The organism is Tistlia consotensis USBA 355 (assembly GCF_900177295.1).
GTDB classification, from domain to species: Bacteria; Pseudomonadota; Alphaproteobacteria; order Kiloniellales; family DSM-21159; genus Tistlia; species Tistlia consotensis.
The window spans coordinates 1-46514 of record NZ_FWZX01000043.1 but is presented as its reverse complement, the minus strand read 5'-3'; the positions used below and the strand labels follow the sequence as shown (position 1 = coordinate 46514).

The 46514-nt window shown below is 71.9% G+C and carries 38 protein-coding genes; 19 read left to right on the top strand and 19 right to left on the bottom strand.

The window, feature by feature from the left end:
- The 5 genes from B9O00_RS29765 to B9O00_RS29745 form a co-directional block, all read right to left on the bottom strand.
- Positions 1–235 (bottom strand): helix-turn-helix domain-containing protein (locus B9O00_RS29765; protein ID WP_143596371.1); only part of this gene is annotated, 235 nt, incomplete at its 3' end.
- 190 nt (positions 236–425) lie between these two features.
- Positions 426–1562, bottom strand: a complete 1137-nt coding sequence (locus B9O00_RS29760) for a DUF1513 domain-containing protein (protein WP_085126672.1) — start codon at positions 1560–1562, stop codon at positions 426–428.
- Positions 1563–1566: 4 nt separating this feature from the next.
- Positions 1567–2715, bottom strand: a complete 1149-nt coding sequence (locus tag B9O00_RS29755) for an imelysin family protein (protein WP_085126670.1) — start codon at positions 2713–2715, stop codon at positions 1567–1569.
- Positions 2716–2748: 33 nt separating this feature from the next.
- Positions 2749–4281, bottom strand: coding sequence for a di-heme oxidoreductase family protein (locus B9O00_RS29750; protein WP_085126677.1), 1533 nt, complete (start codon positions 4279–4281; stop codon positions 2749–2751).
- A gap of 87 nt (positions 4282–4368) precedes the next feature.
- Positions 4369–5658 (bottom strand): imelysin family protein, encoded by a 1290-nt coding sequence (locus B9O00_RS29745; RefSeq protein WP_085126668.1) that lies wholly within the window; start codon positions 5656–5658, stop codon positions 4369–4371.
- A gap of 766 nt (positions 5659–6424) precedes the next feature.
- On the opposite strand from B9O00_RS29745, the gene B9O00_RS29740 reads away from it, so the two are divergent.
- Together B9O00_RS29740 and B9O00_RS29735 are read left to right on the top strand one after the other, a co-directional pair.
- Positions 6425–9187, top strand: a complete 2763-nt coding sequence (locus B9O00_RS29740) for a DUF4135 domain-containing protein (protein ID WP_159460374.1) — start codon at positions 6425–6427, stop codon at positions 9185–9187.
- Between the two features lie 10 nt (positions 9188–9197).
- Positions 9198–10061 (top strand): JmjC domain-containing protein, encoded by an 864-nt coding sequence (locus B9O00_RS29735; RefSeq protein ID WP_159460373.1) that lies wholly within the window; start codon positions 9198–9200, stop codon positions 10059–10061.
- A 266-nt stretch (positions 10062–10327) separates the two neighbouring features.
- Here the strand turns inward: B9O00_RS29735 and B9O00_RS29730 are convergent, their stop codons facing one another.
- Positions 10328–11101, bottom strand: coding sequence for an SDR family NAD(P)-dependent oxidoreductase (locus tag B9O00_RS29730; RefSeq protein ID WP_089229848.1), 774 nt, complete (start codon positions 11099–11101; stop codon positions 10328–10330).
- A 239-nt stretch (positions 11102–11340) separates the two neighbouring features.
- Here B9O00_RS29730 and xylF point away from each other — a divergent pair, with 239 nt between their 5' ends.
- The 3 genes from xylF (at position 11341) to B9O00_RS29715 (ending at position 14551) form a co-directional block, all read left to right on the top strand.
- Positions 11341–12378 (top strand): D-xylose ABC transporter substrate-binding protein, encoded by a 1038-nt coding sequence (xylF, locus tag B9O00_RS29725; protein WP_085126662.1) that lies wholly within the window; start codon positions 11341–11343, stop codon positions 12376–12378.
- A gap of 122 nt (positions 12379–12500) precedes the next feature.
- A complete protein-coding gene (locus B9O00_RS29720; protein WP_085126660.1) occupies positions 12501–13766 on the top strand; it encodes a sugar ABC transporter permease in 1266 nt (421 codons plus the stop codon).
- 2 nt (positions 13767–13768) lie between these two features.
- Positions 13769–14551: an ATP-binding cassette domain-containing protein gene (locus B9O00_RS29715; RefSeq protein WP_085126658.1), complete on the top strand. Its 783-nt coding sequence runs from the start codon at positions 13769–13771 to the stop codon at positions 14549–14551.
- Positions 14552–14660: 109 nt separating this feature from the next.
- Here the strand turns inward: B9O00_RS29715 and B9O00_RS29710 are convergent, their stop codons facing one another.
- The 9 genes from B9O00_RS29710 to atpD form a co-directional block, all read right to left on the bottom strand.
- Positions 14661–15515, bottom strand: coding sequence for a F0F1 ATP synthase subunit gamma (locus B9O00_RS29710; RefSeq protein WP_085126656.1), 855 nt, complete (start codon positions 15513–15515; stop codon positions 14661–14663).
- Entirely contained in the window at positions 15512–17089 is a 1578-nt protein-coding gene (locus B9O00_RS29705; RefSeq protein WP_085126654.1) for a F0F1 ATP synthase subunit alpha, read from the bottom strand. Before B9O00_RS29705 ends, B9O00_RS29710 begins: the two co-directional genes overlap by 4 nt.
- Positions 17067–17825 (bottom strand): F0F1 ATP synthase subunit B family protein, encoded by a 759-nt coding sequence (locus tag B9O00_RS29700; protein ID WP_085126652.1) that lies wholly within the window; start codon positions 17823–17825, stop codon positions 17067–17069. The genes B9O00_RS29705 and B9O00_RS29700 overlap by 23 nt, the downstream gene beginning before the upstream one ends.
- Positions 17826–17842: 17 nt before the next feature.
- Positions 17843–18088, bottom strand: a complete 246-nt coding sequence (locus tag B9O00_RS29695) for a F0F1 ATP synthase subunit C (protein WP_085126650.1) — start codon at positions 18086–18088, stop codon at positions 17843–17845.
- Between the two features lie 36 nt (positions 18089–18124).
- Entirely contained in the window at positions 18125–18805 is a 681-nt protein-coding gene (atpB, locus tag B9O00_RS29690) for a F0F1 ATP synthase subunit A (protein WP_085126647.1), read from the bottom strand.
- Entirely contained in the window at positions 18802–19089 is a 288-nt protein-coding gene (locus tag B9O00_RS29685; RefSeq protein WP_085126645.1) for an N-ATPase subunit AtpR, read from the bottom strand. Before B9O00_RS29685 ends, atpB begins: the two co-directional genes overlap by 4 nt.
- Complete coding sequence (locus B9O00_RS29680) at positions 19086–19379, bottom strand: AtpZ/AtpI family protein (RefSeq protein ID WP_085126643.1); 294 nt, start codon at positions 19377–19379, stop codon at positions 19086–19088. Before B9O00_RS29680 ends, B9O00_RS29685 begins: the two co-directional genes overlap by 4 nt.
- A 263-nt stretch (positions 19380–19642) precedes the next feature.
- On the bottom strand, positions 19643–20089 hold the full coding sequence (locus B9O00_RS29675) for a hypothetical protein (protein WP_085126641.1): 447 nt from the start codon (positions 20087–20089) through the stop codon (positions 19643–19645).
- Complete coding sequence (gene atpD, locus B9O00_RS29670; protein ID WP_085126639.1) at positions 20086–21573, bottom strand: F0F1 ATP synthase subunit beta; 1488 nt, start codon at positions 21571–21573, stop codon at positions 20086–20088. Before atpD ends, B9O00_RS29675 begins: the two co-directional genes overlap by 4 nt.
- Before the next feature lie 677 nt (positions 21574–22250).
- Here atpD and B9O00_RS29665 point away from each other — a divergent pair.
- Genes B9O00_RS29665 through B9O00_RS29620 form a run of 10 tightly spaced genes read left to right on the top strand, consistent with a single transcriptional unit; the run spans position 22251 to position 34309 of the window.
- Complete coding sequence (locus B9O00_RS29665; protein WP_085126637.1) at positions 22251–23114, top strand: formyltransferase family protein; 864 nt, start codon at positions 22251–22253, stop codon at positions 23112–23114.
- A gap of 22 nt (positions 23115–23136) precedes the next feature.
- A complete protein-coding gene (locus B9O00_RS29660) occupies positions 23137–23865 on the top strand; it encodes a PDC sensor domain-containing protein (protein WP_085126636.1) in 729 nt (242 codons plus the stop codon).
- Between the two features lie 3 nt (positions 23866–23868).
- Positions 23869–26046 (top strand): MFS transporter, encoded by a 2178-nt coding sequence (locus B9O00_RS29655; protein ID WP_085126634.1) that lies wholly within the window; start codon positions 23869–23871, stop codon positions 26044–26046.
- Positions 26043–27104, top strand: a complete 1062-nt coding sequence (locus B9O00_RS29650) for an ABC transporter substrate-binding protein (protein ID WP_085126632.1) — start codon at positions 26043–26045, stop codon at positions 27102–27104. Before B9O00_RS29655 ends, B9O00_RS29650 begins: the two co-directional genes overlap by 4 nt.
- Positions 27101–27976 carry a cache domain-containing protein gene (locus tag B9O00_RS29645; protein WP_085126630.1) on the top strand — a complete coding sequence of 292 codons (876 nt, stop codon included), beginning with the start codon at positions 27101–27103 and terminating at the stop codon, positions 27974–27976. Before B9O00_RS29650 ends, B9O00_RS29645 begins: the two co-directional genes overlap by 4 nt.
- Positions 27977–28002: 26 nt before the next feature.
- Positions 28003–29433 carry a hypothetical protein gene (locus tag B9O00_RS29640; RefSeq protein WP_085126628.1) on the top strand — a complete coding sequence of 477 codons (1431 nt, stop codon included), beginning with the start codon at positions 28003–28005 and terminating at the stop codon, positions 29431–29433.
- Position 29434: 1 nt separating this feature from the next.
- The gene (locus tag B9O00_RS29635) at positions 29435–31546 is read left to right on the top strand and encodes a SpoIIE family protein phosphatase (protein ID WP_085126626.1); all 2112 of its coding nucleotides are present in this window, start codon (positions 29435–29437) and stop codon (positions 31544–31546) included.
- 2 nt (positions 31547–31548) lie between these two features.
- Positions 31549–33543: an adenylate/guanylate cyclase domain-containing protein gene (locus tag B9O00_RS29630; RefSeq protein ID WP_085126624.1), complete on the top strand. Its 1995-nt coding sequence runs from the start codon at positions 31549–31551 to the stop codon at positions 33541–33543.
- Positions 33540–33962 carry an ATP-binding protein gene (locus B9O00_RS29625; RefSeq protein ID WP_085126622.1) on the top strand — a complete coding sequence of 141 codons (423 nt, stop codon included), beginning with the start codon at positions 33540–33542 and terminating at the stop codon, positions 33960–33962. The genes B9O00_RS29630 and B9O00_RS29625 overlap by 4 nt, the downstream gene beginning before the upstream one ends.
- Before the next feature lie 20 nt (positions 33963–33982).
- Entirely contained in the window at positions 33983–34309 is a 327-nt protein-coding gene (locus B9O00_RS29620; RefSeq protein ID WP_085126620.1) for an STAS domain-containing protein, read from the top strand.
- A 9-nt stretch (positions 34310–34318) separates the two neighbouring features.
- On the opposite strand, the gene B9O00_RS29615 is transcribed toward B9O00_RS29620, so the two are convergent.
- Positions 34319–35239 carry a LysR family transcriptional regulator gene (locus tag B9O00_RS29615; protein ID WP_085126618.1) on the bottom strand — a complete coding sequence of 307 codons (921 nt, stop codon included), beginning with the start codon at positions 35237–35239 and terminating at the stop codon, positions 34319–34321.
- A 396-nt stretch (positions 35240–35635) separates the two neighbouring features.
- Between B9O00_RS29615 and B9O00_RS29610 the strand changes: the two genes are divergently transcribed.
- The 3 genes from B9O00_RS29610 (at position 35636) to B9O00_RS29600 (ending at position 43004) form a co-directional block, all read left to right on the top strand.
- Entirely contained in the window at positions 35636–39253 is a 3618-nt protein-coding gene (locus B9O00_RS29610; RefSeq protein ID WP_085126616.1) for an ABC transporter ATP-binding protein, read from the top strand.
- A 138-nt stretch (positions 39254–39391) separates the two neighbouring features.
- Positions 39392–41851 carry a plasma-membrane proton-efflux P-type ATPase gene (locus B9O00_RS29605; protein ID WP_085126614.1) on the top strand — a complete coding sequence of 820 codons (2460 nt, stop codon included), beginning with the start codon at positions 39392–39394 and terminating at the stop codon, positions 41849–41851.
- A 34-nt stretch (positions 41852–41885) separates the two neighbouring features.
- Positions 41886–43004, top strand: a complete 1119-nt coding sequence (locus B9O00_RS29600) for an alpha/beta fold hydrolase (protein WP_085126613.1) — start codon at positions 41886–41888, stop codon at positions 43002–43004.
- 30 nt (positions 43005–43034) lie between these two features.
- Here B9O00_RS29600 and B9O00_RS29595 read toward each other — a convergent pair whose 3' ends face one another.
- Together B9O00_RS29595 and alc are read right to left on the bottom strand one after the other, a co-directional pair.
- The gene (locus B9O00_RS29595; RefSeq protein ID WP_143596400.1) at positions 43035–44234 is read right to left on the bottom strand and encodes a M23 family metallopeptidase; all 1200 of its coding nucleotides are present in this window, start codon (positions 44232–44234) and stop codon (positions 43035–43037) included.
- A gap of 157 nt (positions 44235–44391) precedes the next feature.
- On the bottom strand, positions 44392–45408 hold the full coding sequence (gene alc / locus B9O00_RS29590; RefSeq protein WP_089229849.1) for an allantoicase: 1017 nt from the start codon (positions 45406–45408) through the stop codon (positions 44392–44394).
- Positions 45409–45510: 102 nt separating this feature from the next.
- Here alc and B9O00_RS29585 point away from each other — a divergent pair, with 102 nt between their 5' ends.
- Positions 45511–45984 (top strand): ureidoglycolate lyase, encoded by a 474-nt coding sequence (locus B9O00_RS29585; protein ID WP_085126607.1) that lies wholly within the window; start codon positions 45511–45513, stop codon positions 45982–45984.
- Positions 45985–46293: 309 nt separating this feature from the next.
- On the opposite strand, the gene B9O00_RS29580 is transcribed toward B9O00_RS29585, so the two are convergent.
- On the bottom strand, positions 46294–46514 hold a 221-nt coding region (locus B9O00_RS29580), incomplete at its 5' end, for a transposase (protein WP_143596399.1).

Here is a 46514-nt window from a genome sequence, read left to right as displayed (position 1 = left end):
CGACCACCGCCGCCTGGATCGCCACCGGCGTCTCGTTCGGCGAATGCAGCGGCCGGCGCGAGCGGTCCTCCAGGCCCGCCAGGCCCGCCGCGCGATAGCGCGCCAGCCAGCGATAGCCGACCGTCGGGCTGATCCCGAAGCGCCGGCACAGAGCGCGCTTGTTCGCCCCCTCCCGGCTCGCCAAAAGCACGAACTCCCGACGCTGCGACACGATCGACACCTCCTGCCAGGGCATCGAAAGCCTCCCTCATGAGACCCTCAATGCCGATCAGAATGCGTCCACCATGTCCCCGAACACCCGTCCACCATCTCTCCGGTCTATACAGCTTGTCGAAGGGTGAAGCGAAGCCGGCACGGGCGGTGCTGAATGGCTTCACCCTTCGACAAGCTCAGGGTGGAGCCATCTGGCGAGGCTAACGGCAGCCTCAGGCGGCGGCCGGCACGATGTGGTGGTCCCAGTGCAGGGCCTCGAGCGCCGGCGAGGCGACCGGGCGGCAGCGGCCGGCGACCGCCTCGAGCAGGAAGGTGCCGCCGACACCGCTGCTGGCCAGGAAGCCGCCCGCGGCGCCGGTCGCCGCGATGCCGCAGCCGTCGGCGATCGCCGCCGTGAAGACCGGCCTGGCGCTCTCGACCTCCCAGACCTGGATCGCTCCGCCGCGCGGGGACGACACGGCGAGGAATTCGCCCGAGGCGTCGAGCGTCGCGCTGCCGACGTAGCCCTCGAGGGCGCGCAGCGCCGCCTCCGGCGCCTCGAAGAGCCGCGGCGCCCTCGCCCCGGCCGCATGGGTGGCGACCAGCGGCACCAGGTCGCCGCGCGGCCCCTGGTACTGCATGGCGAAGGCGACCAGGCCGTCGGCGCGCACCGCCAGGTGGCGGATCGAGGCCAGGTGCAGCTCGGCCGGCAGGTGGACCTTGCCGAGCAGCCGGCCGTCGCGCCGGTCGAGGTAGGCCAGGGAGGGCTCCATGGTCGGGATGTTGAGCTTGATGCGCGGCAGGTCCGGCCGGGTCTGGATGCCGCCGTTGCAGACGGCCAGGGTCGTGCCGTCGGGCATCAGCCTGAGCTCGTGCGGGCCGATGCCGTGGCTCGGCAGCTCGGCGACCCGGCGGAAGCCGTCGCGCGCGTCATAGACGCCGAGCACGCCGCGCTCGGCGACGAAGTCGTTCTCCGAGAGATAGACCAGCCGGCCGTCGGGCGCGAAGGCGCCGTGGCCGTTGAAGCGCCGGTCGTCGCGGCAGGCCAGGGTCTCGACCAGGCGGCCGTCGCGCGGGTCGAAGACCACGGCGAAGCTGCCGGGCCGGCGCGAGAACTGCACCGCCCGGCTGCCGTCGGGCGAGACCGCCAGGGAGTGGCCGCGCTCGGGCAGCGGCACGCGGTAGGCGAGCCGGCCGTCGGCGGTGAAGGCCCCGGTGAAACACTGCCCGTCGTCGGCGGCGCAGCAGCTGAGGTAGAGGCGTCCGGACCGGGTCTCGGCCCGGGCCGCCCGGGGAGAGAGCAGCGGCGCCGCGGCCGCGCCGGCCGCGAGGCCGAGCAGGCGGCGCCGGCTGAGGGCGAAAGGGGCCACGGCCTCAGTCCCCGTCCATCGCGTTGAAGCCGATCGGCAGGCCGGTCGCCGGCGAGAAGCGGCTGCGGAGGATCTGCTTGATCGCGACCAGCTGGGTCAGCAGCTTGTCCACCGCCTTGCGTCGCTTCGGATCGACGACCGCCTCGGCGAGCGGCGGCTCGATGCCCTTCGCGGTCTCGACGGTCAGGCGGAAGGCCTTGCGCAGCAGCGGCTCCAGCTTCGGGTCGGCGCCGCTGCGGACGGCGAGATCGCCGAGGCCGGGTCCGCCCTCGCCTTCGTAGAGGCCCTGCAGCGCCTCCAGGTTGACGACGACGTTGCGCAGCGAGCGCCCGGGCGCGCGGGACTCCGCCAGCGCCGGCTTGGCCTTCTCGATCGAGGCGCCGGCGACCGGCTTGAGGCGGGCGTCGGAGATCAGCTCCAGGCCGTTGTAGAGGCTCTGGAAGAAGGCCAGCGTCGCCTCCTCGGCGCTCTCGAAATAGGGATTGTCCGGGCCCGGCTCGGCGACCGTCCTCGCGAAGTCGATCTTGCCGCCCTGCCATTCCTCGACGATGTCGGCGGCCATGGCCTTCATGTTGCAGGCGATGCGCGTCAGCAGGGCGCAGCGGAAGGCCGAGGGAGTCTCCTCCGCCCCCTCGCCGTAGAGCAGCACCTCGAGCGCCGGCAGCCCCTGGATCGCGGTGCTGGCGTTGCGGAAGTGCTGCTCCTCCAGGCTCGCCGGGTCGGCGGCGGCCAGCAGCTCGCCGGTCGCCTGGGCGATGCGGCCGCGGCCCTGGGGCCAGAAGTAGAGACGATAGGAGCGCATGAACAGCTCGACCGGCCCGAAGTGCAGGTGCTGCACGCCCATCCAGGCATCGACCGCCGCCTCGTCGGCCGCGCGCAGCGCCGCCAGGGTGCCGGCGCCGGGCGCCGCGCAGTAGCGCCCGGCTGCCGCGTCGAGCGCGGCCATCGCGGCGGCCATGACCTGGTAGCGCGGCACGACGTGGTGCTGGACCAGGGCATCGTTGACCCGCTGGTAGTCGGCCTCGCCCAGCGCGACCGCGGCCAGCGAGACCGGCGCCTCGGTCGCCCGCGCGGCCTGCAGGCCGGCGAGCAGCGCCGCGGCGAGCGCCGCCGGCAGGGCCAGCCGGCGAAGGGTCTGAAGGGAGCGGCTCATCGGAAAGGTCCTCGCAGCAGCGGAAAAGGGGGGCTAGAGGGACTTCAGGAAGGCGAGCAGGGCCGCGCGCTCGGCGGCCGGCAGGGCGACGACCCGCTGCTTCGCCGCCTCGGCCTCGCCGCCGTGCCAGAGGATTGCCTCCAGCAGGCTGCGCGCGCGGCCGTCGTGCAGGTAGTGGCCGGGCCCGTTGACCCTCTCGGTCAGACCGATACCCCAGAGCGGCGGGGTCCGCCACTCGCGGCCGCCGGCCAGGCCTTCCGGCCGGCCGTCCGCCAGGCCCTCGCCCAGGTCGTGGAGCAGCAGGTCGCTGTAGGGCCAGATCAGCTGGAAGGACTGCTCGGCACCGATCGAGTCGCGGCGCGTCACGAACTTCGGCCGGTGGCAGCCGATGCAGCCGGCCCGGTAGAAGACACGCTTGCCGGCCAGCACCTGCGGATCGTCGATGTCCCGGCGCGCCGGCACCCCGAGGTTGCGGCTGTAGAAGTCGACCTTCTCGACCATCTCCGGCGTCGCCTCGACGGGGAACGCCGCGGACTCGGCGCCGCTCGGCGCCTCGAGGCAGTCCGGCTGCCGCCCGCTGCAGTCGCCGGCCGGCCGGGGGTAGAGCGGGGTCGCGATGCCGATGTCGCCGAGGAAGGCGCTGGCAGTCTGCTGGGCGATGCTGGGCTGGCCGGCCTTCCAGCCGAAGCGGCCGAGCACGACCCGCCGCTCCTCGTCGCTCCAGACCGCGTTGGCCCTGCCGGAGATGCCGTCGCCGTCGGCATCCTCCGGGTCGGCGCCCGCCAGGATGTCCTCGGCCGGGATCGCCTCCAGCAGGCCGACGCCGATCATCGGCGGCGCCAGGCGCGGCGAGATCATGAGGTTCGGGTGCAACGGGCCGTAGGCCGGCTCGGCAATGCCGTAGCGCGGGCGGTGCAGCTCGACCACGGTGCCGTCGGCCAGCGTTACCGGCACGGGCTCGTAGGACAGGGTCATGCGGCCCTCGGCCCGCAGGCCCTGGACCGAGAAGGTCTGCAGCTGCTCGCCGTAGGTCGGCTCCGGCACGAACCGGATCCGCCGCTCGGCCAGCGCCTTGCGGTCGGCCGCGTTCTGGGGCGGCACGGAGAGCCGCAGGAACAGCGAGACCGCCGCCTCGCCCGGCACCGGCGGATGGCCGCGGCCGTCCTTCAGGTGGCAGCTCTGGCAGGAACGCGAATTGAACAGCGGCCCCAGGCCGTCGGAGGAGGTCGTCGAGCTGGGCGAGGAGACCCAGAACTTGCGGAAGATCGCGTTGCCGACCTTGAAGTCCAGCTCGCGCCGGAAGGTCATGTTCGCCGAGGGATGCGAGAAGCTGTCCTGGTTGAGGGTCGCGAAGACCGTCGCCGCGCCGCCGGGCCTGAGCTCGTACCGCTCGGGCCCGGAGAAGTCGGCCGTCGGCCGCGTCACCGCCGCGATGCGCGCCCGCTCGGCCGGGGTCCGGCCGCCCGCGCCGGCGGCTGGCAGACCCCCGGCGGCAACGAGCGACAAGAGCCCCGGTCCGAGGACCAGGGCGAGCGACAGGAAGAAGACCGCGAGGCGGGACGGCATGGTCATTCTGAACGGCGGCCGGAGGAACCGCCGGGGCCCGGAGGAAGGTAGGAACCGGGCCCCGGCGGAAAGGTATGGGCGAGCGGCCTACTGGAAGACCGCCTCCGGATTGTCCAGGCTGTCCGAGCCCTCGAAGGCGATCGGCTGCAGGCCGAGCGCGCCCACCGCCTTCTCCAGCGTCGCGGTCTGCACGGTCAGGCCGTCGATCACCTTCTGGACCACGGCGTTGCCCTCGGCGTTGTCGGGGCCGATCATCTGGTCGTAGGCCTCGACCGTCTCGCCGCGCCGCTTCATCGCGCTCGCTGCCGCCAGGGTCGCCTGCAGCTTCGCCGCCAGCTCCTGGTCGACCGCGGGCGCCGTCGCCTTCACCAGGTCGCCGACGCCGGGACCCGAGACCGTGCTGCCGTCGACCCGCCGGTAGGTGCCCGAGTAGACGTTCAGCATGCCGACGATGTCGTAGTAGTGGCTGTTGAAGGTGTTGTCCGAGAAGCAGTCGTGCTCCTCCTCGGGGTCGTGGAGCATCAGGCCGAGCTTCATGCGCTCGCCGGCCAGCTCGCCGTAGGACAGGCTGCCGATACCGGTCAGGATGGTCGCGACGCCGGCGTCGGGATCGCCCTCCAGCAGGGCCGCGCGGGCCGCGCCGCCCGCCGACCACTGGCCGGCCATCCAGGCCAGGTCGTCGACCAGCAGCCTGGTCGCGGTCGAGAGGTAGGCGGCCCGCCGCTCGCAGTTGCCGTGGCTGCAGGCGGCCCCCGTGGCGTAGTCGCTCCAGGGCCGGTTGCCGGCGCCGGGCCCGGTGCCGTTGAGGTCCTGGCCCCAGAGCAGGAACTCGACGGCGTGGTAGCCGGTCGCGACGTTGGCCTCGATGCCGGCCAGCTCCTGCAGCTTGTCCTGCAGCAGGGCCGGCGTGATGACCGTCGCGTCGATCGTCTCGCCGCCGATGGTGAGCTTCGGGTTGGCGATCAGGTCGGCGGCGTAGCCCGGGTTCTCGTCGGACTCCGTGCCGTAGGAGGCCGTGTCGACGTAGTCGATCAGGCCCTCGTCGAGCGGCCAGGCGTTCACCTTGCCCTCCCAGTCGTCGACGATCGTGTTGCCGAAGCGGAAGACCTCGGTCTGCATGTAGGGCACCCGCGCCGCGATCCAGGCCTGGCGGGCCGCCTTCATGGCCGCCTCCGAGGGCTGGGCGATCAGCGCCTCGACGGCCTGCTGCAGCGTCTTCGCGGTGGTCAGCGAGTCCGCGTAGCCGGCCTCGGCGATGTCGGCGTAGGTCGTCAGCACCGCCGCCTTGTCGGCCGCGGCGGCCGCGGCCTGGCCGGAGAGCGCGACGGCCATCAGTCCGCCCGCGAAGGCTCCCGCCGTCAGCATTGCCCGTCTCATGGTCACACTCCTTCTCTTCCCGCCCGGCACCCCCTGCCGGATCCTGTTCGGCGGGAAGGTGCCAGGAGTCAGATAGGATTGCAACTCATTCTCATTCGCGTGATGTCTGAGGCATCGAGTTCGAGCGTGCACATCCCGCAGGATCGCTGTCGGGTCCCGGACAAAGTGGACGATTGCCGACATCGCGGATCGGCCGCGTGACGAATGCCAGGCTCTGCCTGAACAAGCCATTGGCGAAACCGGCGAATCGGCAGACGTGGCGCTCTCCCGCCGGACCGCGCCTCAACGGTCCTGAAACAGAAGGCAGGACCTCTCAGACTGCGTGCCGAAAGGCGCAGGCATAGTGATCGGCCAGATCGAGCAGACCGAAGCCAACGGGCGGCACCACGCTCGCCCCGCTCAGCATCGGCAAGCGTCACCATCTTGCAGACGGTCTCGACACTGCCGCCCGCCCTCATGCTATTATCTGTGGCACTCCGGTCGACGTCGACATGAGCATCGGGAGGTTGGCGTGAATCAGGCAAGCGGCCAGACTGCCGAAGAGGCCGAGGTTGTGGATTTCCGATCTTTTGGCCCGATCCCGTCCCTTGGCCATTTCGGTCTGAAAAGCCGGGATCTGCATGCGGGACCGAACTCGAACTATACATCCTGCTCGACATGCAGCAACTGCCCATCCCGCGGAAACTGTCCCTCGGCGGCAGGGTGTCCGTCCTACAGCTGCTACTGAGCCCTGAAGGACAGCGAACAGCTGTCACGAAGGATGTCGATGGATCGACTGACGCAGCTGGCGGCAAAGCTCGAGCTGTCGCCGGAGCTGCTCAGCCAGTTCAAGAGGGACCATAGCGATCGGCTCCCCTCCACCCGCATCTCGGGTGTGACGGCGGATTGGATCGTTACCCTGCTCGCGAAGTCCGCCCAAACCACACCGGCGGAGTTCCACGACGCCGTCATCGCTGGTCTTCACGAAATTGCGGCCGAAGCCGAACCCGGAATCGTCCGAGATATCGCTGACATCTGCAGCTTCGACTCTCTGCTGCGTCAGGACTGCCAGATGCATGCCAGGCAGCTGGTCGACTGGCTGCATCGACAGAGCTCAGCCGGCTCCCGATTCATCGACTACTATCTCGGGACTGTGCAGCACTTCAATCGCCTGACCAGCCTGTCGATTGCGCGAGCCGCATATATTGCACGGGCCGTGAGGATTGTGCGAACCGCTCACCCTGCTTGGTCCGTCTCTGACGTGACCACTCCCACGACCGCCGACATACACGATCAAGGGGCTTCGGTATTCTCGTTCCGCTGCGGCCAAACGACGTTCTACTGCAAGCCAAGAAATGGGCTCACAGACCAATATTTCGAGGCTTTCCAGGACGAGATCATGGTGCCGTCCGGAGCAATCCGCATCGGGGTGCCCCCGACGATCAATGTCGGCGATCTATCTGTCCAGAAGGAATGCGTCTCCGTCACCCGGTCCGCTCACGGAAGTGTTGATCGTGAGATGGCGATAGAGCGATATGCGCGCCAGTGCGCGAACTTGCTCCTGAGCTGCTGGATCCTCGGTATCGGAGACATCAACGGTGAGAACTTCCGCATCTCAAGCGATGGGATAGTCGTCCTCGATACCGAAGCGGCCGCGATGACAGTCCTCGACCCGAGGCTCGAGGCCGACGCCTACTATGCCGTCAAGGCACGGATCCTGAACGACCTGTTCTCAGCAACCTGCATCCTGCCCTCGCCTGACCGCTACCAAAGCGGGCTCTTCGATTTCAGTATGGTTACGGAGTTCCTGCGCGCCTGGTGCCGAGACGCCTCGGAGACCGAACGCTTCTTCGCGACCCTCCTCCAGGAGGTCGGCGTCCTCCAGGAGGAACTGAGCAAGAAGACGGAGGTCGTGCGTTCGTTCCTGACCGATTCCGATCCCGATGACCGGATGTCGTTGCGGTTGGTTCCCCGGCCGACTGCCGACTATGTTCACCTCTTGAAGACTCTCAGCCACCCGGCCGTAGCGACGACACCGGACTCGCATATCGCCGTGCTTTCGGCGCTCCTCGAGTCCGCCAACGTGAATCCATGGATACGCGTCGTCGTTCGCTCGGAAATAGCCGCGATCGGCCAACTGACGATACCCGTATTTCACGTGACGTATCGCGGCCACGATCTCATCAGCGGCTCCGACGGCCCCATAGAAGGGTTCCTCGGACGCTCCGTTCAGTCCGAAGCCCTGGAGCGCATCGCCCGGGCCGCCGCCGTCTCGGGAGCCCAGCTGGAAGCCATTCGCCTGTCGGCGTTCACCGGAGCTGCTCTTTTCATGCCGGCTCCGATCATCGCCGCCCGAGGCCGATCGGCCGCAAGTGACGGCACACTCGAGGATGTGATCGAGGGCATTATCTCGCATTTGGACCGGACCGCCCTGACCGCGGAAGGGCACGTGTTCTTTCCCTCGCTGCGCAACCTGGAAGATCAGGTCAGCACCTGGGGTATCACTGGCCTGGATCTCTACGATGGGGTCAGTGGCGTTGCTCTGTTCCTCTCCGAGGCTCGGTCGGTTGAGCGATATGCCTCCCTGCCTGCTTTCCGGCGCCTATGGGAATGCGTCGAAGCGGGGATGGCCGACGCGATTGCCTCAGATCGGGACCTGCCCATAGGCCTTCTGAACGGGTTGGCCGGCATGCTTCTGACCTGTCATCGGATGGGCATGGTGCCGGAGATTCTCATTCCCCTTGCTCACAAGCTCGGGGATGCTGCCGTTGCTCAGAATTCAGGCGACATACAGGCTGACTTCTCCGTCGGCCTCGCAGGAGTCGTCTTCGCCCTATCCCACCTGCACGCGCTCGACGCCTCCCTGCAGGATCCAATCAGGGAACTCGGCAGACTCATGATGCGGGTGGATGGCGCCTCCCCAGATGGCGGGTTCCCGAACGAGATGTTCGATGGAAAGAGGCTGGGAGGCTTCGCCCATGGGGACGCTGGTATCGCTTACGGCCTCTGCCTCGCGGGCCACTTCGGTGGTGAAAGAGAGTGCTTCGATGCAGCCACGGCTGCCTTCGAACGGGAGTCTGGGCGCCTTCGGGATGGCCGGTACTTCGACGGCCGCTCGGCTGCTCCCTCCGCTCGGCCCCTAGGTTGGTGCTTCGGCGGTGCGGGATTGCATCTCGCCTACAGGTATTCATGTGATGCCCATGGCGGTTTACCGCTCTCGGAGGCCTTTGAACGCAGCCTTGAGACCTTCTTCGACCGATGTACCGTCGACACGGATGACTGGAACCTCTGCCACGGGCTCGGCATCTTCCTCGAGCCGGACCTGAACGGAACAGTTCCGGTCCGGCTCGAGGAATTCTTGGCCGCCCTGAAAGACGACGGGCCGCGTCAGGCGCGAGACGAACTGTCGTGGCGCGTGACCCCCAGTCTCTTCACTGGTCTATCTGGTGTCGGATACCTGTGCCTCAGGCGGCTCTATCCAGAGTGTATCCGAGGCCTCCTTGCAGCCCCTGAAATCCAGTCCGCAAGCGAGCGATGCCGTCCAGCCTGACATGAAGGACATGACCCGCCTGGAGCACCTCTTCTTCCACGGCTCCGAAGAGGGCATCCGCCGAATTGTCGGTGACGTCGACATCGGTGCTGCGATCTACGCGCCCGGGGGCGCGCAGTCGAATCTCTTGGTTTGGCAAGACTGGAAGCGGCGGGTCGCAATCCTTCTCGAGAATGGCGATCTCAGATCCTATGAGTTCGACCTCATCGTCAACGGCGAGGCGGAACACTCTCGCCGTCTACTCTCACCCGACGGCTCTCCTTCCGCTAAGGCCGTGAACGAGGCGGTCGGCGCGGGCGCAACCTTGAGACTGTTCGGTGTCGGCCGGTATGACATCGAGTGCGCCGAGCAGGTCGCCTTGCTCAAGCACGTGTTCGATATGCCGGTCTTCGCAAACCTCTACATGACACCGCCATTCGTCGGCGGCCTGCAGAAACATTTCGATCTGGACGACAGCCTCGTTGTTCAGGTCTACGGCCGCAAGACGTGGCTCCTGTATGAAGGGCCCGAGGAGAATCCGTTCCCCATCGACTACACGGATGTCACGGCAGATGACATCGATAGCCAGGAGACGCGCCGAATCACGCTCTCTGCCGGCGACGTCTTGTTCGTTCCCCAGGGCATCCCGCACAAGGCCGCAACGGAAGGCGAGGAATCGATCCACATCGTCTTCGGAATCGGGGTCAGACGGCCTCTGTCGGACCTTCGTGCGTTGCTCGAGGAATTCTGTCGGCAAGATCCGGACGCACGCCGTCCTATCCGCGACGGCAAGCCACTGCCCCCCGGACGCGCGGCCCAATTGACCGAACGATTCAGGAACTGGCTCCTGGCGAACGCAGATTGCCAGGCTGATCATCAGGACGGGGGCTCATGAGAGCGCAGCGATATTCTGGCGGCGGCGAGCTCGACGAGGTTTCCGTAGCGGTTGGAGGAAGCGGCTGAAGGGAGGTCTGCCAAGCCCCAAACAGGGTCGCAGCTTTCTCGCAAGCGCGGAACCTCATGCCTCTCCAGCGGCTGTTCCAGAATCGGCCTCCGGGGGCACGGGCGTCGCGGCTCGCTGGATCTCGGGTCGCTCCCTTTGCCAGCAGCAGCAGGGCTGCCGGGCAAAGTGGCGTCCGGGGAGGCGTGGAAGCTCCTCCCCTACGTCAGCCCGCCGTCGACCACGAACAGCTGCGAGCTGCAGGCCGAGGAGACGTCGGAGGCCAGGAACAGCACCATCTGCGCCACGTCCTCGGCGACCAGGCGGCGGTGCAGGCACTGCTCGGCCTGGATGCGGCGCTCGTCCTCGGGCGAGATCCAGAGGGCCAGCTGGCGCTCGGTGATGATGCAGCCGGGCACGATGGCGTTGACCCGGATGCCGGCGTCGCCGAGCTCGCGGGCGAGCGTGCGGGTCAGGCCCGCGACCGCGGCCTTGCAGCTCGAGTAGACCGCGAGATCGCGGATGCCCAGGCGCGGCGCCACCGAGCCGAAGGTGACGATCGAGCCGCGGCCGGCCCGCACCATGTGGCGGGCCGCGGCCTGGCTGGCGAAGAACTGGTGCTTGAGGTTGACCGCGACCGACCAGTCCCACTGCTCCTCGGTGACCTCGCCCGAGGCGATGCGCGTGTCGTTCGCGGCATTGTTGACCAGCACGTCGAGGCCGCCCTCGGCGGCGGCCAGCTCGTCGACCACCGCGGTCAGCGCCGTCGTGTCGGTGACGTCGCAGCGGCGGTACCGGGGGCGGCTGCCGGCCTCCGCCGCCAGGCGGTCGCAGAGCGCGGCGGCAGCCTCGTCCTGCAGGTCGACGAACCAGGTGCGCGCGCCCTGGCGGCAGAAGCCCTCGACCAGGGCGGCGCCGATGCCGCTCGCGCCGCCGGTGACCAGCACCGCCCTGCCCTCGAGGTCCGCGTAGCGCGCCGTCGCCAGGGCGCTCACGGCAGCCCCGCCCGGCGCCCCGCGCCCGGCCGCCAGCCCGATACAACCATTGCTGATCTCCTCCCATCGCGCGCCGCCCGCCGGCCCGCAACCGACGAGCCATCCTGAAGGCCCACTGACATATTAGTATCGGAGTTTGACAGCGAGCCCCGCTTGGATCAACGTCGGCCTCAGGTCCCAAGAAGGCGCCCAATGAACAGGCTGCCGGACAGGCAGCCGTGCGATCCGGGGAGGATACCATGAAGCTGCTTGTCGCGGCCGCCGCCGGCGCCGCTCTTCTCGCCCTCTCATCAACCCTTGCGCTTGCCGCCGATCCGCTGATCGTCGGCGTCAGCTGGTCGAACTTCCAGGAGGAGCGCTGGAAGACCGACGAGGCGGCGATCAAGGCGGCGCTGGAGAAGGCCGGCGCCCGGTACATCTCGACCGACGCCCAGAGCTCCTCGGCCAAGCAGCTGTCCGACGTCGAGAGCCTGATCTCGCGCGGCGCCAACGCGCTGATCATCCTGGCCCAGGACGCCGCGGCGATCGGCCCGGCGATCAACGCCGCCGACGCCGAGGGCATTCCGGTGGTCGGCTACGACCGGCTGATCGAGGACCCGCGCGCCTTCTACCTGACCTTCGACAACAAGGAGGTCGGACGCATGCAGGCCCAGGCGGTCTACGACAAGCAGCCCAAGGGCAACTACGTCTTCATCCTGGGCTCGCCGACCGACCCGAACGCCGACTTCCTGTTCTCCGGCCAGATGGAGGTGCTGAAGCCGGCGATCGACAAGGGCGACATCAAGGTCGTCGGCAAGCAGTACACCGACGGCTGGCTGCCGGCCAACGCCCAGCGCAACATGGAGCAGATCCTGACCGCGACGAACAATAAGGTCGACGCGGTGGTCGCCTCGAACGACGGCACGGCCGGCGGCGTCGTCGCGGCCCTGACCGCCCAGGGCATGCAGGGCATCCCGGTCTCCGGCCAGGACGGCGACCACGCCGCGCTCAACCGCGTGGCGCTCGGCACCCAGACCGTCTCGGTCTGGAAGGACGCCCGCGCCCTCGGCAAGCGCGCCGCCGAGATCGCCGTCGCGCTGGCCAAGGGCAAGAAGCTGTCCGAGATCGAGGGTGCCGAGAGCTGGACCAGCCCGAACGGCAAGACGCTGTCCTCGCAGTTCCTCAAGCCGGTGCCGATCACCCGGAAGAACCTGGACGTCGTGATCGACGCCGGCTGGATCACCAGGCAGGAGGTCTGCCAGGGCGTGCCGAAGGGCACGGTCGCGGTCTGCGGATAGGACAGGCAGGAGCGTTTGGCCCCCTCACCCCGCCCCTCTCCCCTGAGGGGAGAGGGAGGGACCCACGCGACAGCGTGGGAGGGTGAGGGGGCCCCACGCCCCGGCGCCCCGAGAGACAGCCGATGAAGTCCCTCTCCTCCCTCCTCGCGAAGACCGAGCTCAGCCCGCGGCTGGTCGGCATGCTGGCGGTGCTGGCGGCGATCTGGATCGGCTTCGACCTGGTTACCGACGGCCTCTTCGTGACGCCGCGCAACCTCTACAACCTGTCGGTCCAGACCGCCTCGGTCGCGGTCATGGCGACCGGCATGGTCTTCGTCATCGTGATGCGCCACATCGACCTCTCGGTCGGCTCGCTGCTCGGCGTCCTGGCCATGGTCATGGGCGTGGTGCAGACCCAGGTCCTGCCGTCCTGGCTCGGCTTCGAGAATCCGGCGACCTGGATGCTGACCCTGGCGGCCGGGCTGCTGCTCGGCCTCGCGATCGGCGGGCTGCAGGGCTACGTCATCGGCTTCCTGGGGGTGCCGGCCTTCATCGTCACCCTGGGCGGCCTGCTGGTCTGGCGCGGGGCCGCCTGGTGGGTGACGCAGGGGCAGACCGTGGCGCCGCTCGACAGCCGCTTCGTGCTGCTCGGCGGCGGGCCGGGCGGCACCCTGGGAGCGACCTGGAGCTGGGTCGCCGGCGGCCTCGCCATGGCCGCGGCGCTGCTCGCCATGGCCCGCTCGCGGCGCGGCCGGCGCAAGCACGGCTTCCCCTTGCGCCCGCTCTGGGCCGAGGCGCTGGTCGCCGGCCTGCTGGTCGCCGCGATCGCCGGCACGGTGCTGGTGCTCGACGCCTACGAGGTGCCGCAGCGCGCCGCCGAGCGGATCTGGCAGACGCGCGGCCTGGGGCCGCTGCCCGAGGGCTACGTCATGGTCCACGGCCTCGCGATCTCGGTGGTCATCGTCGTGGTCATCGCGATCGTCATGACCGTGGTCGGGCGCAGCACCCGCTTCGGCCGCTACGTCTACGCCACCGGCGGCAACCCCGACGCCGCCCAGCTGGCCGGCATCGACACGCGCCTGCTGACCGTCAAGGTCTTCGCCCTGATGGGCGCGCTCTGCGCGGTCAGCGCGGCGATCGCCTCGGCGCGCCTGCAGTCGGCGGCCAACGACCTGGGCACGCTCGACGAGCTGCGCGTCATCGCCGCGGCGGTGATCGGCGGCACCTCGCTGGCCGGCGGCGTGGGCACGATCTACGGCGCGATCATCGGCGCCCTAGTCATGCAGAGCCTGCAGAGCGGCATGGCCATGGTCGGGGTCACCGCCTCGCTGCAGTCGATCGTGATCGGCGTCGTGCTGGTCCTGGCGGTCTTCGTCGACCAGCTCTACCGGCGCGGCCGCGAGGAGTGAGCATGGCGGAAGGCCCGACCCCGCTCGTCGAGATGCGCGGCATCGAGGTCGCCTTCGGCGGCGTCAAGGCGGTCGACGGCGTCAGCCTCGACCTCTACGCCGGCGAGGTCGTCGGCCTGCTCGGCCACAACGGCGCCGGCAAGTCGACCCTGATCAAGGTGCTCTCGGGCGCCGTCCCGGCGCGCGCCGGCGAGATCCTGATCGACGGCGCGGCGGTGCGCATCGCCAGCCCCCAGGACGCCCGGCGCCACCGCATCGAGACGATCTACCAGACCCTGGCCCTGGCCGATAACCTCAACGCCGCCGCCAACCTGTTCCTTGGCCGCGAGCTGACGACGCCGACCGGCCTGCTCGACGAGGAGCGCATGGAGGCCGAGACTCGGCGCATCCTGGCCCGGCTCAACCGCAACTTCGACCGCTTCTCGACGCCGGTGCGCTCGCTCTCGGGCGGCCAGCGCCAGTCGATCGCGATCGCCCGCGCGGTGCACTTCGACGCCCGCATCCTGATCATGGACGAGCCGACCGCGGCGCTCGGCGTGCAGGAGACCGCGATGGTCGCCGAGCTGGTCCGCCAGCTGAAGGCCGAGGGCATCGGCATCTTCCTGATCAGCCACGACATCCACGACGTCTTCGACCTCTCCGACCGGGTCACCGTCCTGAAGAACGGCCGCCTGGTCGGCACCCGCCGGGTCGCCGAGACGACCCAGGACGAGGTCCTGGCCATGATCATCCAGGGCGAGCCGCCCTCTTCCTCCCGTCATCCCCGCGAAGGCGGGGATCCATAGGGACTCGAACCTGAGCACGGAGAGGCGTTGGCGCCCACCGGCACCTCACTCTGGATCCCCGCCTTCGCGGGGATGACGAGAAAGAAGAGCAAGAACAAACAGCTACCCCTCACTCTCCGCCGTTCGCCGCCTCGCTGCCGACCACGACGTCGAGCAGCTCCGTGGTGATCTCGGACTGGCGCAGGCTGCGGGCGTCGCGCTCCAGGCCGTCGATCTTCTCCTCGATGTTGCGCGCGGCCTGCTGCATGGCGGCGACCCGGGCGGCGTTCTCGGCGGCCAGGGCCTCGACCAGGGCGCGGGTCAGCTCGGCGCCGACCCAGGCCTCGGCGATGCGCTCGACCAGCCGTCCGGCCGGCAGGTTGACCAGCGGCGGCACGGCCGAGGCGGCGGGGCGCGCCAGGGCCGGATCGACCGGGAAGAGGCGCTCGCGCACGACCTCGGTCAAGCCGCCCTCCTGGCTGCGCGCGTGCAGCATCTCGACCGCCGCGATGTCGCCCTCGGCCAGGCGCCGGAACAGCGCCTCGGCGATGCGGTCGGCGCTGCGCGCGACCAGCGGCAGGTGGCTCGGCATGGCCGCGGACCAGTCGGCCGGCAGGCCGCGCTGGGCGGCGAGCTGGCCGCCGCGGGTGCCGACCACGAAGAGCGCGGCCGGCGGCGCAGGGTCGAGCGCCGCCTCGACGAGCGGCTCGTTGAAGGTGCCGACGAAGCCCTGCTCGGCCAGGAACAGCACCAGGGCGCGCGGCCCCGGCGGCAGGGAGTCCGGCGCCGGCGGCGGGGCCGGCAGCAGCGGCAGGGCCTCGCCGAAGGCGGTCAGGATGGTGTCGGCGAAGACCGAGATGCCGGCCAGAGCGCCGCGCGCCTGCTCGCGCCGCGCCGCCGCCATGCCGCGCATCGCCGTGACCATGTCGTGCAGCTCCTTGATCGAGGCGATGCGCGCCTCGAGGTCGGCGAGCCGGCCGGTCATCCGGCGGCCTCCGCCGCCGGCTCGGCCGGCGCGGCCGCGCCCGCCGGCGCCGAGCCGGCGATCTCCGCGACCAGGGCGGCCGTGCGCTCCAGCAGCGCCGCCTTGGCGGCTTCGTCCGAGGCCTCGACGGGCGGTCCGGTCAGGGCCTCGGCGAGACGCACGCGGAAGCGGGCGATCTGCCCGGGCGTCAGGGCGTCGAGCTGGCCGGCGCCGAGCGCCAGCAGCAGGGCGACCTGGGTCGTCTCGCCGAGCGGCGCGTACTGGTCCTGGGCCAGCACCGCGCGGATCCGCCGGCCGTGCTCCAGGGTGCGCCGGGTGCGCGGGTCGGAGACCGTGCCGAAGCGCGAGAACAGCTCCAGCTCCAGGAACTGGGCATAGTCGAGCCTGAGCCCGGCCGCCGCGGCGCGCAGCGCCGGGCGCTGGGTCTTGCCGCCGACCCGCGAGACGCTGCGGCCGACGTCGACCGCCGGCTTCTGGCCCTCGCCGAACAGGCGCGCGTCGAGATAGATCTGGCCGTCGGTGATCGAGATCAGGTTGGTCGGGATGTAGGCGGTCAGGTTGCCGGCCTGGGTCTCGGCGACCGGCAGGGCGGTCAGCGAGCCGCCGCCCCGTTCCTTCGACAGCTTGGCGGCGCGCTCGAGCAGGCGGGCGTGCAGGTAGAAGACGTCGCCGGGAAAGGCCTCGCGGCCCGGCGGCTGGCGCAGCAGCAGGCTGATCTGGCGGTGCACCGCGGCGTGCTTGCTCAGGTCGTCGACCACGACCAGCGCGTCCTCGCCGCGGTCGCGGAAGAACTCGGCGATCGAGAAGCCGGCGAAGGGCGCCAGCCACTGCTGGCCGGGCGGCGCGTCGGCCTCGGCGACGACGAAGACCGTGCGCTCCGCGTTGCCGTGGCTGCGCACCGCGTCGATGACCCGGCCGACGCTCGACGAGCGCTGGCCGACCGCGACGTAGACCGAGACGACGCCGCTGTCCTTCTGGTTGATGATCGTGTCGACGGCCAGCGCCGTCTTGCCGGTCGAGCGGTCGCCGATGATCAGCTCGCGCTGGCCGCGGCCGATCGCGAAGAGGCCGTCGATCACCGTCAGGCCGGTCTCCAGCGGCACCTTGACGAGGTCGCGCTCGATGATCCCCGGCGCCGGCTGCTCCATCGGCGCGAAGCGCTCGCCGCGGATCGCCGGACCGCCGTCGAGCGGCCGGCCGAGCGGGTCGACGATGCGGCCGAGCAGCGCCTCGCCGACCGGCAGGCTGGCGACCCGTCCGGTCGCCTGCACCAGGTCGCCGGCCTCGAGCGCGCCCGGCGGGTCGAGCAGCACGCAGCCGATGCGCTCGGCGTCGAACGTCCAGGCCAGGCCGACGACCCCGCCCGGGAAGGCCAGCAGCTCCTCGGCGCGCGCGCCGTCGAGCCCTGAGACCAGGGCGATGCCGTCGCCGATCCGCTCGACCCGGCCGGTCTCCTCCAGGCGCGGCCCGGCCGGCTTCTCGGCGAGCCGCCGCTCGGCCGAGCGGCGCCAGTCGGCGAGCGCCGCGCCCAGGGGCGCGCCGGTGCCGCCGTCAGGGCTGGACGGGGACGTCATCGCGCGCGATCTCCGCCAGGGCCTGCTCCAGGCCGTGCTGCCAGCTGTGGCGCAGCGCCAGGTGCGGGAAGCGCAGCTCCAGCCCCTCGATCAGCTCGGGCTCGACCGCCGTCAGCAGCGGCACCGGACGGCCGAGGATCTCCGCCAGGCGCTTCTCGGCGGCCGCCTTCTCCGCCTCCGGCAGGGGCTCGGCGGTCGCCAGCACCGCCGGGCCCTGGTCGAGCGAGGCCAGCAGGGCCTCGCGCTCGGCCGGCTCCAGCCCGGCCAGGGTCGCGAAGGCCCGCTCACCCAGCGTCCGGCGCAGCTCGGCGGAGCCGGCCTCGGCGAGCAGGTGGCGGGCGATCGCGACGGCCAGGCGGCCGGCCTCCTGGCGCAGCTCGCCCTCGACCGCGCGGCGCTCGCCGGCCAGCCGCTTGCGGCCCTCCTCGAGCAGCGCCGCCGCTTCGTCGCGCGCCTTGGCGAGCAGGGCCTCGCGCTCGGTCCTGGCGGCCTCGCGCGCCTCGGCCAGCGCCGCCTCCTTGCGGCCGGCCAGGGCCTTCTGCTCGTCCTCCAGCCGGCTGCGCAGGGCCTCGGCCGCGCCGCGCGCCGAGCGCGCCGCCTCGACCTCCTGCGCCGTCGCCGCCTTGCGCCGGTCGATCGCGGCGAGCAGCGGCCGGTAGGCGAAGCGCTGCAGCAGGAACGCGAGCACCAGGAAGTTGACGATCTCGAAGCCGAAGGTCCAACCGTCGAAGGCCATGAGGGCGGCTCCGGTCCTCAGCCGTGGACGAAGGGATTGGCGAAGAGCGCGAGCAGCGCCACGACCAGGCAATAGATCGCCATGGTCTCGATCATCGCGAGGCCGACGAAGAGCGTGCGCGCCAGCACGCCCGAGGCCTCGGGCTGGCGGGCGATCGCGTCCATCGCCGCGGCGACCGCGCGGCCCTCGGCCAGGGCCGGGCCGATCGCGCCGAAGGAGACGGCGAGCCCGGCGACCAGGAGGCTGATCATCTCGACTGTCATGTGTTTGCTTCCTTTCCCGTTGAGGACGGCGCGGCGTCAGCCGGCCTCGCCGCCCTGGCCGACCGCGGCGCCGATGAAGACCGCGGCCAGCACCGTGAAGATGTAGGCCTGGATGACGCCGACCAGCGCCTCGAGGGCGAGCAGCGGCACCGGCACCAGGAGCCCGACCAGGGCGACCGCCAGCCCGATCATGAAGCCGCCGCTCATGATGTTGCCGAACAGGCGCACCGCCAGGGCCAGCGTGCGCGTGAACTCGGCCAGCACGTTGAGCGGCAGCATCAGCCAGAAGGGCTTGGCGAAGCGGCCGAGGTAGCCGGCCAGGCCGTGCGCCCGGATGCCGTAGAGGTGGACGGCGAAGAACACCACGACGGCCAGCGCCGCCGTCGTCTCGATGTGCCCGGTCGGCGCCTCCAGGCCGGGGAACAGCTCGACCAGGTTGGCGCAGAGCAGGAACAGGAACAGCGTGCCGAGCAGCGGCAGGAAGGGCCGCGCGTCCTCGATCCGCATGGTGTCGCGGATCTGCTCCTCGATGGTCTCCAGCAGGACCTCGACGGCGGTGCGCAGGCGGCCCGGCTCGTCCTGATCCGGCCGCCGCGCCAGCAGCCAGCCGCCGGCGGCGAGCAGCAGGGTGATGGCGAAGGAGATGACCACCGGCCGGCTGACCGGCACCGGTCCGAGCTGGAACAGCACGGTCGTGGTCAGCGGCGATTCGATCACGAGCCGGCCCCCAGGCGCTTGACGTCGCGCCGCACGATGACCAGCCGCGCCAGCAGGAAGCCGAGGAACAGCGCGCCGAGCGGCGCCGCCCCCTGCCGGGCCGCCAGCCAGAAGAGAACCCCGGCCAGGGCCAGGCGGCCGAGCTGCAGGGCCAGCGCCCGGCCGGCGCCGCCGCCGCCCAGGTAGAGCTCGGCGACCCGGCGCAGGCTGGCGAAGAAGGCCCAGCCGACCAGCCCGCCGAGCGGCAGCCAGGGCAGTGCGGCGAGGATCTGTTCCTGCGTCATGGCTGGTGCATCCTGCGCCAGGCCAGCCAGCCGCCCGCGACGACGCCGAGGAACAGCAGCCCCGCGCTCCAGGAGATGCCGGTGCCGAAGCGATGGTCGAGCAGCCGGCCGAGGAACAGCCCGGCCAGGGTCGGCGTCACGATCAGCCAGCCGAGCGCGCCGATCATGGCGATGTTCTGGCCGATCGAGCGCTCGCCATGGCGCCGCCCGAAGGCATCGAGCTTGCGGCGCTCGCGCACCGGCCCGGCCAGGTCGAAGTCCTCCTCGTCCCTGCGCTTCTCGCCCGCCACGGCTCAGTCCCCGTTTCCGCGTGCCGGAACACGAAGGATGCGTCGCTCTCCTTCGGTATCGCCGCGTCCTCCTCCGTCAACCCCGCCCCCTCTTTCGTCATCCCCGCGAAAGCGGGGATCCAGAGGAAAGGGCCGCCCGCGCGAACGGTCCGCGGCCGGCACCTGCCGCGTCGTCCTCTGGATCCCCGCTTTCGCGGGGATGACGGGATAAGCGGCGGCGACCACCCAGGAGGGGGCCGAGACAACGAGCGGTCGGATGGCCGTCATCGCAGCTCTTCCCCGAAAGCCCCGCCCGCTTCGCCGCTCAGCGCCCGGCGCTCGCCGCGCAGGTAGCCGAGCATCCGGCGGATCACCGCGATCTCGATGCGCTGCGCCTCGGCGCGCGCGCAGGCCTCCTCCTCCTTCAGGGCCCCGGTCTCGGCGACGACCCGGCGCTCCAGCGCATCGAGGTCGTCACCGACCACGGCTTCGGGCGCGGCGATCGCGACCTCGTGGCCGCCGCGCATCGCCAGGATGCCGTTGCGCACGACGCAGTGCCCCTCGGCGCCGTCGCGCTCGCGCCAGGAGACCACCGAGGGTCCCAGCGCGGTGACGAAGTCGGCATGGCGCTCCAGCAGGCCGAAGCTGCCGGTCGCGTCCTGGGCGCGCACCTGGCCGACGCCGTCGCGCTCGACGACCAGGGCGAAGGGCGTGGAGATCACCAGCCTCATGCCGCCGCCTCGCCTTCCGCTTCGGCCCTGTCCTCGGCCTTCGCCGCGCGCTCGAGCGCCTCGGCCTCCTCGACGGTGCCGAGCATGTAGAGCGAGGTCTCGGCCCAGTCGTCGGCCTTGCCGTCGAGGATCGCCCGGCACCCCTTCAGGGTCTCGGCCAGCGGCACGACCTTGCCGGCGCGGCCGGTGAAGGCCTCGGTCACGGTGAAGGGCTGGGTCAGGAAGCGCATCAGGCGCCGGGCGCGCCCGACGACCCGCCGGTCGGCGGCCGAGAGCTCCTCGATGCCGAGCAGGGCGATGATGTCCTGCAGCTCGCGATAGTGCGCGATGGTCGCCCGGACCTCCTCGGCCAGGCGGTAGTGCGCCTCGCCGACCACCGAGGGGTCGAGCAGCACCGAGGTCGAGGCCAGCGGGTCGATCGCCGGATAGAGCCCCTCGGCGGCGAGCGAGCGCGACAGCACGATCGAGCTGTCCAGGTGCGAGAAGATCTCGGCGACCGCCGGGTCGGTGAAGTCGTCGGCCGGCACGTAGACCGCCTGGATCGCGGTGATCGAGGCGCTGCGCGTCGAGGCGATGCGCTCCTCCAGCTCGGCGACCTCGGTCGCGAGCGTCGGCTGGTAGCCGACCCGCGAGGGCAGCCGGCCGAGCAGGCCGGAGACCTCCATGCCGGCCTGGATGAAGCGGTAGGCGTTGTCCATCAGCAGCAGCACGTCGCGGCCCAGGCCGTCGCGGAACTCCTCGGCCATGGTGACGGCGGCAAGGCCGACGCGCCAGCGTGCGCCGGGCGGCTCGTTCATCTGGCCGAAGATCAGCGCGGTGCGGTCGAGCACGCCAGAGTCGGTCATCTCGAGCAGAAGCTCGTGGCCCTCGCGCGAGCGCTCGCCGATGCCGGCGAAGATCGACAGGCCGCTGTACTTCTCGGCGACCGTGCGGATCAGCTCCATGATCAGCACGGTCTTGCCGACCCCGGCGCCGCCGAACAGCCCGGCCTTGCCGCCGCGCGCCAGCGGCGCCAGCAGGTCGATCACCTTGATGCCGGTCTCGTAGAGCTCGCGGCCGACCGGGCGCTCGGTCAGGGCCGGCGGATGGGCGTGGATCGGATGCCGGGGCGTGCCGCCGGGCAGCGGCCGGCCGCCGTCGCCGATCCGGCCCCGCACGTCGATCAGGCGGCCGAGCACGGCCTCGCCGACCGGGATCGTCAGCGGCGCGCCGGTCGCGCGCACCGAGGCGCCGCGCGGCAGGCCGGCGGTCGAATCCAGGCAGATCGCACGCACGCTCGCCTCGTCGAGATGGGCCTCGACCTCGGCCAGCAGCGCAGCGCCCCGGTCCGGCAGCAGGACATCGAGCGCCTCGCCGATCGCCGGCAGCCGCCCGGCCGGGAAGGCGACGTCGAGCACGGAGCCGCGCACGGCCTTGACCCGACCCGCCGGGGCCGGCCCCGGCGGCAGGCCGTCCTGCCCGTCGACTTCCTGTGCATCGCCCATCGTTCGATCCTGCCAGGCAGCATACACGCCCCGCGCCGCCCAGTGCCCTCGGCGATGCGGCACGCCAGATGGATGCTAGGAAGCGCCCGGCCGGGCGGCTTTGCGATAGCGCAAGCCGGCCTGCGCCGCCTCGCATGCGGAAGCCGCCGAGCCTCGATTCATTTCGCTTGGAGACGAACCCGGGGATTTCCGCAAGGCCTCCGGAGGAAATTCCCGCCTGACGAGAGAAAGATCCTGCGACACACCCCGCAGGCCCGTTTCACGGCATTCCAGGAGAACAGGGGGTCCATCAGGGCCAGGAGCGGCGCCGCGGTTGCGGCGCTGGCGGTCGTCCTGCCCACCGGCGGCGACTTCGCCCGGGTTTCGCTTTCCGACGAGCAAGCGAGCCTCGACGAGCGCCCCGCACAGGCCGAGCAGGTTGCGGTCGACATCAAGGGTGCCCGATAAAGACAACCCGGTCGCGCCGGCCGGCACGGCCGGGCACTCCTCTCTGATTAACATTTCAATTACTATCTTTATTTGTGCACTTGCGAGAAATCGACACTTCTGAACAAGAATAGATAGATTTCACTTGAATCACTTGGAACCGATCTGATACGTCACGATTGCGGCCGGTGGGGGGTTGCCGTCGGCCGGCACGCTCGAATCATCTCGGAATTTTCCGCCCGGCAGGCCCAATGCGCATCCTGATCTGTGCGAAGAACGACCTGCCGGCGCTGGTCGCGGTCAACCAGTTGGCCGATGCCCTCGCCGGCCACGACGTCACCTTCTGGCTGTCCGACATCACCCGGCCGCTCGAGCGGGAGCGCGCCGAGCTCGATCTGCTGCGCTTCTTCGAGCGCGAGCTGCCGCTGGCCTGGCTGCTGCCCCTGCGCGAGGCCGCGGGGGCGCAGGGCGCCGGGCACGGCCCCTGGCAGGACTTCGCCGCGCTCGGACGCCGGCTCGGCGCGCCGGTCCGCGTCGTGCCGCGGCTGCGCGAGGTCGAGGCCGACTTCCGGGCCCTGGCGCCGGACCTGGTGATCTCGATCCGCTTCTCGCACATCTTCCCGGCCTCGTTCCTGGAGGTGCCGCGCCACGGCATCCTGAATGTCCACCCCGGCTACCTGCCGGAATATGCCGGCCTGTTCGCGCCCTTCCACCAACTCGTCGGCGGGCGCGCCCGGATCGGCTGCACGGTGCACTACGTCGACGCCGGCATCGACACCGGCCCGGTGGTCGAGATCACCTCGCTGCCGGTCGAGCCGCGGCGCAGCCTGCAGTGGCACGTGGTCAACGTCTATCCGACGGCGATCCCGGTGCTGCGCCGCGCGATCGCGACCCTGGCCGAGGGCGGGGCCGTGCCGGCGACGCCCCAGGACCAGGGCCGCCGGACCTACTGGCACCTGCCGGACAGCGCCGAGATCGAGGCCTTCCAGCAGCGCTTCCGGCTGATCGCGCCGGACGACTTCGCCGAGATCATGGCCGGCTTCGGCCTCGGCCCCCAGGCCGTGGCGGCCGCTGAGTCGGCTGCGGCCGGCCCGGCCCGGGCGACGGCCACCTGAGCTCCGGGGGACGGGTCGAACCATGCCCCTGCCGCTGCGGCTCGCCGTCCTGATCACCCTGGTCCTGCTGACCGCGGTGCTGATCACCGCGCGCCTGAACTACGCGAAGTTCGTCCAGGTCACCGAGACGCTCGACAACAGCCGCTACACCTTCCTCGCCCAGGACCTGAAGGCGACGCTGGAGGCCAGCCTCGACCTCGGCCTGCCGCTCGACCAGATCCAGAACGCCCAGGAGGTCGTCGAGCGCCAGCGCGAGCGCTATCCCGAGATCCTGGCGATCACCGTCTTCGACGACAAGGGCCGGGTGCTCTACAACAGCGGCCGCGCCCGGCCCGACCTGGTCGAGCGGCTGCAGAAGCAGAAGGTCGTCGCCGGCGTCGCCGAAGGCGACCGGATCGCCGCGACCCCCCTGGTCAATCCCTTCGGCGCGATCGTCGGCGGCGTCGAGGTCCGGGTCTCCGCGCGCGGCGCCGACGAGCGCAACGACACCATGGTCGCCTCGCTGGGCAGCGCCGTCCTGAGCGCCGCGGCACTCGGCACCGCCGCGGTCGCGCTGATCGCGGTCGTGCTGCTGCACGGCGTGCGCAAGCGCCTGGCGCTCCAGGCCCGCATCATCGCCTCGATCGGCGAGACCGAGGCGGCGCTCGCCGCGCCGGCGGCCTCCGGGCGCTTCCACAAGGCCGCCAGCCAGGCGCTCGACGAGCTGCGCGCCGTCGAGCAGCTGGTCGAGCAGACGCGGCGCCAGGACTAGGCGATGGACCAGCCCGTCGAGAAGGCCCGCGACAGCGCCCCGAGCCGGCCGGACGGCCTCGAGGCACAGGAGCACGCGCTGATCGACGACCGCATCTGGCGGCGCGTCATCAACGCCCTGCTGGCGACTGCGGTCCTGGTGCTGCTCGCCTCGGCGCTCTGGGTCTCCCAGCAGGCCTGGCAGACCCTCGACCGGGTCCTGGTGCCGGAGTTCGACCGCGACGCGGAGCTGGTCGCGCGCACCGTCGCCTCGGAGATCGAGCGGGCCGATTCGCTCGGCATCCCCTTCGAGCAGATGCGCGGCATGACGCCGTTCCTGGCCGACTACCTGAAGCGCCACTCGGCGATCGTCTACATCGCGGTGACCGGCCCGGACGGCTCGGTCGCCTACAGCGCCGGCCGGCACCTGGACCAGCTGGAGAGCGCGGCGAAGGAGGGCGAGCTGGCGGCGCTCGACGCGCCCTCGAAGATCGTCAACCTGCCGAGCGTGCGCAACGCCAGCTACCCGCTGCTGCGCGGCGGCAAGGCCTTCGCCCGGCTGCAGGTCGGCATGGACCGCGCCTATGCCGAGCGGCAGATCGCCGACATCCGCTGGGACGTGCTGATCGTCCTGATCGTCTCGCTGCTGATCACCTTCGAGCTGCTGATCTTCGTCGTCGACCGCAACGTGCTGACCCCGCTGCGCCTGATCGAGCGGACGGTGCGCGAGGCGGCTGCCGGCGACTGGACGGTGCGGCCCTACAGCCGCGCGCGGCGCGACGAGATCGGCCGGGTCATGGGGGCGCTCGACGCGCTCAGCCACCGCATCGGCCGGGCCTACAACCGCATCGACCACGGCATGGCCGGCCTGACGCGCATTCCCGAGCCGCTGGCGCTGCGCCTGGAGGCCCTGCGCCGCTCGGTGCGCCTCGGCTTTGCCGACGAGACGGCCGGCACGATCCCGAGCCGGGTCGACGCGCGCCTGCCGCTGTTCATCTTCGTCTTCGCCGAGGAGCTGTCGCGCTCGTTCCTGCCGCTCTATGCCGAGAAGCTCTACCTGCCGATGCACCAGCTGCTGCCGTTCCTCGGCGGCGAGCTGCTGCCCGAGGACGTGGTGGTCGGCCTGCCGATCGTCGTCTTCATGGCCTTCGTCGCGCTGGCGACGCCCTTCGGCGGCACCTGGGTCGCCCGCTACGGCGCGCGGCGCGTCTTCCTGGCCGGGGCGGTCCCGGCGGTGATCGGCTATGCCGGCACGGCCGGCGCCTTCACGGTCTACGACCTGCTGGTCTGGCGCTGCCTCAGCGCGATCGGCTACGCGGTCGTGACCATCGCGGCCCAGGGCTACCTGGCGGCGACCGCCGAGCCGGGCCAGCGCGCCCGCTCGATGGCGGTCTTCGTCGGCGCGATCACCACGGCGGTGATCTGCGGCTCGTCGATCGGCGCGGTGCTGGCCGACCGCCTGGGCTACCGCGCGACCTTCCTGGTCTCGACCCTGCTGGTGCTGGTCGCCGCCCTGGTCGCGGCGAGCTACATGCACGAGCCGCGGCGCGGCGCCGGGCCGGCGCGGGCCCGCCTCGCCGAGGTCGTGCGCGCGCTCGGCAACCCGCGGTTCGCCGGCCTGATCCTGCTCGCCGCGATCCCGGCCAAGATCGCGCTGACCGGCTTCCTGTTCTACCTGACGCCGCTGTTCCTGCACTCGCTCGACGTCAGCCAGCCGGCGATCGGCCGGACGATCATGCTCTACGGCGTGTTCATGCTGGTCGGCACGCAGATCGGCGCCTGGCTCGGCGACCGCGGCGGCCGCTATGCCATGCTGGTCGCGCTCGGCGGCCTCATGACCGGCGGCGCGCTGATCGCCGTGACCTCGGTCGACCCGCGTGCCGGCATCGCGGTCGCGGTCGGGGTCTTCGGGCTGGCACAGGGCATCGCCTCGGCGCCGATGCTGGCACTGCTGCCGATCCTCTGCCCCGAGGAGGCGCGGACCTACGGCGAGACCAGCCTGGTCAGCCTGCTGCGCCTCTCGGAGCGGGTCGGCAGCGTGATCGGGCCGCTGCTGGCCGCGACATTGATCGCGACGAGCGGCTATAATGCGACGATCGCAGTGATCGGGGGCCTGTCTGCGGTGACCGCCCTGCTCTTCTATCCGTTGGCCATGCGGATCGGCCCCGCGAAGCCCGACGCCACCCGGGACAGCACGGCATGACCCTCTTCCGCCCCTCACGTCTCGTCCTTCCGCGGCCGTCGCGCCGCAGGGTGCTCGGCGGTCTCGCGGCCGGCGCCGCGACGGCGCTGCTGCCGGCCGCCGGCGGCGGCGGGCGCGCGCAGGCCGCCGACCCGACCTACAAGATCTTCATGATCACCTGGCGCGGCTGGGAGGATGCCAGCCAGGGCTTCAAGGACTATCTGGACCGGCGCGGCGTCCGCACCGAGCTGATCGTGCGCGACGCCGGACGCAGCCGCGACAAGGTCGCCGAGCACGTCCAGGAGGCCAAGGCGACCAGGCCCGACCTAGTCTACACCTGGGGCACGACGACCGCGCTGACCGCCTTCGGCAAGGTCGGCCAGGCCGATCCCGCGACCCAGATCACCGACATCCCCTCGGTCTTCACGATCGTCAGCGACCCGATCGGCTCGGACCTGGTCGAGGCCTACGACGAGCCGCGACCGAACCTGACCGGCACGCTCTACATCGCGCCGGTCGAGACGCAGCTGCGCACGATCCAGGCCTACGGCGAGTTCAAGAGCCTGGGCGCGGTGTTCAACCCGCAGGAATCCAACGCGCGCCTGACCATCGCGCAGGTCGCCAAGCTGGCCGAGCGCGACGGCTTCAGGCTGATCCAGCAGCCGGCCACGATCGACGCCAGCGGCAAGCCCGACCCGGCCTCGATCCCGGAGAAGGTGCGCGCGGTCAAGGACCAGGGCGCCGAGTGGCTCTACATCCCGCCCGACAGCTTCCTCAACGTCAACCGCGACAGCCTGACGAGCGCGGCGATGAACATCGGCCTGCCGAGCTTCGCCGGCGCCGAGAACTTCATCCGCGATTCCCACGGCCTGCTCGGCCTGGTCAGCCGCTACTACAACGTCGGCCAGTTCACCGGCTACATCGCCGAGCAGATCCTGGTCGGCGGCAAGAAGCCGTCCGAGATTCCGATCGAGAGCCTCGACCGCTTCTCCCTGCTGGTCAACATGGAGACCGCCCGCACGCTCGGCTTCTATCCGCCGATGTCGATGCTGACCATCGCGGAATTCGTCCAGGCGTGAGCATCGCCGCCCCCTCCCCGGCCTCGCGCCTGACCGGCGGCGGCGGCATCGGCCTGCGGGGCCTGGTGCTGGCGGTCGTCGTCGGCGCGCTCGCGATCGGCTCCTCGGCGCTGGCCCTGGCCGCCCTGACCGCGTTCCAGCAGACCCTGCTGACGACCGTCGACTCGCGCCTCGCCGAGATCGCGACCTCGATCGCCGGCAACGTCGAGAACGGCCTGCAGGCCGGCGTCGTGCTGCCGCAGCAGCGCCGGCTGCTCGCGGTCATGGCGGACGAGCGCGCCCAGGCGCCGGAGATCTCGACGATCCGCCTCGCCGACGACCGCGGCCGCGTGCTGTTCTCGACCAACGAGGCGGAGATCGGCGAGAACGCGCCGCCGGCGGACCGCGCGGCCGGGCCCGGCGTGGCGCGCCCCGACCTGCCGGTCGAGAAGGACCGGCCGGCGCCCTGGCGCCGGGTCGGGAAGACCGCGATCGTCTTCGGCCAGCCGCTGACCGGGCTGTTCGGCGAGCCGCTCGGCACGATCACGGTGGAGCTGCCCAAGGCAGCCTTCGAGACCCAGCGCCAGCGCTTCATGCTGAGCCTCGCGCTCGCCGCGGCGGCGATCACGGTGATCGGCGGGCTGGTCGCGGCGCTGGCGCTGGCCCTGGTGCCGCTGCCGGCGACCCGGCGGCTCGTGGCGCTGCGCCGGCGCTTCGAGGCGCTCTACACGGCGGCCGGCGAGCCGCGGCCGGTGCTGCCGGCGCTGCCGAGGAACGGCGCCGCGATCGCGCTCGCCGGACGGCTGACGCGCTTCGAGACCCGCTTCAGCCACCAGCTCGAGCGCCTGGCGGAGCGCGAGGCGGAGGTTCGCCGCCTCGACGAGACGGCGTGAGCCGGGGCCGTGGAGCGCCAGCCGTCATGATCCGGCGACCGCCGCTCGGCCTGCTGCTGTTCTGCCTGCTCGCGGTGGCGGCCGCGCTGCTCGCCGGCGCGGCGATCGTGCTCGTCGCCGTCGACCGCGCCGAGCGCCAGTTCGAGACCGTGCTCGACGAGAAGGCCCTGAGCCGCGCCCTGCGGGTCCGGCGCGACATCGACCTGGCCCTCGGCCTGCGCATCCCGCTGGCCGAGATCCGCGGCATGTGGGACTACACCGCCCAGATCCCCGCGGCCGACCCGGACATCCGCTTCGTCGCCGTCACCGACGCCGCGCTGCAGCGCCTCTACTACGGCGGCATCGGCAAGGAGCGCCTGGATCCGCTGCTCGCCGACCCGTCGCTCGAGGCTGCTGCCAGGGCCTCGCTGAAGGCTACCGTGACGCCGGCCGACGCGGTCACCATCGGGGGCTTCTCGATCGTCACCCTGCCTCTGCTGAAGGACGGCGAGCCGGTCGGCTTCGTCCTCGTCGCCGCGCAGCGCAAGCAGCTGCGCGAGCGCCTCTATGCCCAGGCCGGCAAGGGCGCGCCCCTGACCGGGCTTGCCCTGCTGCTGGTGCTCGAGCTGGCCGGCTTCGCCTATGCCGCCGGCTACCGCGAGCCGCTGCAGCGGCTCGGCTGGCTGCTCGAGGCCGCGGAGCGCTCGGACGGCAAGCAGTTCGAGCTGTCGGGCCGGCACGCCGGCGGCGAGCTCGGCGCGGCAATGTTCCGCTTCAACGCCCTGATGCACCGGGCGGGCCGACGCTCCGAGCGCTTCCTGAGCTATGCCGACGAGGTCCGCCGCGCGGTCTTCGAGCCGAGCGTTGCGGCGCAGGTCGCGGCCCAGGCCGAGCAGGCCGAGTGGGGCGCCGGCGCCGGCCGCGGCCCGCAGATGATCCGGCGCAGCGACGCCAGGCCTTCCGATCTCTGGCCGGCGCTGGTGCTCGGTCTGCTGGTCGCCGCCGCGGTGCCGATCCGTTTCGCCGGCCTGGAGGCCTGGGCCGCGCTGGCCGGCGTGCTGGCGATCGAGCTGGCCGGACTGGCCGCGGCGCTGCTCCTGCTGCCGGTCGGCCTCGGCCTGATCGCGGTTCCGGTCCTGGTCGTGCTGGCGGCGGTCATGGTCGGGACCGCGGCGCTGGCGCCCTGGCTGCTGCTCGGCCTCGCCGGCGGCCTGCTCGTCGGGCTGGCCGGGCGCTACGCGCGGGGCCACGGCCTGCGGCTCCGCCGGCTGTGGCTCGCGCTCAGGCTGCTCGTCGGCCTCGCCTGCGGCCTGCTGGCCTCGGCAGCGGCCGGCCTGATCGGCGACTCGACCGTGATGGCCGGCCTGGCCGTGGCCCTGGCGCTCGGCGCGGCCTCGATGCTGCTGCGCCCGGCCGTGTTCCGCCTCGCCTTCGCCAGCCGGCGCGGCGTCTCCGGGCAGAGCGGCGAGGCCGATTGAGATGCTGCTGCGCACGCGCATCATGCTGATCGTCATCCTGGTCGTCGCCCTGCCGATGGCCGGCATGGGCTACGCCTTCCTGCTGCGCGACCAGGCCGCAAACGAGCACGCCCAGAAGCTGCAGCTGGCCAGCTACCAGACGATCTGGGAGCAGGTCGTCGGCTCGTCGATGCGCGCCGCCCAGGCCGCGACCACGGCGCTGCTCCAGGAACCGGGCATCGCCAAGGCGCTGCGGGAAAGCGACCGCGGCAACCTCCACGTCCTGGAGGAGCGGATCCGCAAGGCGACCGCCGCCGGCACCGGCCTGCGCCGGCTCGACATCTTCACGACCGGCGGCGACCTGCTCTATTCGACCGACATCTCCTTCTTCACCCGCCTCGTGCTGCGCAACGTCGAGTGGTCCTTCTTCTGGGTCGACAGCCCGACCTACGGCGCGCGGGTGCTGGACGGCCAGCTGATCGGCATCGCCGCCGCGCCGATCGTGCTGAACGGCGGGCGCATCGGCACTTCGGTGACCACCGTCGGCCTGCACGACCAGGTCGCGCGGGTCGCCGACATCCTGGATGCCCAGCTGTTCGTCGTCGACCGCGCCGGCAAGCGCGTGATGGGCGAGGACGGCCCGCTCTGGCGGGCGATCGCCGCGACGCCCGGCGCGACCTCCGGCACCGGCAGCGGCATGATCGACGTCGAGGTCGGCGGCAAGCGCTGGCAGGTCGGCAACGTCGTGATCGCCGACGTCGGCGGTGGCCGCAGCGCCACGGTGCTGGTCGCGCACGACGTCACCGAGGCGGCCGAGCGCCACGAGCTGATCAACCTCGCGCTGCTCGCCAGCATGATCGTCGGCGCGATGGTCGTGCTCGGCCTGCTCTCGGCCTATCTGCGCGGCGCGCTGAGGCCGCTCGACGACGGCATCCAGGCACTCAACGCGCTCTCGGCCGGCGATACCGACCACTACGCCGAGCTGCCCGGCAGCCGCGACGAGGTCGGCCAGATCGGCCGGGCCATCGACGTGTTCCGCAGCGTCGCCGTCAAGGCCGAGCACGCGGCCGAGGAGCGCGAACGGCGGCGCCGGCGCCAGGCCCGCTTCATTCGGCGCCAGATGGCCATGCTGTCCGACACCCTGGACGCCGAGGCCAAGGAGGCGGCCCTGGAGGACCTGCGCCAGATCGAGGCCGCGGCCGAGGCCGAGCAGGCGGCCAGCGAGCGCGGCGAGGGCGGCGACGAGCTGGGCCTGATCGCGGTCGCCCTCGAGCGCATGACGACCCGGGTGCGCGAGCAGCAGGCCCGGCTGACCGACCTGGTCGCCGAGCTGCGCGAGGCGCTGGCCGCCAAGACCAAGCTGATCGCCCTCGAGCAGGAGCTCGACATCGCGCGATCCATGCAGCAGAGCGTGCTGCCGAGCAGCTTCCCGCCCTTCGGCAGCTTCGAGCTGGACGCCCGCATGCTGGCGGCGCGCGAGGTCGGCGGCGACTTCTACGATGTCTTCGAGATCGACGAGCGGCGTCTCGGCGTCGCCATCGCCGACGTCTCCGGCAAGGGCATCCCGGCCGCCTTCTTCATGCTGATCTCCCGGACCCTGCTGAAGGCCGTCGGCCGGGTCGGCGAGGCGCCGGCGCCGGCACTCGCCAGGCTCAACGACCTGCTCGCCGCCGACAACGAGCAGATGATGTTCGTGACCATGTTCTACGGCATCCTCGACCGCGACAGCGGCCGCTTCGACTTCGCCAACGCCGGCCACAACCCGCCGCTGATCCGGCGCGCCGACGGCTCGGTCGAGTGGGTCGAGACGGCGAGCGGCATCGCCTTGGCGGTGATGCCGGAGCTGGTCTATGAGGAGGGCTCGCTGAACATCGCCCCCGGCGACGCCCTGCTGCTCTACACCGACGGCGTGACCGAGGCCAACGACGTCGCCGGCGAGCTCTACGCCGAGGCGCGGCTCGAGGCGACGGTGGCGGCGAGCGGCGGCTGCCCGGCCCACGAGCTGGTGGAAAGGGTCTTCACCTCGGTGCAGGATTTCGCCAGCGGCGCGCCGCAGGCCGACGACCTGACCTGCCTCGTGCTGCATCGCGGGGCCGGAGCTGCAGCGGGTCCCGCGGCTCCGGGAGAAGGCTAGCGATGGCGCGCAAGGCAGCCGGACCGGCCGGCGAGGCGGTGAGCGACGAGATCCGCCTCGATCTGCGCATGGGCCAGTTCTTCCGCGCCTACGACAGGGCGCGCGCGGCGCTCGAGGCCGAGGGCGACACGCCGACGCTGCGCCTGCTGGCGGCCACCGCCCTGCTGCGGACCGGCGCGGTCGCCGAGGCGCGCGAGACGGTCGCCGCCTTCGACCGCCCGCTCGACGCGCTCGATCCCGAGCGCCCGGCCGGCGAAGCCGCCAATCTGCTCGACGACCTGGAGAGCGTTGCGCTGCTCGGCCGCATCTACCGGGCGAGCTGGCGCGAGCTCGGCGCCTCCGAGGACCTGCGCCGCGCCCGCGACCTGGAGCTGGCGCGCTTCCACCGCCACGGCGGCCTGGTCGAAGGCGCCACGGCGGCCGTGCTCAGCCGCTTCCTCGACGAGCCCCTGCGCGCCCGGGATCTCGCCCTGCTCTGCCTGTCGGCCAGAGGTCGTCGCAAGGCCAAGGCGGCCGCGCGCTTCGGCCAGGCCCTCGCCACCGCCGAGGCCCTGCTGCTGCTCGACCGCACCGAGGAGGCCGACGCGCAGCTGGCCCAGGCCGGCCGGCTGGCCGCCGGCGAGCCGACCCGCGGCGTCGAGGCGCGCCAGCACCTGCGCGACCTCGCCGGCCTCGGCGTCATCGTGCCCGAGGCGCTCTGGGCGCACTTCAAGCCGCCCGTCGTGGTGATCTTCGCGGGCGCCGCCGCCGATCTGCCCGGACAGGCCGAGCCCGTGCTGCCGCCGCAGGCCGAGGCGCCGCTGGCGACGGCCCTCGAAGACCTGCTCGAGGAGCTCGGCGCCTCGATCGGCTACTGCTCGCTGGCCGCCGGCTCGGACCTGATCTTCGCCGAGGCGATGATCCGGCGCGGCGCCGAGGTCAATGCCGTGCTGCCCTTCGAGGAGGCCGACTTCATCGCCCAGCGCGTGCGGTCCTGCGGCACCCGCTGGGTCGAGCGCTACCAGGCGGTGCGCGGGGCGGTCGCCGACGTGACGCCGGTCTGCCAGGACCTCTACCTCGGCAATCCCGTGCTGCTGCGCTTCGCCAACCAGGTGATCGACGGCCGCGCCCGGCTGCGCGCCGCCGCGCTCGACACGACACCGACCCTGGTCGCGGCCTGGGACTATCTGGCAGAGCCGCTGCCCGGCAGCGCGAGCGACTTCATCGACCACTGGGGCGACCCGGCGCGCCTGCGCATCGTCGACCTCGCCGACCTGCGCGACTCGCTGCCGCCGGACGCGCCGCTGCCGGCCGGGACGACGGACGGCGCGCCCCGCGAGGAACCGGCGGCGGCGCGGGCGCCCGGCGGCCCGACCCAGGCGGTGCGGGCCATGCTGTTCGCCGACGTCGTCGGCTACAGCACGATCCAGGACCATCACCTGCCGGCTTTCTGGGCCTTCCTGCAGGCGGTGCGCGACCGGCTCGGCGCACGGCTCGACCCGGCCGTCCACATCGGCAGCTGGGGCGACGCCCTGTTCATCGTCACCCGGTACGCCGTCGAGCTGGCCGACATCGCCGTCGGCCTGACGGAGGCCTTCGAGTCGCTCGACGCGCGCGCGCTCGGCCTGCCGGTGCGCCTGCGCCTGCGAATCGGCCTGCACGCCGGCCCGGTGTTCACCGGCAGCCATCCGCTGAGCGGCGAGCAGGTGCTCTACGGCGGCAACGTCAACCGCGCGGCGCGCATCGAGCCGATCACCGTGCCCGGGCGGATCTACGCCTCCGAGCAGTTCGTCGCCCTGCTGACCAGCGAGCACAGCGCCGCCGTGGTCGAGGCGAGGATGACCGGCGAGGCACCGCCCGCGGCCTGGGCCTGCCGCTACCGCGGCGAGCTGTCGCTGGCCAAGAACTACGGCCGTCAGGTCGTCTACGAGATCGCGCCGCCCGACGCTCCCGCGCCCTCCCACGGGACCGGCGGCGGGACGGGTGCCGCGGCGACACCCGCGGAGGCGAGCCGATGACCGCGACCTTCGAGCTGACCCTGAAGAACGACATGGCCGAGCACGCGCGCCTCTCGGCGGCGCTGGCCGACTGGGCCGAGGCCCAGGGCATCGACGCCGGCCTGGTGACGACCTTCGAGCTGGCCTTCGACGAGATCCTGGCCAACATCACCAGCTACGCCTATGACGATGGCGGCGAGCACGCGATCGAGGTGACCTGCCACTGGGACGGCTCGGCGCTCAGCGCCGAGGTGGTCGACGACGGCCGGGCCTTCGACCCGCTGGCCGCGCCCGACCCCGACCTGGAGGCCGGGCTGGACGAGCGGGAGATCGGCGGGCTGGGCCTGTTCATGGTCCGCCAGCTGATGGACGATGTCGCCTATCGGCGCGAGGACGGGCGCAACCGCCTGAGCTTCGCCAAGAAACAGGACGCTGCGTAGCAGGACAACGGGAGTCGGTGATGGAGATCAGTCAGGAAAACCGGGGCGGGCTTACCGTCGTGACCCTCAACGGCAAGCTCGACACGGTCTCGTCGCCGGAGGTCCAGGCCGCCGTGATGGCCGCCCTGGAGAGCGCCGACAAGGGGGTCGTGATCGACATGGCCGAGGTCGCCTACGTCAGCTCGGCCGGGCTGCGCGTCATGCTGATCGGCGGCAAGACCGCCAAGGCCAAGGCCAAGACCTTCCGCATCGCCGGCCTGAAGCCCGCGGTCGCCGAGGTCTTCAAGATGTCCGGCTTCGACCGCCTGCTGGAGATCCACCCCGACGTCGCCGCCGCCGTCGGCTGACGGGAGCGGTCACGCCGACCGCCGCTCGCGCTCCGGCAGGCCGCCGGCCAGCGCCTCGGCCTCGCTCTCGAACAGCTCGACCAGGGCGTCCATGACGGCGCGCACGCGCGGCACGCGGCGCAGGTCCTGATGGACGATCAGGTGCTTGGTCGAGTCGACGGCCTCGATCGGCGGGGTCAGGCGGACCAGCGAGGGGTCGGTGTCGGCCGCGAAGCAGGCGACGACGCCCAGGCCGGTGCCGGCACGCAGCGCCTCCTGCAGCACCATGGCGTCGTTAAAGCGCACCGCCGGCAGCCGGCCCTCGAGCCGGGAGAGCAGCCAGTCCTGGCCCGAGAAGTAGTGGTGCTCCTCGTCGTAGCCGACCCAGGCGCAGTCGCGGAAGCGCGCCTCGGTCAGGGCCGCCGGATTGGCGGCGACGTAGTCGCGCGCGCCGTAGACGGCGAAGGCGAAGCGGCCGAGCCTGCGGGCGATCAGGCCCGGGCTCTCGGGCAGGCAGTCGCGGATCACCAGGTCGGCCTCGCGGCGCGACAGGTTGGCCAGCAGGTGGCTGACCGCGAGCTCCAGCTCGATCTCCGGCAGGCGCGCGCGCAGGGCCGGCAGGCGCGGCGCCAGGAACTGCGCCGTGACCTCGCCCATCGAGATCCTGACGGTGCCGTGCAGCCGGTCGGCCAGCGCCGGCTGGCGCCGCGCGACGGCCTCGGCCGAGCGCTCCATCGCCTCGGCCAGCGGCAGCAGCTCGCTGCCCGCCGGGGTCGGCAGGAAGCCCTGGGGCAGGCGGTCGAAGAGCCGCGCCGACAGCGATTCCTCCAGCGCCCTCAGGCGCCGCCCCGCGGTCGGCTGGGTGACCCCGAGCCGCCGCGCCGCCGCCGAGAGCGAGCCCTCCCGCGCGACCGCCAGGAAGACCCGCATGTCGTCCCAGTTCAAGGACATGGTGTGGTGCTCCTTCCGCCTTTCGTTGGGCGCTCTGCTCGCCGTCGTCCGTTCGTCGTCCCCGCTCTGCTTCGTCGTCCCCGCTCTGCTTCGTCGTCCCCGCTCTGCTTCGTCGTCCCCGCCCCTTCCTCCGTCATCCCCGCGAAAGCGGGGATCCAGAGAAAGACGCAGTGGGCTCGGGCGGTCGACGGTCCGCGCGGGCGGCTCTGTTCTCTGGATCCCCGCTTTCGCGGGGATGACGGAAGAGGGGACGGGAAAGACGAACGGGAAACACAAAAAACGCACGAGGCGCGAGCAAGCGCCCTCAAAGTTTCCGTTTAGAGGCTATGCGAGAACGAGAATCGCGCAACATTTTTCTTCAGGCTATGCCAGACTCCGCAACCAAGGAGCGGAGCCATGTACTTCGATCGTCGCCTCTGGCCCTTCACCGAGGGCCTGCGTGGCCGCATCGCCGCGTCGGTCGCCGTCGGCCTGGTCTCCTCGCTGATCGGCGTCGCGCGGCTGGCCCTGCTCGGCTGGCTGCTCGGCCGGATCCTGAGCGGCGCGGCCCTGGCCGAGCTCTGGCTGCCGGCGGCCGGGGTCTCCGGCGTCATCCTGCTGCGCGGCCTGGTCGAGTACGGGCGCATCGACCTCGCCCACGAGACCGCGGCCCGGGTCCAGCTGGTGCTGCGCGAGCGGCTCTACGACCGCATCGTCGCGCTCGGCCCGGCCTGGTTCGGGCTGAACCGCAGCGGCGACGTCATCACCTCGCTGGTCGAGGGCGTCGAGCAGCTCGAGGTCTATTTCGGCAAGTACCTGCCGCAGCTGGTGGTCGCGGTGCTGACGCCGCTGGCGATCTTCGGCTTCGTCGCCTTCCTCGACCTGCCGGTCGCCGCCGTGCTGCTGTTCTTCGCCCTGGTGACGCTCTTCGCGCCGGCGGTGTTCCACCGCTGGGACAGCCGCAACTCGCTGTCGCGCGCCCGGGCCTACCGCGGCTATGCCGCCGAGTTCCTCGACTCGGTGCAGGGCCTGGCGACGCTCAAGGCCTTCGGCCAGAGCCGCAGCCGCGCCGCCCTGCTGGCCGAGAAGGCGCAGGAGATCTTCCGCCGCACCATGTGGGTGCTGGCGACCAACTCGCTGACCCGCGGCATCGCCGACACCGGCATCGCGCTCGGCGCGGTCGCCGCCCTGGCGCTCGGCGCCTGGCGGGTCACGCAAGGCCAGATGGGCCTGACCGCCCTGCTGGTCGTGCTGCTGCTCGGCGTCGAGGTCTTCCGCCCCTTGCGCGACCTGCGCAGCCTGCTGCACGACGCCATGCTGGCGCGCTCGGCGGCGAGCGGCATCCTGGAGCTGCTGGCCGCGGAGCCGGCGATCGCCGACCCCGGAACCGATCCCGGCACGCTCGAGCCGAGCCTCGCCTTCGAGACGGTGCGCTTCAGCTATCCCGGCGGCCGCGCCCCGGCGCACCGCGGCCTCAGCTTCCAGGTCCGGGCCGGGGAGTGGGTCGGCATCGTCGGCGCCAGCGGCTGCGGCAAGTCCTCGATCCTGCGCTTGGCTCTGCGCTTCTACGACCCACAGGAGGGCCGCGTGACGCTGGGCGGCCGCGACATCCGCACGCTCGGCTTCGAGGCCCTGCGCCGGCACTTCGCGATCGTCGGCCAGGACACCTACCTGTTCCACGGCACGGTCGCGGAGAACCTGCGCCTGGGGCGGCCCGAGGCGAGCCCGGAGGAGCTGGAGGCGGCGGCCCGGGCCGCCAAGGCCCACGACTTCGTCATGGCCCTGCCCCGGGGCTACGACACGGTGATCGGGGAACGCGGCATCCGCCTGTCGGGCGGCCAGCGCCAGCGCATCGCCATCGCCCGCGCCCTGCTGCGCGACGCGCCGATCCTGCTGCTCGACGAGGCGCTCTCGGCGGTCGACGCCGACAACGAGGCGGCGATCCAGGAGGCCCTCGACCGGCTGATGGCCGGGCGCACGACCCTGGTGCTGGCGCACCGCCTGTCGAGCGTGATCGGCTGCGACCGCATCCTGGTCATGGACCAGGGCCGGGTCGTCGAGCAGGGCAGCCACGCCGAGCTGGTCGCCGCGAAGGGGGCCTACTGGCGTCTGATGGCCGAGCAGCTGCAGGGCGGCACGGTCGAGCACGCCGACCTGCTGCCGGTCGGGCCCGCGGCCGAGGACGCGATCCTGGCGCGGAGCAACACGGCGGAGGCCCCCGAGACCGCCGAGCCCGCGGATGCGATCATCCGCGCGGAAGGCCTGAGCTGGGGCGGCGTGATCCGCGAGCTGCTGGTCTACGCCAGGCCCTGGAAGGGCCGCCTCGCCCTGACCTTCCTGTTCGGCGTCGCCCGGGTCGCCGCCTTCATCGGCGTCGGTGTCCTCTCGGCGCTCGCCGTCGCCCAGCTCAAGGCCGGCGAGCCGGTCGTCGGGATCTTCCTGCTGCTCGCCCTGCTGGCGCCGGCCGCCGGCCTGCTGCACTGGCTGGAATCCTGGATCGCCCACGACATGGCCTTCCGCCTGCTCGCGACCCTGCGCGTCCAGCTGTTCGACAAGCTCGACCGCCTGGCCCCGGCCTTCCTGGTCCGCCGGCGCAGCGGCGACCTGGTGGCCATGGCGACCCACGACGTCGAGATGGTCGAGTACTTCTTCGCCCACACCATCGCGCCGGCCTTCGTGGCCGTCGTCGTGCCCGCCGCCGTGCTGGGCACGCTGCTCGCCTTCGACTGGCGCCTCGCCGCCGTGCTGACGCCCTTCCTGGCCGTCGTCGCGCTCTGCCCGATCCTGCTGCGCCGGCGCATCGACCGGCTGGCGGCGCGGGCCCGCGAGGCGCTCGGCGAGCTCAACGCCCAGGCCGTCGACTCGGTGCAGGGCCTGACCGAGCTGCTGGCCTTCCGCCAGGCCGAGGCGCGCAAGGCCCGCTTCCTCGCCCTGGCCGGGCGCCACCATGCCCTGCGCCGGCCGTTCTTCCGCGAGCTGACGGCCCAGGCCGCCGGCATCGAGGTCGCGACCGCGCTCGGCGGCCTCGCCATGGTGCTGACCGGCGCCGTGCTGGCCCGCGCGGGAGTCGTCGACGCGGCGCTGCTGCCGCTCTTCACCCTGATCGCCATGGCCGCCTTCCTGCCGGTCTCGGAGATCGCCGAGGTCGGCCGCCAGCTCGCCGACACCCTGGGCGCGACGCGCCGGCTCTACGCCGTCTACCACGAGCCCGAGCCGGTGACCGACGGCCCGCTGGACGAGATCCCGGGGGCGGCCGCTCTCGAGCCCGGGGGCGGCGCCGAGATCGTCTTCGAGGGCGTCGGCTTCACCTACCCCGGCCAGCCGAACCCGGCGCTCAGCGAGGTCGCCTTCGCGGTGCCGGCCGGCAGCTCCTTCGCCCTGGTCGGCGGCTCGGGCGCCGGCAAGACCACCGTCGCCCAGCTGCTGCTGCGCTTCTGGGACCCCCAGGCCGGCCGCATCCGGCTCGGCGGCCGCGACCTCGCGGACTACCGGCTCGACGCCCTGCGCCGCGGCGTCGCCCTGGTCGCCCAGGACACCTATCTCTTCAACGACACGCTGGAGGCCAACATCCGCCTCGCCCGGCCCGAGGCGACGGCGGAGGAGCTCGGCCGCGCGGTCCGCCAGGCCCACCTCGACGAGCTGGTCGACGGCCTGCCAGAGGGCCTGGCGACGAAGGTCGGCGAGCGCGGCGTCGCCCTGTCGGGCGGCCAGCGCCAGCGCGTCGCCATCGCCCGCGCCTTCCTGAAGGACGCGCCGGTCCTGGTGCTCGACGAGGCGACCTCGCACCTCGACGCGCTCAGCGAGCAGGCCGTGCACCATGCCCTGACCGAGCTGATGAAGGACCGCACGACCCTGGTCATCGCCCACCGCCTCTCGACGGTCCGCGAGGCCGACCGTATCCTGGTGCTTGAGCAGGGCCGCGTCGTCGAGCAGGGCCGCCACGACGAGCTGCTGGCCCGGCGTGGCAGCTACGCCCGCCTCGTCGCCCGGCAGCTCGGCGCGGGGCGCAGCGCCGAGACCCGCGCCGCGGAGTGACCCCGGCCGGGATGGGGCGTTCGGACGCAGGGGAATGCCCTGCGCCGGGGCACACATGCAGCCTGACCATTGCCGCCCGACCCGGGGGGCAGCCGAGACGACGCCGGACGACCCCGCTGGGCGGGGCGGGAGAGCGACGTGGCACAGGATCAGCGCACGGCGGAAACGCCGAACGACGCCCCGCCGGCCGGCGCCGGGCCCGGCGAGGCGCAGGGCCTGAGCGAAGCCGAGGCGGCGCGGCGGCTCGCGCAGTACGGCGAGAACGCCCTCGCCGAGCATCACGTCGGCGCCCTGGAGCGGCTGCTGCGCTTCTTCTGGGGGCCGATCCCCTGGATGATCGAGATCGCGGCCCTGCTCTCCGCGCTCCTCGGGCACTGGGGCGACCTCGCGATCATCCTGGCGATGCTCTTCATCAACGCCGGCGTCGGCTTCTGGCAGGAGTTCAAGGCCGACAACGCCATCGCGCTCCTCAAGCAGCGCCTGGCGCTCAAGGCGCGGGTCAGGCGCGACGGCGCCTGGAAGGACATCGAGGCGCGCCTGCTGGTGCCCGGCGACCTCGTGCTGGTGCAGCTCGGCAACGTCGTCCCGGCCGACCTGGAGCTGACCGGCGGCGACTACCTGAGCGTCGACCAGTCGGCGCTGACCGGCGAGTCCCTGCCGGTCGACAAGAAGGTCGGCGACCCGGCCTATTCGGGCTCGATCGCCAAGCAGGGCGAGATGACCGGCGTCGTCACGGCGACCGGCATGAAGACCTACTTCGGCAAGACCGCCCATCTCGTCGAGCAGGCCCGCAGCGTCTCGCATTTCCAGCGCGCCGTGCTGCGCATCGGCAACTTCCTGATCCTGGTCACCGTCGGGCTGGTGCTGGTCATCGGGCTCGCCGCCCTGTTCCGCCGCGACCCGCTGCTCGAGACGCTGCAGTTCGCCCTGATCCTCACCGTCGCCTCGATCCCGGTCGCGCTGCCGGCGGTGCTGTCCGTCACCATGGCGGTTGGCGCCGAGCAGCTGGCGCGGCTGAAGGCCATCGTCTCGCGCCTCGTCTCGATCGAGGAGATGGCCGGCATGGACGTGCTGTGCAGCGACAAGACCGGCACGCTGACCAAGAACGAGCTGACCCTGGGCGAGCCGCAGCCGGCGCCGGGCGTCGAGGCCGGGGAGCTGCTGCTGGCGGCGGCCCTGGCGTCGCGCCGTGAGGGACCCGACGCGATCGACGCCGCGATCCTCGCCGGCCTGCCCGCCGGCCGGAGCCTCGACGGCTACGCCGTCCGGAAGTTCCTGCCCTTCGACCCGGTCTCGAAGCGGGCGGAGGCCGAGATCGACGGCGACGGCAGGCGCTTCTCCGTCGCCAAGGGCGCCCCGCAGGTGATCGTCGAGCTCTGCGCGCCCGACGACGGGCAGCGCAAGGCGATCGCCGCGCGCGTCGACCGGGACGCGGAGAAGGGCTTCCGGACCCTGGGCGTCGCGCGCCGCGACGAGGCGGGCGGCTGGCGCTTCCTCGGGCTGGTGCCGCTGTTCGATCCGCCGCGCGACGACAGCGCGGAAACCATCGCGGCGACCCGCGCCATGGGCGTCGACATCAAGATGGTCACCGGCGACCACGAGGCCATCGCCAAGGAGATCGCGGGCAAGCTCAAGCTCGGGCAGAACATCGTCGTCGCCGAGGACGCCTTCGGCAAGGACGGCGCCGCACCCGCGCTCTCGCGCATCGTCGAGGCCGACGGCTTCGCCCGGGTCTTTCCCGAGCACAAGTTCGGGATCGTCAAGGTGCTGCAGGGCGCCGGCCACATCGTCGGCATGACCGGCGACGGGGTGAACGACGCGCCGGCGCTCAAGCAGGCGGACATCGGCATCGCGGTCAGTGGTGCCACCGACGCGGCGCGCGCCGCCGCCGACCTGGTGCTGACCGCGCCGGGCCTGTCGGTGATCACGACGGCGATCGAGGAGGCGCGCCGGATCTTCGAGCGGATGACCGGCTACGCGATCTACCGCATCGCCGAGACCATGCGCCTGCTGCTGTTCATGACCGCCAGCATCCTGATCTTCAACTTCTACCCCGTCACCGCGATCATGGTCGTGCTGCTGGCGCTGCTCAACGACCTGCCGATCATGATGATCGCCTACGACAACGCGCCGGTGGCCCCGCGCCCGGTGCGCTGGGACATGGCCCGGGTCCTGGTCATCGCCTCGGTCCTCGGCATCTACGGCGTGATCGAGAGCTTCGGCCTGTTCTGGATCGTGCGCGACTACCTGCAGCTGTCGCAGCCCGTGGTCCAGGCCCTGATCTTCCTGAAGCTGCTCGTCTCGGGCCACATGACGATCTACCTGACGCGCAACAGCGGGCCGGTCTGGGAGCGCCCCTGGCCGAGCTGGAAGCTCGTCGTGCCCGCCGAGCTGACGCAGCTGGCCGGCACGCTGGTCGTCGTCTACGGCCTGTTCATGGCGCCCACCGGCTGGCGCCTCGCGCTGCTGGTCTGGGCCTACGCCCTGGTGTCCTTCCTGGTCGCGAGCGGGGTCAAGATCGCCACCTACCGCCTGATGAACCATCACGTCCGCCCGTCGCGCCATCTCGCGCGCGTCGAGAGCCACGTGTCGGCCTGAGCGCGAGCGCCGGCCGGAACCGAAGGGAACGACGATGCCGAGGAAGCGTCCGGTCAAGGCTGCGGAGCTGTCGCTCGCCAGCGTGCCCGCCTTCTGGCCGATGGCGATGGCGGCGACGCTGGTCGAGGAGGGCGCCGAGCTCTACGCCAGGAACCTCAAGTTCGTCGAGGAGGAGATCCGGATCCACGACGAGCTCCGGCCACGGCTCGCGACGCCGAACCGCAAGCGGCTCGAGCTGCGGACCATGGTGCTGCGCGACTACGGCAGGCAAGGCGGGATTCCGACGCTCGTCGACGCGCCCCACGCCGGCCATACGGCGATGATCGCCGACTACCACAAGGGCCAGAGCCTGATCGCGACCCTGCTGGCCAACGGCGTCGGCCATGTCGCGCTGACCGACTGGAAGCCGGCCAGCGAGGACATGAAGGACCTCGAGATCGACAACTACCTGGCCGAGATGGTCGTCGCGATCGACGATCTCGGCGGCCGCGTGAACCTGGTCGGGCTCTGCCAGGGCGGCTGGGTTTCCGCGATGCTGGCGGCGCGCTTCCCGGACAAGGTCAACTCGCTGGTGCTCGCCGGCTCGCCGATCGACACCGACGCCGGCGACGGCCCGATCAGGCGGATGGTCCAGGATTCGCCGCTGTCGTTCTACAAGGAGCTCGTCGAGCTCGGCGGCGGCCTGATGAAGGGCAAGTTCATGCTCCAGGGCTGGAAGAACATGCATCCGGAGGAGCACTACTTCCAGGAGCACGTCGACCTCTACGAGCACGTCGACGACCCGGCCTACCTCGCCAAGAAGGAGGCCTTCGAGCGCTGGTACGAGAACCCGATCGACCTGCCGGGGCGCTGGTACCTGCAGGTCATCTCCCAGCTCTTCAAGGAGAACCGGCTCGCCAAGGGCAGCTTCGTCGGGCTCGGCCGCCGCCTGAGCCTGCGGCACGTCGGCTGCCCGGTCTATCTGCTGGCCGGCGAGAGCGACGACATCACCACCCCGGAGCAGGTCTTCGGTGCCGAGCGGCTGCTCGGCACGCCGCCGGCGAAGATCGAGAAGAAGCTGGTGCCCGGCGGCCACATCGGGCTGTTCATGGGCTCGCGCACCCTCGCCGAGACCTGGCCCGGGATCGCCCGCTGGATCTGCAGCTGCAGCTAGCAGACGGGGCGGCCGCGGCCGGCGCCCCCGCTACTGGGCGTTGGCCTCCTCGATGTAGGCCCGGAAGCCGTTCAGGTCGGCGTCCTGCAGGCGCACCGGGAAGGCCTGCGGCGGGGCCAGCGGATTGACCTGCTTCCCGTCGAGCAGGACCTCGTAGTAGAGGTGCGGCCCGGTCGCGAGGCCGGTGCTGCCGACATAGCCGATGACCTGCCCGCGCTCGACGCGGCTGCCCCTGTGCAGGCCGTGGGCGAAGCCCGAGAGATGGGCGTAGGCGGTCTCCAGGCTGCCGTCGTGGCGCAGCCGGATGTACTCGCCGTAATTGCCGCGCCAGCCGATCGTCTCGATGACGCCCTTCGCGGCCGCGCGGATCGGCGTGCCCTTGGGCGCGCCGAAGTCGACTCCCTTGTGGAAGCGCCGGCCGCCGAGCACCGGATGGATCCGCCAGCCCCAGGGCGAGGTGACCGGCGCATCGCCGAGCGGCCGGTCGAGATCGAGCAGGGCGACGCCCTTGCCGTCCTCGTGGACCAGGGCGACCAGGGAGCGGTCGACCTGGTAGCGGTAGACGCGGTGCCGCTTGTGGCCGTCGTCCAGCTCGGCGTAGCGCAGCTCGGCGCTCCGCCTGCCGCCGTGGACCGAGGTCAGCTCGTAGACGAGGTCGTACTTCGACTCCCGCGAGGGCTTGCGCGGCGCGTCCGGGTCGTAGCGGAAGGCGAGAGAGACCTCGCGGACCAGGTCGGCCGGCACCGACGCACGGCGCAGGGTGGCGGCGAAGTCCCGCCCGACGCGGCCGGAGACCTGGTGCACGCTCAGCTGGACGTCGTTCGAGGGCACGGCGTTCGAGGACGCGGCGGCCTCGGCCGTGGTGCCGCCGGACAGGTCGATGGTCAGATCCTCGGCGGCGCTCAGCTCGAGGTGCAGGGAGCGCACGACGGCCCCCTTGGCGCCCGGCTCGACGACCAGCCGGACCCGGTCGCCCGGCCGCAGGCTGCGCGGATCGAAGAGGTCGCCCAGCGCGTCGATCACCGCCGCGCGGCTGTGCGCCTCGACCCCGGCCCGGCGGAGCAGGCGATAGAGGCTGTCGCCCCGGCCGACCTCCAGCACCCGGGTCTGCGCGGCCGCCGCCTTGGCGACGGCGGCCGGATCCGCCGCGGCGGCCGGCTGCCCGAACGGCCGCCCCGACAGGCTGCCGAGCGCGAAGAGGCCCAGGGACAGGCCGAACGTCAGCCACAAGGCGGCGGAAGCCGGCCGGCCCCAGCCGCGCCGTTCCTGCAATTCCGGATGCTTCAAGTCTCTCCCCCGATCGCTTTCCTGCCAGGCGGCGGGCTCCCGTCCCGATCGACCGCCGCCTGCCCCCTGGGTACCGCGGCGGCCGCCGCAGCACCACGAGTCAGATGGCCGCATCGGGCCGGCCGAAGATGCGGATCCGCGACAGGCCGCCGTCCGGATGCAGGTTGACCTTGACCTGGTCGACCGGCCCCAGCGCGGCGAGCCGCCCGGCGTCGAAGCCGTGCAGGCTGTCGGCCGCCATGCGCTGCGGCGCCAGCAGCTGCGGCCAGAACTGCGCCTGGGTGACCAGCACCTCGGCGGGCAGCTCGGCCCCGACCAAGGCGGCCTGCAGCGAGACTTCGTGCGGGAAGTTGCCCTTGTAGTGGGCGGTATCGAGCTCGATCCGCTCGACCGTGCCGGGCGCCGCCAGGGCGAGGATCAGCCAGTCGTGGCCGGGCTCGCGCCGGCGCCGGGTCTCCCAGCCGTCGCCCATGTCGCGGCCGCGGCCCTCGCTGAGCACCGCCCAGAGGTCGCCGTAGTGGGCGTCGTTCCAGGCGATCGGCCGGCCGCCGCGCTTCAGCGCCGACAGCTCGATCGCGCCCTCGCCCGAGAGGTCGGGCACGACCCGGCCGTAGACGCGAAGGCGCGCGAGGCCGCCGTCGGGATGCTGGTGCACGCGCAGCCAGAGCCAGGGCCCCGACGCCGCGGCCTCGGCGAAGTGGTGCGCCGAGGGGCCGAGGCGGAAGGGCGCCAGCACCGGGCGCCAGTCGGCCTCGCCCGGCTCGCCGCTGCAGTCCGCGCCCTCGATCGAGACGGCCGGCGGGTAGTTGCCGGTGAAGTGCGAGGTGTCGAGGTCGAAGCCGCTGACCGTCCCCGGCACGCCGAGCCTGAGCACCGCCCAGTCGTGGCCGGCGTCGCGCCGCCGCCGGCTCTCCCAGCCGTCCATCCACTTGCCGAAGTCGTCGTAGACGCCCGGCTTGAAGACCGCGGGTCCGTCGGCGAGCATCCGCTCGGCGGCGCCGAAGGAGTCGTCGGAGCAGGCGACGACCGCCGTGCCGAGGCGCGGCGAGGCCAGGTTGACCGCGCCGCGGGTGAAGTCGGGCAGCGCCGCCGGCGCCGGTGCGATGATGTCGGTCACGGGTCCGAAGGCCCCCTGCTTGCGTTTTGCCGCTGGCCAGCGCAGCGGTTCCGCGCGACCCTACGCCAGCCGCCGCGTCCCGCTCCAGAGCCCAGAGGCACCATGCAGCGCTTTCTCGATGCCGAGCCCCTGACCGCCGCCGCCTTCGCGCCCTTCGGCGCGGTGATCGAGGCGCGCGACGAGACTTCGGTCCCGATCAACCAGGGCTACACCACACGCTTCCACGCGCTGGCCACAGCCGAGACGGGGGCCGACGGGCAGGCGATCCTGTCGCTGTTTCGGGCCCGGCCGCGCCCGCCGCAACTGGCCATGCTCGAACGGCACCCGCTGGGCACCCAGGCTTTCGTGCCGCTCGGCGGCCGGCCCTGGCTGGTCGTCGTCGCCTCGGCCCCGTCGGGCGACGCCTGCCGCGCCTTCCTCGCGAGCGGCGACCAGGGCGTGCAGTATGCCGTCGGCACCTGGCACCACCCGCTGCTCGCCGTCGAGCCCCAGGACTTCCTGGTCGTCGACCGCGCCGGCCCCGGCGAAAACCTGGAGAAGGCGGCGCTGCCGGAGCCGGTGACGCTGAGGTGGTGAGGCGGGGCGGTCGCGCCCTCGCGTCCCTCGGCAGGCTCGGCTTCCCCGACAGACATCCCCGCGCTCCTCTTCCGTCATCCCCGCGGAAGCGGGGATCCAGAGCGGCCCGCTCGGACCCCGCGGCCCCTGGATTCCCGCCTTCGCGGGAATGACGGAGAAAGGAAGACCTACCAGGCTGCGGAAATAGGAGCGATTTTCCGCGCCGGCGGGCTCAGATCGGGGCTGTCGGCGAGGGGATGTGGGCCGTTGCCCTGGTTTTGCGGTCGCTTTCTGGTGTTTCGGCCTGCTTCGGACGGAGTCCTGGCCCGCTCAGGTCGCAGCGAGCAGCTTGGGCAGCCTGACCAGGTTGTAGGCGGCGACGCGCAGGGTGAACATCCAGCCGACGCGCGCGAGGCCGCGATGGCGGGTCTTGCGCAGGCCGCCGGTGGTCTTGATCCAGCCGAAGGCCTCTTCGATGCGCTTACGCAGGCGCTGGCTGACGGCATAGCCGGGGTGGCGGGTCGTGCGTCCGTCGACGGCCGAGCGCCGCC

Excerpts from the sequence above, each read along its gene's own strand:
- B9O00_RS29755 (WP_085126670.1), bottom strand. The coding sequence starts at position 2,715 with ATGAGCCGCTCCCTTCAGACCCTTCGCCGGCTGGCCCTGCCGGCGGCG.
- B9O00_RS29750 (WP_085126677.1), bottom strand. The coding sequence starts at position 4,281 with ATGCCGTCCCGCCTCGCGGTCTTCTTCCTGTCGCTCGCCCTGGTCCTC.
- B9O00_RS29745 (WP_085126668.1), bottom strand. The coding sequence starts at position 5,658 with ATGAGACGGGCAATGCTGACGGCGGGAGCCTTCGCGGGCGGACTGATG.
- B9O00_RS29740 (WP_159460374.1), top strand. The coding sequence starts at position 6,425 with ATGGATCGACTGACGCAGCTGGCGGCAAAGCTCGAGCTGTCGCCGGAG.
- B9O00_RS29735 (WP_159460373.1), top strand. The coding sequence starts at position 9,198 with ATGACCCGCCTGGAGCACCTCTTCTTCCACGGCTCCGAAGAGGGCATC.
- xylF (WP_085126662.1), top strand. The coding sequence starts at position 11,341 with ATGAAGCTGCTTGTCGCGGCCGCCGCCGGCGCCGCTCTTCTCGCCCTC.
- B9O00_RS29720 (WP_085126660.1), top strand. The coding sequence starts at position 12,501 with ATGAAGTCCCTCTCCTCCCTCCTCGCGAAGACCGAGCTCAGCCCGCGG.
- B9O00_RS29715 (WP_085126658.1), top strand. The coding sequence starts at position 13,769 with ATGGCGGAAGGCCCGACCCCGCTCGTCGAGATGCGCGGCATCGAGGTC.
- B9O00_RS29710 (WP_085126656.1), bottom strand. The coding sequence starts at position 15,515 with ATGACCGGCCGGCTCGCCGACCTCGAGGCGCGCATCGCCTCGATCAAG.
- B9O00_RS29705 (WP_085126654.1), bottom strand. The coding sequence starts at position 17,089 with ATGACGTCCCCGTCCAGCCCTGACGGCGGCACCGGCGCGCCCCTGGGC.
- B9O00_RS29700 (WP_085126652.1), bottom strand. The coding sequence starts at position 17,825 with ATGGCCTTCGACGGTTGGACCTTCGGCTTCGAGATCGTCAACTTCCTG.
- B9O00_RS29695 (WP_085126650.1), bottom strand. The coding sequence starts at position 18,088 with ATGACAGTCGAGATGATCAGCCTCCTGGTCGCCGGGCTCGCCGTCTCC.
- B9O00_RS29685 (WP_085126645.1), bottom strand. The coding sequence starts at position 19,089 with ATGACGCAGGAACAGATCCTCGCCGCACTGCCCTGGCTGCCGCTCGGC.
- B9O00_RS29675 (WP_085126641.1), bottom strand. The coding sequence starts at position 20,089 with ATGAGGCTGGTGATCTCCACGCCCTTCGCCCTGGTCGTCGAGCGCGAC.
- atpD (WP_085126639.1), bottom strand. The coding sequence starts at position 21,573 with ATGGGCGATGCACAGGAAGTCGACGGGCAGGACGGCCTGCCGCCGGGG.
- B9O00_RS29665 (WP_085126637.1), top strand. The coding sequence starts at position 22,251 with ATGCGCATCCTGATCTGTGCGAAGAACGACCTGCCGGCGCTGGTCGCG.
- B9O00_RS29660 (WP_085126636.1), top strand. The coding sequence starts at position 23,137 with ATGCCCCTGCCGCTGCGGCTCGCCGTCCTGATCACCCTGGTCCTGCTG.
- B9O00_RS29655 (WP_085126634.1), top strand. The coding sequence starts at position 23,869 with ATGGACCAGCCCGTCGAGAAGGCCCGCGACAGCGCCCCGAGCCGGCCG.
- B9O00_RS29650 (WP_085126632.1), top strand. The coding sequence starts at position 26,043 with ATGACCCTCTTCCGCCCCTCACGTCTCGTCCTTCCGCGGCCGTCGCGC.
- B9O00_RS29640 (WP_085126628.1), top strand. The coding sequence starts at position 28,003 with ATGATCCGGCGACCGCCGCTCGGCCTGCTGCTGTTCTGCCTGCTCGCG.
- B9O00_RS29635 (WP_085126626.1), top strand. The coding sequence starts at position 29,435 with ATGCTGCTGCGCACGCGCATCATGCTGATCGTCATCCTGGTCGTCGCC.
- B9O00_RS29630 (WP_085126624.1), top strand. The coding sequence starts at position 31,549 with ATGGCGCGCAAGGCAGCCGGACCGGCCGGCGAGGCGGTGAGCGACGAG.
- B9O00_RS29625 (WP_085126622.1), top strand. The coding sequence starts at position 33,540 with ATGACCGCGACCTTCGAGCTGACCCTGAAGAACGACATGGCCGAGCAC.
- B9O00_RS29620 (WP_085126620.1), top strand. The coding sequence starts at position 33,983 with ATGGAGATCAGTCAGGAAAACCGGGGCGGGCTTACCGTCGTGACCCTC.
- B9O00_RS29615 (WP_085126618.1), bottom strand. The coding sequence starts at position 35,239 with ATGTCCTTGAACTGGGACGACATGCGGGTCTTCCTGGCGGTCGCGCGG.
- B9O00_RS29610 (WP_085126616.1), top strand. The coding sequence starts at position 35,636 with ATGTACTTCGATCGTCGCCTCTGGCCCTTCACCGAGGGCCTGCGTGGC.
- B9O00_RS29600 (WP_085126613.1), top strand. The coding sequence starts at position 41,886 with ATGCCGAGGAAGCGTCCGGTCAAGGCTGCGGAGCTGTCGCTCGCCAGC.
- B9O00_RS29585 (WP_085126607.1), top strand. The coding sequence starts at position 45,511 with ATGCAGCGCTTTCTCGATGCCGAGCCCCTGACCGCCGCCGCCTTCGCG.